The sequence below is a fragment of the Pseudomonas sp. genome (assembly GCF_049590575.1).
Lineage (GTDB): Bacteria > Pseudomonadota > Gammaproteobacteria > Pseudomonadales > Pseudomonadaceae > Aquipseudomonas.
This window is the reverse complement of the sequence record NZ_JBAWDE010000372.1, coordinates 1-57,364: the sequence shown is the minus strand read 5'-3', so window position 1 is coordinate 57,364 and position 57,364 is coordinate 1. Positions and strand designations below refer to the sequence as shown.

The 57,364-nt window shown below is 60.1% G+C and carries 49 protein-coding genes and 1 pseudogene (1 of these 50 cut by a window edge); 6 read left to right on the top strand and 44 right to left on the bottom strand.

Annotation, left to right across the window (positions count from 1 at the left end):
• The 4 genes in view from WBR57_RS25760 to WBR57_RS25745 are tightly spaced (each overlapping or abutting the next) and all read right to left on the bottom strand, a layout consistent with a single transcriptional unit that may run on beyond the window.
• Positions 1–470, bottom strand: the 5' end (the start) of a protein-coding gene (locus WBR57_RS25760) for a saccharopine dehydrogenase NADP-binding domain-containing protein (protein WP_122541394.1). It extends 628 nt beyond the left edge of the window; 470 of the gene's 1,098 nt are visible here — the first part of the coding sequence; it begins with the start codon at positions 468–470; its stop codon lies beyond the left edge, outside the window.
• Positions 467–5,932: a non-ribosomal peptide synthetase gene (locus WBR57_RS25755; RefSeq protein WP_154950137.1), complete on the bottom strand. Its 5,466-nt coding sequence runs from the start codon at positions 5,930–5,932 to the stop codon at positions 467–469. Before WBR57_RS25755 ends, WBR57_RS25760 begins: the two co-directional genes overlap by 4 nt.
• A complete protein-coding gene (locus WBR57_RS25750) occupies positions 5,929–12,324 on the bottom strand; it encodes an amino acid adenylation domain-containing protein (protein WP_424087789.1) in 6,396 nt (2,131 codons plus the stop codon). Before WBR57_RS25750 ends, WBR57_RS25755 begins: the two co-directional genes overlap by 4 nt.
• Positions 12,321–15,299 (bottom strand): salicylate synthase, encoded by a 2,979-nt coding sequence (locus tag WBR57_RS25745; RefSeq protein WP_154950134.1) that lies wholly within the window; start codon positions 15,297–15,299, stop codon positions 12,321–12,323. Before WBR57_RS25745 ends, WBR57_RS25750 begins: the two co-directional genes overlap by 4 nt.
• A 253-nt stretch (positions 15,300–15,552) precedes the next feature.
• Between WBR57_RS25745 and WBR57_RS25740 the strand changes: the two genes are divergently transcribed.
• Together WBR57_RS25740 and WBR57_RS25735 are read left to right on the top strand one after the other, a co-directional pair.
• Positions 15,553–17,322: an ABC transporter ATP-binding protein gene (locus tag WBR57_RS25740; RefSeq protein WP_122540622.1), complete on the top strand. Its 1,770-nt coding sequence runs from the start codon at positions 15,553–15,555 to the stop codon at positions 17,320–17,322.
• The gene (locus WBR57_RS25735; RefSeq protein WP_122540623.1) at positions 17,306–19,018 is read left to right on the top strand and encodes an ABC transporter ATP-binding protein; all 1,713 of its coding nucleotides are present in this window, start codon (positions 17,306–17,308) and stop codon (positions 19,016–19,018) included. Before WBR57_RS25740 ends, WBR57_RS25735 begins: the two co-directional genes overlap by 17 nt.
• A gap of 3 nt (positions 19,019–19,021) precedes the next feature.
• Here WBR57_RS25735 and WBR57_RS25730 read toward each other — a convergent pair whose 3' ends face one another.
• Both WBR57_RS25730 and WBR57_RS25725 read right to left on the bottom strand, forming a co-directional pair.
• Positions 19,022–19,912, bottom strand: coding sequence for an AraC family transcriptional regulator (locus WBR57_RS25730; protein ID WP_122540624.1), 891 nt, complete (start codon positions 19,910–19,912; stop codon positions 19,022–19,024).
• 178 nt (positions 19,913–20,090) lie between these two features.
• On the bottom strand, positions 20,091–22,160 hold the full coding sequence (locus tag WBR57_RS25725; RefSeq protein WP_154950133.1) for a TonB-dependent receptor: 2,070 nt from the start codon (positions 22,158–22,160) through the stop codon (positions 20,091–20,093).
• A gap of 611 nt (positions 22,161–22,771) precedes the next feature.
• Here WBR57_RS25725 and WBR57_RS25720 point away from each other — a divergent pair.
• Complete coding sequence (locus tag WBR57_RS25720) at positions 22,772–23,170, top strand: DUF3742 domain-containing protein (RefSeq protein WP_122540626.1); 399 nt, start codon at positions 22,772–22,774, stop codon at positions 23,168–23,170.
• On the opposite strand, the gene WBR57_RS25715 is transcribed toward WBR57_RS25720, so the two are convergent.
• The 5 genes from WBR57_RS25715 to WBR57_RS25695 form a co-directional block, all read right to left on the bottom strand.
• Positions 23,159–24,700: a conjugal transfer protein TraG N-terminal domain-containing protein gene (locus WBR57_RS25715; protein ID WP_122540627.1), complete on the bottom strand. Its 1,542-nt coding sequence runs from the start codon at positions 24,698–24,700 to the stop codon at positions 23,159–23,161. The genes WBR57_RS25720 and WBR57_RS25715 overlap by 12 nt on opposite strands.
• Before the next feature lie 10 nt (positions 24,701–24,710).
• Entirely contained in the window at positions 24,711–25,019 is a 309-nt protein-coding gene (locus tag WBR57_RS25710) for a hypothetical protein (protein WP_054092839.1), read from the bottom strand.
• Between the two features lie 3 nt (positions 25,020–25,022).
• On the bottom strand, positions 25,023–26,405 hold the full coding sequence (locus WBR57_RS25705; protein WP_054092838.1) for an integrating conjugative element protein: 1,383 nt from the start codon (positions 26,403–26,405) through the stop codon (positions 25,023–25,025).
• Entirely contained in the window at positions 26,402–27,358 is a 957-nt protein-coding gene (locus WBR57_RS25700; protein ID WP_154950132.1) for a TIGR03756 family integrating conjugative element protein, read from the bottom strand. Before WBR57_RS25700 ends, WBR57_RS25705 begins: the two co-directional genes overlap by 4 nt.
• Positions 27,359–27,463: 105 nt before the next feature.
• Entirely contained in the window at positions 27,464–27,718 is a 255-nt protein-coding gene (locus tag WBR57_RS25695) for a helix-turn-helix domain-containing protein (RefSeq protein ID WP_122543110.1), read from the bottom strand.
• A 169-nt stretch (positions 27,719–27,887) separates the two neighbouring features.
• Between WBR57_RS25695 and WBR57_RS25690 the strand changes: the two genes are divergently transcribed.
• The gene (locus tag WBR57_RS25690) at positions 27,888–28,145 is read left to right on the top strand and encodes a LasR-specific antiactivator QslA (protein ID WP_122543108.1); all 258 of its coding nucleotides are present in this window, start codon (positions 27,888–27,890) and stop codon (positions 28,143–28,145) included.
• 13 nt (positions 28,146–28,158) lie between these two features.
• Here the strand turns inward: WBR57_RS25690 and WBR57_RS25685 are convergent, their stop codons facing one another.
• From WBR57_RS25685 to WBR57_RS25645, 9 genes are read right to left on the bottom strand one after another with little or no spacing between them, the layout of a single operon-like run.
• Positions 28,159–30,933: a conjugative transfer ATPase gene (locus WBR57_RS25685; RefSeq protein WP_122543106.1), complete on the bottom strand. Its 2,775-nt coding sequence runs from the start codon at positions 30,931–30,933 to the stop codon at positions 28,159–28,161.
• Positions 30,933–31,349, bottom strand: coding sequence for a TIGR03751 family conjugal transfer lipoprotein (locus tag WBR57_RS25680; RefSeq protein WP_122543104.1), 417 nt, complete (start codon positions 31,347–31,349; stop codon positions 30,933–30,935). Before WBR57_RS25680 ends, WBR57_RS25685 begins: the two co-directional genes overlap by 1 nt.
• Positions 31,312–32,829, bottom strand: a complete 1,518-nt coding sequence (locus tag WBR57_RS25675) for a TIGR03752 family integrating conjugative element protein (protein WP_122543102.1) — start codon at positions 32,827–32,829, stop codon at positions 31,312–31,314. Before WBR57_RS25675 ends, WBR57_RS25680 begins: the two co-directional genes overlap by 38 nt.
• Complete coding sequence (locus tag WBR57_RS25670) at positions 32,819–33,631, bottom strand: TIGR03749 family integrating conjugative element protein (RefSeq protein ID WP_122543101.1); 813 nt, start codon at positions 33,629–33,631, stop codon at positions 32,819–32,821. Before WBR57_RS25670 ends, WBR57_RS25675 begins: the two co-directional genes overlap by 11 nt.
• Positions 33,628–34,269, bottom strand: a complete 642-nt coding sequence (locus WBR57_RS25665; protein ID WP_122543099.1) for a PFL_4703 family integrating conjugative element protein — start codon at positions 34,267–34,269, stop codon at positions 33,628–33,630. The genes WBR57_RS25670 and WBR57_RS25665 overlap by 4 nt, the downstream gene beginning before the upstream one ends.
• Positions 34,266–34,679: a TIGR03750 family conjugal transfer protein gene (locus WBR57_RS25660; protein WP_122543097.1), complete on the bottom strand. Its 414-nt coding sequence runs from the start codon at positions 34,677–34,679 to the stop codon at positions 34,266–34,268. Before WBR57_RS25660 ends, WBR57_RS25665 begins: the two co-directional genes overlap by 4 nt.
• 7 nt (positions 34,680–34,686) lie before the next feature.
• On the bottom strand, positions 34,687–35,058 hold the full coding sequence (locus tag WBR57_RS25655; RefSeq protein WP_122543095.1) for a TIGR03745 family integrating conjugative element membrane protein: 372 nt from the start codon (positions 35,056–35,058) through the stop codon (positions 34,687–34,689).
• Positions 35,059–35,075: 17 nt separating this feature from the next.
• Positions 35,076–35,315 carry a TIGR03758 family integrating conjugative element protein gene (locus tag WBR57_RS25650; protein ID WP_122543093.1) on the bottom strand — a complete coding sequence of 80 codons (240 nt, stop codon included), beginning with the start codon at positions 35,313–35,315 and terminating at the stop codon, positions 35,076–35,078.
• Positions 35,312–35,647 carry an RAQPRD family integrative conjugative element protein gene (locus tag WBR57_RS25645; protein ID WP_122543091.1) on the bottom strand — a complete coding sequence of 112 codons (336 nt, stop codon included), beginning with the start codon at positions 35,645–35,647 and terminating at the stop codon, positions 35,312–35,314. The genes WBR57_RS25650 and WBR57_RS25645 overlap by 4 nt, the downstream gene beginning before the upstream one ends.
• A gap of 214 nt (positions 35,648–35,861) precedes the next feature.
• Between WBR57_RS25645 and WBR57_RS25640 the strand changes: the two genes are divergently transcribed.
• Positions 35,862–37,013: an APC family permease gene (locus WBR57_RS25640; RefSeq protein WP_154950131.1), complete on the top strand. Its 1,152-nt coding sequence runs from the start codon at positions 35,862–35,864 to the stop codon at positions 37,011–37,013.
• Between the two features lie 96 nt (positions 37,014–37,109).
• Here WBR57_RS25640 and WBR57_RS25635 read toward each other — a convergent pair whose 3' ends face one another.
• The 12 genes from WBR57_RS25635 to WBR57_RS25580 all read right to left on the bottom strand — a co-directional run bounded on the left by WBR57_RS25635 (position 37,110) and on the right by WBR57_RS25580 (position 46,676).
• Positions 37,110–37,841 carry a TIGR03747 family integrating conjugative element membrane protein gene (locus tag WBR57_RS25635; RefSeq protein WP_122543720.1) on the bottom strand — a complete coding sequence of 244 codons (732 nt, stop codon included), beginning with the start codon at positions 37,839–37,841 and terminating at the stop codon, positions 37,110–37,112.
• Between the two features lie 86 nt (positions 37,842–37,927).
• Positions 37,928–40,033, bottom strand: a complete 2,106-nt coding sequence (traD, locus tag WBR57_RS25630; protein WP_122543719.1) for a type IV conjugative transfer system coupling protein TraD — start codon at positions 40,031–40,033, stop codon at positions 37,928–37,930.
• A gap of 9 nt (positions 40,034–40,042) precedes the next feature.
• The gene (locus tag WBR57_RS25625; protein ID WP_122543718.1) at positions 40,043–40,558 is read right to left on the bottom strand and encodes an integrating conjugative element protein; all 516 of its coding nucleotides are present in this window, start codon (positions 40,556–40,558) and stop codon (positions 40,043–40,045) included.
• Positions 40,555–41,103, bottom strand: a complete 549-nt coding sequence (locus WBR57_RS25620) for a lytic transglycosylase (RefSeq protein WP_122543717.1) — start codon at positions 41,101–41,103, stop codon at positions 40,555–40,557. Before WBR57_RS25620 ends, WBR57_RS25625 begins: the two co-directional genes overlap by 4 nt.
• A complete protein-coding gene (locus tag WBR57_RS25615; protein ID WP_122543716.1) occupies positions 41,085–41,804 on the bottom strand; it encodes a TIGR03759 family integrating conjugative element protein in 720 nt (239 codons plus the stop codon). Before WBR57_RS25615 ends, WBR57_RS25620 begins: the two co-directional genes overlap by 19 nt.
• A gap of 9 nt (positions 41,805–41,813) precedes the next feature.
• Positions 41,814–42,485, bottom strand: a complete 672-nt coding sequence (locus WBR57_RS25610; RefSeq protein ID WP_122543715.1) for a chemotaxis protein — start codon at positions 42,483–42,485, stop codon at positions 41,814–41,816.
• The gene (locus tag WBR57_RS25605; RefSeq protein ID WP_122543714.1) at positions 42,482–43,024 is read right to left on the bottom strand and encodes a PilL N-terminal domain-containing protein; all 543 of its coding nucleotides are present in this window, start codon (positions 43,022–43,024) and stop codon (positions 42,482–42,484) included. Before WBR57_RS25605 ends, WBR57_RS25610 begins: the two co-directional genes overlap by 4 nt.
• Before the next feature lie 106 nt (positions 43,025–43,130).
• Positions 43,131–43,877, bottom strand: coding sequence for an ABC transporter substrate-binding protein (locus WBR57_RS25600; protein ID WP_122543713.1), 747 nt, complete (start codon positions 43,875–43,877; stop codon positions 43,131–43,133).
• Positions 43,878–43,929: 52 nt separating this feature from the next.
• The gene (gene radC / locus WBR57_RS25595; RefSeq protein ID WP_122543712.1) at positions 43,930–44,424 is read right to left on the bottom strand and encodes a RadC family protein; all 495 of its coding nucleotides are present in this window, start codon (positions 44,422–44,424) and stop codon (positions 43,930–43,932) included.
• 101 nt (positions 44,425–44,525) lie between these two features.
• A complete protein-coding gene (locus WBR57_RS25590) occupies positions 44,526–44,783 on the bottom strand; it encodes a hypothetical protein (protein WP_122543711.1) in 258 nt (85 codons plus the stop codon).
• 69 nt (positions 44,784–44,852) lie between these two features.
• Positions 44,853–45,434: an STY4534 family ICE replication protein gene (locus tag WBR57_RS25585; RefSeq protein WP_122543710.1), complete on the bottom strand. Its 582-nt coding sequence runs from the start codon at positions 45,432–45,434 to the stop codon at positions 44,853–44,855.
• Between the two features lie 900 nt (positions 45,435–46,334).
• Entirely contained in the window at positions 46,335–46,676 is a 342-nt protein-coding gene (locus tag WBR57_RS25580) for a helix-turn-helix domain-containing protein (RefSeq protein ID WP_122541021.1), read from the bottom strand.
• A 208-nt stretch (positions 46,677–46,884) separates the two neighbouring features.
• On the opposite strand from WBR57_RS25580, the gene WBR57_RS25575 reads away from it, so the two are divergent.
• Positions 46,885–47,142, top strand: coding sequence for a hypothetical protein (locus WBR57_RS25575; RefSeq protein ID WP_122541022.1), 258 nt, complete (start codon positions 46,885–46,887; stop codon positions 47,140–47,142).
• Between the two features lie 42 nt (positions 47,143–47,184).
• Here WBR57_RS25575 and WBR57_RS25570 read toward each other — a convergent pair whose 3' ends face one another.
• From WBR57_RS25570 to WBR57_RS25515, 12 genes and pseudogenes are all read right to left on the bottom strand, one after another.
• Entirely contained in the window at positions 47,185–49,152 is a 1,968-nt protein-coding gene (locus WBR57_RS25570) for a DNA topoisomerase III (RefSeq protein WP_122541023.1), read from the bottom strand.
• A gap of 226 nt (positions 49,153–49,378) precedes the next feature.
• Positions 49,379–49,834 carry a single-stranded DNA-binding protein gene (locus WBR57_RS25565; protein ID WP_122541024.1) on the bottom strand — a complete coding sequence of 152 codons (456 nt, stop codon included), beginning with the start codon at positions 49,832–49,834 and terminating at the stop codon, positions 49,379–49,381.
• Positions 49,831–50,349 carry a DUF3158 family protein gene (locus tag WBR57_RS25560; protein ID WP_154950130.1) on the bottom strand — a complete coding sequence of 173 codons (519 nt, stop codon included), beginning with the start codon at positions 50,347–50,349 and terminating at the stop codon, positions 49,831–49,833. The genes WBR57_RS25565 and WBR57_RS25560 overlap by 4 nt, the downstream gene beginning before the upstream one ends.
• The gene (locus tag WBR57_RS25555) at positions 50,346–51,101 is read right to left on the bottom strand and encodes a PFL_4669 family integrating conjugative element protein (protein WP_154950129.1); all 756 of its coding nucleotides are present in this window, start codon (positions 51,099–51,101) and stop codon (positions 50,346–50,348) included. Before WBR57_RS25555 ends, WBR57_RS25560 begins: the two co-directional genes overlap by 4 nt.
• 263 nt (positions 51,102–51,364) lie before the next feature.
• Positions 51,365–52,555: an STY4528 family pathogenicity island replication protein gene (locus WBR57_RS25550; RefSeq protein WP_122541203.1), complete on the bottom strand. Its 1,191-nt coding sequence runs from the start codon at positions 52,553–52,555 to the stop codon at positions 51,365–51,367.
• Positions 52,552–53,100, bottom strand: a complete 549-nt coding sequence (locus WBR57_RS25545; protein WP_154950128.1) for a DUF2857 domain-containing protein — start codon at positions 53,098–53,100, stop codon at positions 52,552–52,554. The genes WBR57_RS25550 and WBR57_RS25545 overlap by 4 nt, the downstream gene beginning before the upstream one ends.
• The gene (locus WBR57_RS25540; RefSeq protein WP_122540990.1) at positions 53,097–54,683 is read right to left on the bottom strand and encodes a ParB family protein; all 1,587 of its coding nucleotides are present in this window, start codon (positions 54,681–54,683) and stop codon (positions 53,097–53,099) included. The genes WBR57_RS25545 and WBR57_RS25540 overlap by 4 nt, the downstream gene beginning before the upstream one ends.
• Before the next feature lie 14 nt (positions 54,684–54,697).
• Entirely contained in the window at positions 54,698–54,907 is a 210-nt protein-coding gene (locus WBR57_RS25535; RefSeq protein ID WP_122540989.1) for a hypothetical protein, read from the bottom strand.
• An 83-nt stretch (positions 54,908–54,990) separates the two neighbouring features.
• The gene (locus tag WBR57_RS25530; protein ID WP_122540991.1) at positions 54,991–55,833 is read right to left on the bottom strand and encodes a ParA family protein; all 843 of its coding nucleotides are present in this window, start codon (positions 55,831–55,833) and stop codon (positions 54,991–54,993) included.
• Positions 55,834–55,837: 4 nt separating this feature from the next.
• Positions 55,838–56,068 (bottom strand): AlpA family phage regulatory protein, encoded by a 231-nt coding sequence (locus WBR57_RS25525; RefSeq protein WP_122540988.1) that lies wholly within the window; start codon positions 56,066–56,068, stop codon positions 55,838–55,840.
• 115 nt (positions 56,069–56,183) lie between these two features.
• Positions 56,184–56,933 carry a hypothetical protein gene (locus WBR57_RS25520; protein WP_122540987.1) on the bottom strand — a complete coding sequence of 250 codons (750 nt, stop codon included), beginning with the start codon at positions 56,931–56,933 and terminating at the stop codon, positions 56,184–56,186.
• A 168-nt stretch (positions 56,934–57,101) separates the two neighbouring features.
• Positions 57,102–57,364: pseudogene (locus WBR57_RS25515) on the bottom strand (UbiA family prenyltransferase); the annotation flags it as partial.

The following is a 57,364-nucleotide window of genomic DNA, read 5'->3' as shown; positions in this document are numbered from 1 at the left end:
CCTCCCGCAGGGCTGCAATGTTCGCGGCCACCGGCATGGATCTGCAGGCTGTCGACCCGGTCGAAACCACGCCTGGCCAGCCAATGCGGCAACAGGGCACTGAGCCCGGGAAATACCCCCGCGCCAATGATCGACGCCTGTCGAGCGCCTTGCAGCGCGGCCAACAGCGCCGCATTGCCGAACGCATCGACATAGCTGGCCCCGACCGCATGGGCCGCCCGCGCCACCCGATCTCCGATTTGCCAGGACGGCCCCGCGCAATTGAGCACCACCTGGCAGCCCGCGCAGAACTGCGCCAGGGCCAAGTCATCGAACAGGTCGAGCGCGTAACCTTCTACGCCCTCGGGCCAACTCTGCGGCCGACGCTGGCCCGCACGTACCCGCAGCTCAGGGTACTCAAGCAACTGCGCCAATGCCGCGCCACCCACGGCACCCCCGGCGCCGATCAATCCCACCCATGGCCGACTCATGACGCAACCTCATTGCCCAGCAGCGCCGGCAGCCACCGGCCCAGGTGCGGTGTCTGCATGCACGACAAATGGTCGCCACTGATGTTTTGCAGGCTGATGCTGCCCAGGGCCAGGTCATTCCAGAAACCGCGCATATCGCCCTGTAAACCGGGCAGGAAATGCAGGGTTTCATCGTCAAGCAATATGCGTAAGTCACCGGTAAACGGTGCAGGTTGATAGCGCGCCACGGCGTTCAGGCTGTGGCGGAACACCTGGAACAACGCCTGTACCTGCTCGGCGGGCATCGGCTCGGCCTGGGTCTGCACCTGGGCCGCCAAGGCTTGCAGGCGCTGGTCGCTGGGTTGTTGAGCCAGTTGGCGGTAACTGGCGGCGATCGGTGCCCATTCACCGTCCAGTTGTTGCAGGCAGTTCTCGGGTAATTGCCGGCCATGGCGCTCAATCAAATGCACCAGGGCGCCTTGCAGGCCTGCATCGTCAACCGCATGGCCGGCCGCTTGGATATCGGCGCCGAGCAAGCGGCCAAAGGCACGCTCCAGCAGCAGCTCGTCGGCTATTTCATAGCGGAAACGATCACTGCTGATGATGCTCACAGTGCCCACCTGCGCACCGGCTTCCAACAGGCAGCGGGCTACTTCGGTGGCCAGCAGCCCACCCATGCAGTAACCCACCAGTTCGAAGCGCAGGTTGCCTTGGGCGAGCAGATAGCCCGCGTAATGGGCGCCGAGTTGCTCGATCAAGTGCTCGGCATCACGGTCCAGATACTGCACCTGATCCAGCAGGCTCAGCCCCAGGATCGCACCCTGACGCTGCGGTGCCTGGCGTAGCGCCGCGAGTAAACCCCGGTAGGGCGCGAGCGTGCCGCTGCCATCATGCACCAGCACATGTACGGTGGTGCAGGCCGGGTCACGTGCGGGCGCCAAGACACTCAGCGGCGACGCGTTTTCAGCGGTATCGGCGGCCAGGGCTGTCGGCGCGGCCTGCAAGCGTGCGGCAATCGCCTTGACCGTCGGCTCACGCAGTACTTCGCGCAGCAGGCGGTCCCATTCCCAATCGGCGGTTTCCGGCAGTTGCTCGCGCATCTTCGCGACGATCTGCGCCACCAACAGCGAGTCTCCACCGGCGGCGAAAAAGTCCTGGTCACGGGCAAGTTCCGCACACCCCAACGCCTGGCTCCACAACTGGGCGATGCGCTGTTCCAGCTCGGTCTGCGGCATTTCACCACTGTCCATCACACCGGCGCCTTGGGCCTGCAAGCGCTGGGCGAGGCGCGCGCGGTCGACCTTGCCATTGGCCGACAGTGGCAGGCTTTCCACCACCTGCAATTGGCTGGGTACCATGTAACCGGGCAGCCGTTGTTGCAGATAGTCCTGCAACTGCAAGCCAGACAGCTCGGCACGGCGTGCCGGGAAGCGCGTGACAAAGGTGGTCTGCCCCGCGCAGTCGAGTACATCACTGGCTTCGGGCCAGGCAGCCACCAACTCGGCACCGGCGTCGCTGAACAAGCCTTGCCATTGGGCACGACTGATAAAGGTCTGGTCGCTGCCGGCACGCACGTCGGTGAAGCCATCCAGGCCTTCCTTGAACTCCATGGAAGTTAGCAACGACAGGATTTCCCGAGTGGCCTCCATCACCAGCAGATGCCCGCCGGGTGCAGCCAGTTCGCGCAAGTTGTTCAACACTGTCGGCGCATGCCGGGCGTTATGCAGCACATTGGCGCACACGATCAGGTCCCAACTGCCGGCGTTCAGGCCCTGGGGCAACGCATCGGCATTGATATCGAACAGGCCGAAACGCACCCACGGACGGTCGGCGAAATGCTCCCGTGCTTCATTGATGAAGAAGGTCGAGACATCGGTGAATAAATAGTCGACCGCAAAGCCATCCAGGGCCGGGATCAGGTCACGGCTGGTGCCGCCCACACCGGCACCGATCTCCAGCACCCGCAGCGGTTTGCCTAGGGCGGCGCGTTCGCGGGCAATCTGTTGGGCGCTGGCGCAGATCACCTGGTTCATGCAGCGCATCAACAGGTTTTCGTTATAGGCCGCCAGTGCGGTGTCCATGCTGCCCTGGGGGAACAGCAGCGCCAGCGGGTCGATTTCGCCGCTGAGCAATTGTGCCAGGCAGGCGCTGGATTGCTGCAAGTAGCGCAGCAGTTCGGCGCCATAGTTAAGGCGCTTTTCCAGTGCGTTCATCGCCTGCCAGCACTGCACGCTTTGCTCGGCACCCGGGGCTGCGCCCAAGCGGTAAACGTCGGCGTCTTGCAATAACCAGCCTTCATTGACCAGCGCCTTGAGCCAGCGCCGCATCAGGCGCTGATGGGCTGTGGCCACGTGGCATTGCCGTTGCACCTCGGCGAGGGTGTGCCGGGCCCGGGCATCACCGAACAGGCCGGCGTCGCGCAGGGTCTTGAGGATATCCAGCAGCGCGATTCGGTTGGCCATCGCCACCCATTCAGCGAACAGCGCGCGGTCCAGGTCCTGAGTCGCCTCGGCACCACAGGCCAGTGCGCAGGCGGCCAAGGGCGCAGTGTCACCGCCAAGGTTAAGGTGGCGCGCTTCGACGAATGCGGCGAGCCGTCGTTCCAGCGCGTCCTCGCCGCTCAGCAGCACCACGCTGTGGGCCACATCCGGGTGTTCATTGAGTAGGCTTTCGATCTCGCTGAGTTCGATGCGATGGCCACGCAGCTTGACCTGGGTGTCTTCGCGGCCGAGAAACTCGATCTCGCCATCGGCGCGGTAACGCCCGAAATCGCCGCTGCGATACAGCCGTGCATCACTGTGTGGGTGATGGATAAAACGCTCGGCAGTGCGCTGCGGGTCATTCAAATAGCCGTCCGCCAGGCCGACGCCGCCGATAAACAGCTCACCGGCCACGCCATCCGGCCGGTCCTGGAACAGCCCGTCCAGCACATAAAACTGCTGGTTGGCCAGGGGCGTGCCATAGGGAATGCTTCGGGCGTTAGCTGCTACCGTGCCAATCTCGTGAGCGATCGACCAGATGGCCGCTTCGGTGGCACCGCCCAGGCTGATCAGGCGCAGGCCGGGGCAATGGGCCTTGATGGCTGCGGGCAGGCTGACGGCAATCCAGTCACCGGACAGCAGCGCCACGCGCAAGCTATGGGGCGCAGCCCCCGGCTCGGCGTCCAGGTAGCTGCACAGCATCTGCAACTGCGCCGGCACCGAGTTCCATACGCTGACGCCATGCTGGCGGATCAACCCGGCCCAGTGCGCCGGGTCACTGCGTTGTGCGGTGTCCGGCAGCACCAGGGTCGCGCCGGCGAGGAAGCTGCCAAACAGGTCGTACACCGACAGGTCGAAACCCAGGTTGGCCAGGCCCAGCACGCGATCTTCGGCACTCAATGTCACCCGTTGGTTGATGTCGAGCACCGTATTGAAGGTGGCGCGATGGCTCATCATCACGCCCTTGGGACGGCCGGTGGTGCCAGAGGTGTAGATCACATAAGCCAGACTGGCGGGGTCTACATCGACAGCCGCTAACTGCGTGAGGGGCAGGGGGACCAGGCGTTGCACGTCCAGCGGTGTGACGTTAGCGGGCCAGGTTCGTGGCGCGCCATCGCTGAGCACATGGCGGATGCCTGCGTCTTCAAGGATTGCATCGCGCCGCGCCTCCGGCTGGCTGGTGTCGATCGGCACGTAGACCGCGCCATGCAGCAGGGTGCCGACTACCGCCGCTACCTGGTCCACGCCTTTGTCGAGCAAAATCCCGACCTTGGCTCCCGCCGGACAGGTGTGAAGATTCAAGGCCTGGGCGACGGCGTTGGCGCGCTCAGCCAGTTGGCGGTAGCTGAAGCTGCCCTCGTTGCAGATCAGTGCAATGGCGTTGGGTGTGCGTCGCAGGCTGTCTATAAAGCCCTGGTGCAGGCAGCGCTGGGGCCATTCGACCTGGGTGGCATTGCTGGTCAATCGCCGTTGCTCCATGGGGGCGGGTAGTTGCGACGGGTTGGGTGCCTGCCAGGTGCCGGGCTGTTCAGCCAGCTGTAGCAGCAGTTGCGTGAAACTGTCGAATGCAGCCTCGATCAGCCCTTCGCTGAACACGCCGCTGCGCACATCCCAATTTACCTGCAAGCCCTCAGGGCCTTCACTGACTTGGCAATCGAGCCATACCTGCGGTGTCTGGGTGATGCCGTAACCCAAGCGGGCGCCGCGCATGAACGGACGGGCCTTGCCCACGCCCAGGGTGCTGGTGAACACCACCGGCATCAGCGCACGCCCTTGCACGCGTGCACGCTCACGCAGCACCTCAATGCCCGAAAAGGCATCGTGCTCCAGGTCCTGCCACAGCTGTTGCTGCACAGCGCTGGCGCGCTCGACGAAATGGCTGTTCAGCGGCGGCTCGATGGCCAACACATTGACGGCGGTAAAGTCGCCCACCACCTTGTCGATATCCCCATGCAGTGGCGGGCGCTTGAGCACCGTCACACTCAGGCTGAACGCCGAGCGCCGTGACCAGCGCCCAAGTGTTTCGGCGAACGCGGCCAGCACCGCCGCCGATGGGGTGAGGCGCTGTTGCGCGGCGAGCGTACCGAAGCGCTGCCACTGCTCGGTAGACAGCCCAGTGGAGTGCCGCTCAAAGCGCGGGATTTCACCGGCGACCGGTTCCAGGGTCGGCAACTCTGGGGCGGCCGGCAGTTGTTCAAGGCGCGCCAGCCAATAATCCCGGTCGCGGCTATGGCGGGCCCGGGCGGCGGGTGTATCGCGGTGTGCGCGCTCGGCCAGCAGGGCATCGCGGAAGGTCAAATCAAGCGCCGGAAGGTACTGTTCGGGCGCATGGTAGAGCTGGTCCAACTCACCCAGTAGGCACTGGATACTGACAAAGTCGGCAATCAGCAGATCAATCGACAGGTGCAGGCGGCTGCCCTCTGCGCGTTGGCTCAGGCGCAACTCGTACAGCGGCCAGGTATCGGCGGCGTACACGCGGTTAGCCAGCTCGGCGCGGGTTGCCAGCAAGGTCTGTTGCTCGTTATCGGAGGGCAGGTTGCGCAAGTCCTGGCTGTGAAGCGCGGGCAAGTCAAGCTCCGGCAACACCTGCTGATGCCCGGCCTGGGCAATCACCGCGCGCAGCATCGGGTGACGCTGGATCAACTGGTGCCAGGCGCGCTCCAGGCGCTGCGGGTCGAGGGGTGGACCGTCGAGTTCGACATAGCCGTGGCAGCCGACACCGCCGTAGTCATACGCATCGCTGCGGCCGACCAGGTAAGCGGCCTGCACGTCGGTCAGAGCAAAGGGTTGGAACTGGGCGTGCGGGTCGGCGACAACAGTCACCTGCTGCGGGCTGAGCCACTGTAGCAACGCATCCTTGTGCTCGCGCAGGCGCTGTTTGAGCGCATCGTCCAGCGTGCCGGCCGGGGCGCGGAAGCGCAGTTGGCCGTCCTCGGCCCACAGGCGGATGCCCAGGGCTTCGCACTCGGCGAGAAATGGCGTCAGGTTGATAGCGGAATTCATAGGGTGCCTTCCTCGAAATGCTCGGCGTGATGGTGCAGGGGGCGTTCGGTATGGCTGGTCAGGTAGTCGCACAGGGCGGCAATGCTTGGGTGTGCGAAGAGTTCGCGCAGACTCAGGGGCACCTGGCACAGGCGACGACGCTTGAGGCTTTCCACCAGGCGCGTGGCACTCAGGCTGTCGCCGCCCAGCAGGAAAAAATCACTCTGGCGACCTGGGATCGGGCGTTGCAGAATCTCCTCCCAGACCTCGGCCATCTCCTGCTCCAGTGCGCCTTGGGGCGCGTCGCTGTGAGCAGCGGCACCTGCCAGCAGGCATTCACGCACGGCGTTGCGGTCGGCCTTGCCATTGGCACTCAGGGGCAAGGCCTCAAGTACCTGTAGGCTGGCCGGGATCATGTAGTCGGGCAGGCGCTGGCGCAGGTGTTGGCGCAGCACTTCCAGGGACACGTCAGCGTCGACCACCACCGCCGCGGCCAGGCTCGGTGGGTGGCCGAGGGTGACGGTCAGTGCCTGGCGTACCGGCGCGCAGGCCAGCAGGGCGTTGTCGATTTCCCCCAGTTCAATGCGATGGCCACGCACCTTGACCTGCTGGTCGCGACGGCCAAGGAATTCCAGGCAGCCATCCGGCCAATAGCGGCCCATATCGCCCGTGCGATACCAGCGCTGGCCGTCGTGTTCTACAAAGCGTTCGGCGCTCAACTCGGGCGCGCCGCGATAGCCCATGGCAACCCCGGCGCCGCCAATCCATAACTCGCCGGTGACCCAGTCCGGGCAGTCGCGTGCCTGGGTATCCACCACGCGATAGCACTGGTTGCCCAAGGGCCGACCGTAGGGGATCGATTGCCAATGGTCCGGCAAGGGCAGGTCTACCGGCTGGAAGTTCGACCAGATCGCTGCTTCGGTCGCGCCACCCATGGCGATTAACCGGCAGTGCCCTCCCGTGGCCTGATGTAGGCGCGCGGGCAGGTCGAGGCCGATCCAGTCGCCGGACAGCCATACCTGGCGTAATGGCAGGGTGTCGGCCACGGTGAGCAGCATGTCCAGCAGCATCGGTACGGAGTTCCACAATGTGATCTGATGCTGATGAATCAGACGGCGCCACACCGTGGCATCGCGGCGTTGCTCTTCGTCCAGCAACACCAGGCTGCCGCCCACCGCCAGCACACCGAATACGTCGTACACCGACAGGTCGAAATCCAGGGACGAGACCGCCAGCAGCCGGTCTTCGGCGTGAATGCCGAAGCGCTGATTGAGGTCATCCAGAGTGTTGCAGGCGGCGCGATGGCTGATTTGCACGCCTTTGGGCTCGCCGGTGGAGCCGGAGGTGAAAATCACATAGGCCGGGCTGTCGACGCTGATCGACACCGGTGTAGCCAAGGGTTCGCTGCGCAGCGCCGCGACCATCAAGTCGGCATCTAGGCTCAGGCGAATGCCCGCACGATGCTCAATGCGCTGACGCCGTTCCAGCGGTTGGCGCACGCCCACCGGCACATAGCAGGCGCCGGCCGCGAGTACGCCGAACAGGGCGATGATCGCGTCGGTGCCGCGTGGCAGATGCACGCCGATGGCATCCTGTGGCTGTACGCCCTGGGCCTGCAGCCAGGCGGCGACGCGCAAGGCACCGTCACGCAGTTGGGCGTAGCTCACTCGGCGTTCACCGTCGATCAGGGCCAGGCGTTGGCCATCGATGGTGAAGGGCGCTTCCAGCAAGGTTCTGGCGGCAATCGGGACCACGCTGGCGTTGGCCTGCTGCCGAGTCCGCGCCTGATGCGCCGGCAATGGCAGGGTCAGCGGCTGATGCCAGTCGCTGTCGACCAGGGTCAGCAAGGCCTCGGTGTAGCACGCGAATGCCGCGTCCAGCAGGCCATTCGGAAACAGCGTATCCACCGCATCCCAGCACAGCACCAGGGCGCCACGGTGTTCAAACAGTTGATGGTCGAGCCACACCTGTGGGGTTTCTGACAGCCCACCGACAGCAATATCGGGGAAACCGTCAGGCAGGTCTGCCAGCAAGTCATCCGCCAGCCCCAGGGTGCTGGTGAACACCACCGGCAGTGCGGCGGCCTGGGGACCGACCCGGCGGGCGCGTTCACGCTGCACCCAGATCGATGAGCAGGCGGCATGTTGCAGCACATCGGCCACTTGCGCCTGCACAGTCTGGGCCTGGGTCAGGAACCCACCCTGGGCCACCGGGTAAAAACTCACGGGGGCCAGGGCGGTGAAATCCCCCAGCACACGGCCGATGTGCGCGTGGACGTCCTGGCGGTCAAACAACGTCAGGTTCAGCGTATGCGCCTGGCCGTCGCTCCAGCGCGCCAGGACCTGGGCGTACACCGTCAACAGCAGTACCGAGGCTGTCACGCCGTTATCCCGCGCACGCTGGCGCAGGGCCTGCCACTGCGCGACGGGCAAGCGGAATTCGCGGCGGCTGAAGTGCACTTCGCCCAATAGCTGCGGTGCGATGTGCAAGGGCAGCGCAGGCGGGCCTGGCAAGTCGTCCAGGTGTTGCTGCCACCAGGCCTCGGCCTGTTGCAGTTGCACGGGGTCGGGCTGGACTTGCAGGACGTAGTCGCGAAACGACAGGTCGATGGCCGGCAGCGTGCTATCAGGGCGGGTGTAGAGCAAGGCCAGTTCGGCCAGCAGACGTTTGATGCTTAAACCATCGAGGGTCAGGTAGTCGAAAAACAACCCGACCCGACAACGGCCGTGCGCGTACTCCACGCTGTGGACTTCAAACATTGGCCACTGGTGGCGCTGGCGTGGCCGTTGTGCCCAGCACTGCGCCAGGCGCTCACGCGCCGCATCGGCGGTCGGTGCCTGATGCAGCTGCACGCGCAGCGGTGGGACGCTGTTGAGGATCACTTGGCGATCCCCGTCCACCAATTGCGCACGAAGCATTTCATGGCGTTGGATCAGTTGGTCCCAGGCGCGTTCGAAGCGCGGCATATCCAGCGCTTCGCCGTCCAGTTCGATCAGGTAGGTGGTGCCGCACGACAGCGGTAAACCCTGGTTTTGCCCGCGCCAGTAGGCCTGTTGCACTTCAGTCAGCGGGAAGGGCTGGTGACGCGATGCCGGGTCGGCCAACAGTTGCCGTTCGCCCTGCGCCGTGGGGGCCTGCAATTGCGCGACAAAGTCCGCCAGGCGGGGCGTGGCGAACAGTTGCCGCAGGCTTTGCGCATTGGCCAGTCCGGCGCGGCGCAGGCGTGCGCTGCATTGGGTGGCAAGTAGGCTGTCGCCGCCCATGCGAAAGAAATCACTCTGGCGGTACACCTCGGCCCCCGGCAGCAATTCCCGCCAGATCGCCGCCACCTGTTGCTCGCGCTCGCCACACGGCGCCTCATTGGCGGTGGCGTGTTGCAGGCTGGTGTTTTCCGCCAGTTGCACCAGCGCCCCTCGGTCAAGTTTGCCATTGGCGCTCAGGGGCAGAGCGTCGAGTAACAGCCATTGGTTGGGCAACATAAAATCGGGCAGATGGTCACCCAGCTGTTGGCGCAGTTCCTCGGTGCACAGCGCGCCTTCAGTGGCGACCACCGCCGCCAGCAGATGCAACGGTGTACCGACCGCGAGGGCCACTGCCTGGCGTACGTGTGGTTGCAGCAGCAGGGCATTCTCGATTTCACCCAGCTCGATACGATGGCCACGTACCTTGACCTGCTGGTCGCGGCGGCCAAGGAACTCCAGGCAGCCGTCGGGCCAGTAGCGCCCCAGGTCGCCGGTGCGATACCAGCGCTGGCCGTCATGTTCGACAAAACGTTCGGCGCTCAATTGCGGTGCGCCTCGGTAGCCGTTGGCCACGCCCGCGCCGCCAATCCACAGTTCGCCCGCCATCCAGTCCGGGCAATCGCGGCCCAGGCTGTCGACCACGCGATACTGCTGATTGCCCAGCGGCCGCCCATACGGAATTGAGCGCCAATGGCCCGGCAAGGGCAGGTCGACCGGCTGGAAGTTCGACCAAATCGCCGCTTCGGTCGCGCCACCCATGGCGATCAACCGGCAGTGCCCGGCGGTGGCCTGATGCAGGCGCGCGGGCAGGTCGAGGCCAATCCAATCACCGGACAACCACACCTGGCGCAGCGGCAAGGTGTCGGCCACGGTCAGCAGCATGTCCAGCAGCAGCGGCACCGAGTTCCACAGGGTGACCCGATGCTCTTGGATCAGGGAGTTCCAAGCGCTAGCATCGCGGCGCTGTGTTTCATCCAGCAGGACCACCGCTGCACCGGCCGCGAGTACGCCAAATGTGTCGTAGACGGACAGGTCGAAGTCCAGCGCCGAGACGGCCAGTAGACGGTCTTCGGCGTGGATGCCAAAGCGCCGGTTCAGATCGTCGAGGGTGTTGCAGGCGGCTCGATGGCTGACTTCCACGCCCTTCGGTTCGCCGGTGGAGCCGGAGGTGAAAATCACATACGCGGGGCTGTCCGGGCTGACGGACACGGGAGCAGGCAATGGGTCGAAGGCGAGTGAATCTGCCAGCCACGTCGGGTCGATGAGTGTGTTGATTGACGCCGTGTGGCAGATGCGTTCACGCCGGACCATGGGCTGGTTTGGGCTGATCGGCACGTAGCAGGCGCCAGCGGCGAGAACGCCATACAGCGCCAGCACCGCGGCGTGACCCCGTGGCAGGCACACGCCGACGGCTTCACCGGGTTGGACACCCTGCGCCAGCAACGCAGCGGCGATGCGCAGGGCCTGTTGTTGCAGTTGGGCGTAGCTGATACGCCGTTCGCCATGGATCAAGGCCAGGCGTTCGCCGCTGATGGCAAAGGGCGCTTGCAGCAGTGTGCGGGGGGCGATGGGGGTGGCGGTGGCGTTGATGTGGGCGCGGACTTGCTGTTGCAACGGGGGCAAGCTCGACAAGGCCGGCGCTTCCCAGGTGGCCTCGTGTTGCAGGTTGTGCAGCAATTGCAGGTAGGCGCCGAACATTGCGTCGACAAGCCCTGGCGGGAACAACGCGTCCTGAGCGTCCCAGGCCAGCAGCAAGCCGCCGTCTTCTTCATAGACCTGATGGTCGAGCCAGACTTGCGGAGTCTGGGAAATCATTTGGCCGAGTTGGCCGAGGGTGTGTGCGGCGGCAGGTCCCAGCAGTGGCGTGCCGAGGTTGCAGGCAAACACCACCGGGGAAAAGCTGCGCTGCCCGGCGCCGCGCAGGGCCAGGTCCCGTTGCACCTGAACCCCGGAGTAACCGGCATGGGCCATGTCGCGATGAAACTGCGCCTGCAATTGCCCCAGCTGCCGGGCAAGGCTGGCGGGTTGGCGCAGGTCGACTTCAAGCAGCAGGAGATTGGTGAAGTCGGCGACCACCTGATCCAGCCCAGGCTCATCGCCCTGGCGATCAAACAGCGGCAGGTTGAGCAAGAAGTGCGGTTCCTGGCTCCAGCGTCCGAGCACCTGGGCAAATGTACCGGCCAGCAGCATGGCAGGCGTCAGTTGGCGCTTGGCCGCATTATTACGCAGGCGTTGCCAGACCTCGGCCGGCAGGCGCTGCTGGCGGCGGGTGAAGCGCACCTCCTGTACGGTCTCCGGTTCAAAGGCAAGCGGCAAGGCGGGGCCGGCGGGCAGTTGATCCAGGCGTGCCTGCCAATACGCTGCGGCACTGGCGGACGGGGCCGGGCGTTGGGCCAGGTAGCGGCCGAAGTGCCAGTGACGCACAGCGTCGGGCAGTGTTTCACCGCGATACAGTGCGCCAAGGTCGTGCAGGAGCACATGCAGGCTGTGCACGTCGGCTACCAACAGGTCGAGGTCAAAGTGCAGGCGCGTCCGGCCCTCGGGCAGCAGGCTCAAGTGCAGCCCGGCGACTTCGCCCTGGTCCACCGCCAGCAGGCGATGGGACAGGCGCTGGCGCACATCGAGTAACACCTGTTCGCAGACGGCCGGCGCGAGGCTGCGCAGGTCATCGACCTGCAGCGCCGACCGGCCGTGTTCCAGTACCTGCTGGCGGCCCTCGTCATCAAAACGCGCGCGCAGCATGCCGTGCCGTTGCTGCAAGGCTTGCCAGGCGTAGGCCAGGCGCTGTGGGTCGAGCCCGGTGCCGTCCAGTTCCAGATAGGCATGGCAACCGACACCGCCCAGGACCTGCTCCGCACCGCGGCCGATCCAATAGGCGTGCTGCACATCGGTCAAGGCAAAGGGCGCCGTCGGGTCGATATCCACCACCGCGTCCGTGCGTTTGCGCGGTGCGGCGGTCAGGCGTGGCAGCCAGTGGGCGAGGGTCGGTTGTTCGATCAGGTCGGCAAAGGTCACGGCGGCACCGGCCTGGCGCCATTGGTTGACCAGGCGCATCAGGTGCAGGGAATCGAGGCCCTGTTCGATCAGGTTGGCCTGGTCATCGGCGCAGACGCCGCTGTGCAGCAGCGCACCGATCTGTTCGCGCAAGCGGTCGACGGTCAGCGCGCTCATGGCTGCACCTCGGCAGCTAGCGGCGCTTCGAAGGCCTGGGCGGCGAGCAGACGCACATGGGGCGCGATGCTGGCGAGTTTTTCGCGGGTTTCTTCCAGTTCCCGCTCGGGCAGGGAGAGCGACACAATCCCGGCCCCGGCCTGGACCCAGGCTTGGCCCTGATCTTGAAACACGGTGCGCAGCACCAGCGCGGCATCCAGGCTGCCGTCGCTGTCGGCGATCATCACGCAGCCGCTGTAGAGGTCACGGCTGCGGCCCTCGTGTTCGGCAATTGCGGCAATCGCTTCGCGCTTGGGTATACCCGAGGCAGTCACTGCGGGAAACAATGCGCTGAAGGCGTGCCAAGCATTGCAACCGGGCTTGAGACGCCCCTTGAGGCGTGAGCTCAGGTGCTGCACGCTGCCGCGTCGAGAGATGTCCATGAACTCACTGATACGCAGACCCTGGGGTTCGCAGATCGGTTGCAGCTCTTCAAAGGCCAGTTTTACCGACACGGCGTGTTCGGCGATTTCCTTCGGGTCCTGATAGAGCGACTGGCGCAGGCGGGCTTCTTCTTCGGCATCGCGACCTAACGCGCGGGTGCCAGCCAGGGGCTGGGTGCTGACCGCACCGTTGGCGCTGACTTCGACCACGGTTTCCGGGCTGAAACCCACGCAGGAAAAGTGGCCCTGCTGATGGATGAACGAGCGTGCCGGCGTATTGGCCCGGCGCCCGGCGCGGTAGCTGGCAACCAGGTCGATACGCCCTTCGAGGGGCACTTTGCGCGACAGAATAATTTTTTGATAGCGGCCATCGGCGATCTGCGTGACAGCCCTTTCAACCTGATCGCAATAGCGTGCAGCATCGTGCTGGGCAACGTCCAAACGCGCCAGGCGGGGTGACGCATCATGGTGATCGCGGGCGCATTCGGCATCCAGTGTGTGCACGTGGTTTTTCGCGATGCCCAAGGCATTGGGTTGCAGGGCCCGGATCAGTGCAGAGCCTTCACGCACGCGGATTTCCACACTGGGAATATCCAACTGCAACAGAGGCCGATTGCTGGGCAGGTCCTGCAGTTGGTGAAGGCGCCGGGCCAGTTCAAAGGTCGCGGTGCCGTAGGCGCGCCACTGCTCGAAGGGCAGGGCCTGGGTGGCTTTTTCCAGCGCCAGCGGGATGTCGTCGGCCGACCAGCGCCAGTACTGCCCGGCCACGCTCAGTTGTACCGACGCGCCGCTGAGGCGCACCTGGGCGACACTGCCGATGCCCAGCGACCACTCGCCCTGATGTTCATACAAGGTCAGGTCCTGCGGCAGGTACTGGCCTGCCAGCGCGGCGGCCAATTCCTGAGGGGCCGCGCTGATGGGCATGCGGTATTCGAGGTATTGTTGGCGCGGTTCGGCGTTGATCTGGAAGCGTTGCTGCAACTGCTTTTTATCGAGCTTGCCGACGCTGGTCAGCGGCCAGCTGTGCAGGGCTTCCAGCTGGTCCGGCCATTTGTGGCGGGGCAGGCCGAGGTCCTGGAAGTGCCGGTGCACCGAGCCGAGGTCCATGACGTGTGATTGATGCAGGATCACGCACGCGCACACCCGCTCGCCCAGGCGATCATCGGCCAGAGCGATCACGGCGGCGTCCTGTACATGGGGATGCTCACGTAGCAGTTGTTCGATTTCGGCGGCGGCGATTTTCTCGCCGGCACGGTTAATCTGTTCCTTGATGCGGCCTTCGATCACCAGGTTTCCCTCGGGGCTCCAGCGCGCCAGGTCACCGGAATGGAAAAACCCCTCGACATCGAACACCTGACGGTTATGTGCATCGGCACGGTAATAACCGCTGATGGTGTAGGGGCCGCGCACGATCAGTTCGCCCACGTCGCCGTTGGTCACGGGCACGCCATTGGCATTCACCAGGCGCACTTCATCTGCTGTACACAGGGGCCGGCCCTGGGTGTTGAGCAGCACTGATTGCGTGTCATCCAGGCGCGTGTAGCAGAGCAAGCCTTCGGCCATGCCGAACACCTGTTGCATGGCGCAACCCAGGGCGGGCGTGACTTGCGCCGCCACTTCGCTGGGTAGGCGCGCGCCGCCCACTTGCAGCAAGCGCAGGCTCGACAGATCGCTGTGGTCCCACTCCCGCGCCTGCAACCACAGCTTGACCAGCGGCGGCACCAGCGCAGTGTGGGTGACCCGATGGCGGCTGATCAGGTCGAAGGCTTCATCGGCGCCCGCCGTGCGGGAGAACACCACGCGCCCACCACAGGACAGCGCGCCGATCAGACCGGGGCAGGCCAGCGGGAAGTTATGGGCGATGGGCAGGGCGGCGAGGTACACCGCGTCCTGATCAAACCCGCACAACTGCGCCGAGGCCAGGGCGTTATAGGCGTAGTCGGCGTGGGTGCGCGGGATCAATTTGGGCGTGCCGGTGGTGCCACCGGACAGCAACAACAGGGCGGTGCTGTGCGGATCGACCGGGGCCGGCTCGCGCACGGCGCCCTGGAGCGAGGCCAGTGGCACCCCGCGATTGCCCACATCACCGGCGATGATCAGGTGGTGCAGCGAGGGGCACAGCGCCATTTGCTGCTCGGCCATGGGCCGGTAATCAAAGCCCAGGAACCGCTCGGCGACGATATAGGCGCTGGGTTCGGCGAGTTCGCAGAGGGCCTGGACCTCACGCTCGCGATGGGCCGGCATAGCGAGTATTGGCCACGCGCCCAGGCGCAGGAGGGCAAACAGGCTGCGGGCGAAGTCGATGCCATTGGGCAGTTGCACCAGTACCCGATCACCGCTGTGGATGCCGAGGTCGGCCAGCCCACCGGCCAGGCAGCACACCTGGTGCTCGAAGTCCCGGTAACTCAGTTGCTGCTCGCCTTCGATCAGGGCGATCCGCGGCCCGAAAGCCCGCGCCCAACTCTGCAGATGTGTGTTGAGGCTCTGGGGCTGCCACCGTCCATCTGCGGTCAGGTGCTGGGTTTGAGTGTCGCGCCAATATAGAGGGGGCATGGATCTGGCTCCTGTGGAAGGGGTCGCTGAAAGACTGCTTGTTGAGAATCATTCTCCTTATTCAACGATCCAACTGCCCGAAAACGAACGTCTTGGCCCCGATCCGAATTTTTTGGTTACGAGCTTATGCCCAAAGGTAAGGTTGCCCGGTCAGCAATAGTTCCCATCCGGGGCCTGTTCGAACCGATCAGGGCAGCGCCCGGCAGCCAGCTATTTAATGATCAGCCCACACTTGAAACGGGCTGAGGAAGGTATGAAGACTGAACGGGCCCCGCAATGGCGCTGGTTGCTGCGGGGCCAGGGGCGACGGCTGGGCCTGGCGGTGGCCATGGCGGTGTTGGCGGCAGCGGTGGAATTGCTGCCGTTTTTTCTGCTGGCCCATGGGGTCAACCGTGTGGTGCAGGGCGGGCCTAGGCTGGGTGGCGACCTGATGCAGCTGGCGGGCTGGGTGGCGCTGGCATTGCTCAGTAAATACCTGCTGTACACCCTGGCTTACTATTTGAGCCATGTCGCGGCGTATCGGGTGTTGCTCACTACCCGACGTGCGCTGGTGCGGCATTTGTCTTGGGCGCCGTTGCCGTGGCTGAGTCGCTGGTCCAGCGGCGAACTCAAGCAGCGGGTGATCCAGGACGTGGAGCGCATGGAGCAATTTATCGCCCATCACAGCGTCGAGTGCGTGGCCGCCGTGTTGAGCCCGATATGGGTATTGATCGCCCTGTGCTTTGTCGACTGGCGCTTGGCCCTGTGCGCGCTGCTGCCGGTGCCCCTGGCCCTGTGCGCCCAGGCCTGGATGATGCGCGGTCTCGGCGAGCGCCTGGCGCAGTACGCCGGCGCGGTGGATGATCTGGACGGCGCCACCCTCGAATTTTTACGCAGTGCACCGCTGATGAAAGCCTTCCGCCAGGATGTGCGCTCGTTCAAGCGCATGCGCGAAGCTCTGGCGCATTACCAGCATCTGATCGGTCGCATGATCCGTATTAGCGTGCCGGGTTGGTCGGTGTTCGTGGTGCTGCTGGGGGCCAATGTGGCGGTGCTGTTTCCCGCAGGGCTATGGCTTTACGGCATCGGGGAGCTGACCCAGGCGCAACTGGTACTGGTGCTGATACTCGGGACGGGCATGCTGCGCCCGTTGTTACGTGTGGCGCGGTTGAATTCGCAGATCCAGGAGATTATCGGCGGTGTGCGGCGGTTTGCACCGTTGCTGGTTTGGCCGCAGCCCTCGCAAGGGCATGAGCAACCTGTGGCCGCGCACCTGGGCGTGACCTTCGAGGATGTTTCGTTCAACTATCAACAGCAGCCGATTGTGCGGCATATCGATCTGGTGTTGCCCGCCGGGCAGATGACTGCCCTGGTCGGCCCGTCCGGTAGCGGCAAAAGCACCCTGGCCTGGTTGCTTGGGGGCCTGCTCGATGCTGACTGTGGTCGCGTGTTGCTGGATGGCAAACCGTTATCGGCCTTCAGTGACGCCGCACGGGCGGCCGCAGTGGGTGTGGTCTCCCAGGACGCATTTATTTTCCAGGGCAGCCTGCTCGATAACCTGCGAATCGGCCGTGCCGACGCCACGCCGGGGCAGATCGCCACGGCCTTGCGCGTGGCCCAGGCCGAGGACTTTATACGCGCGTTGCCCCAGGGCCTCGACACGCAGATGGATGAGCGTGGAGGGCGCCTGTCAGGGGGCGAGCGACAACGTATCGGCCTGGCCCGGGCATTGCTCGCCGAGACCCCGGTGTTGGTGCTGGACGAGGCGACGGCGTTTGCCGACAGCCGTACCGAACGCCGCTTTTATCAGGCGCTGCGCGATACCTGGCCGGACAAGACCTTGTTGGTGATTGCACATCGCCTGACCAGTATCAGCGAGGCCGAACAGATCGTGTTGCTGGAGCACGGAGTGATCCGTGACCGCGGCACCCACGCACAATTGTTGGTGCGCAGCAGCGCGTATGCCACGCAATGGCAGCATCAATTCGACAGCGAAGACTGGACCATCCGCGACGGGAGTGCGCTGCATGCAAGGGTTGATTGAAGGGCTGCGTCAGGTCATCAGGCTTGCCGATACTCGTTCGCCGCGGTTGTGGTGGGGCTTGGGCTTGCGTGTGTTGGAGCGGGCCTGTGCGATTGCGCCATTGTTCCTTGGTTTTGCTTGGCTGGCCGGTGGTACGGGGCTGTCGTTGGGATGGTTGGGGCTGGGGTTGTTCGGGCTGCTGGGGTTGCAACTGGTGTGTTCCCACTACGGCCAGATGAACAGTTTTCTCGGTGGCTACGAGGTGATGCACGGCTATCGGCGCCATCTGCTGGATCATGTGGCGCGCCTACCCTTGGGGGCGCTGCGTCAGGAGCGCATCGGCCAGCTTGGCGAGCGCCTGACCGAAGACGTCAAGCGCATTGAAAACCTGTTTACCCACGTGCTGGGTGAATTGCTCGCGGCACTGAGCGTGCCGTTGCTGTTTATGTTGGTGCTGGTGTGGGTGGACTGGCGTCTGGCCCTGGCGTTGCTGGTGAGCTTGCCCGTGGGCTTTGCGGTGTTGAACCGGCTGAGCGGGTTTTTCCTCGCGGCGGGGCGACGCAAGCAACACAGCTTCAGGCAGGCGGCGGGCTTACTGGTGGAGTTTATTGCCGGCTTGCGTACCCTGCGTTTGTACAACCGTGCCGAGCAGTGGCGTGGGCGGCTGGATGCGCAGTTCGGTGAGATCGAACGGCACAGCTTGGGGGTGGAAGTATGGGGTGGCAGTGCGATCCAGCTGTATCGCCTGTGCGTGGACATGAGCTTGGTGCTGCTATTACTGACGGCGGGCCTGTTGGCCAACGCAGGCCAGTTAGAGGTGCTGGTGTGGCTGTTGTTTGCGTTGGTCACGCCGCGCCTGCTCGACCCCTTGTTGGACGTTGCGGCGTATCTGAGCGAGCTGCGTGGACTGGCTCAGGGGCAGTCGCGGCTGCAGGAGATCTTGCTGATGCCGCCGGTTGAGGAACCTCGGCACGCGGCGGTGGTGGAGGGGCATGGCGTGCGCTTTTACAACGTGGGTTTGCGTTATCCCGAGCAGCCGGGATGGGCGTTGCAGGGCCTGGACTTCAGTGTCGAGCCCGGCCAGATGCTGGCGATTGTCGGGCCGTCGGGCGCCGGTAAAAGTAGCCTGTTGCATGTGCTGGCGCGCTTCTACGACCCGCAGCAGGGGCGCATCGAGCTGGGCGGCGTGGACTTGCGGCAGATGCGTTTGGAGCAACTATATGGCGCTTGCAGCTTTGTGTTCCAGGACGTGCAACTGTTCGACGCCAGCGTGTTGGATAACGTGCGCCTGGGCAAGCACGACGCCACCCTGGCGCAGGTACAGCACGCCTGTGTGCAGGCTGGTTGCGATGGGTTTATCCAGCGCCTGCCCGCGGGGTATGACACCCCGATTGGCGAGAATGGTCAGCGCCTGTCCGGGGGCGAGCGCCAGCGCTTGTCCATCGCCCGGGCTTTGCTCAAGGACGCGCCGATTCTGTTGCTGGATGAAGCCACTGCGTCGGTCGACCCCTTGGCCCAGTATGAGATTCAGCGCGCTTTGTCGCGCCTGGCCCAGGGCCGCACGCTGATCATGGTCGCGCACCGTTTGCGCACGGTACGGCATGCGGATGTGATTTTGGTACTGGATCGGGGGCGTATCGTCGAGCGCGGCCGCCACGCCGCATTGCTCGCGCACGGCGGGTTGTATGCCGAGCTGTGGCGGCAGCAGGCCGGTTAAACCTTACTCCAATGCCCCGCGCCGGGCATCGCGCGGCAGCACGCCGTATTGTTTGCGAAACGCCACGCTGAAGTGACTGATATTGCTGTAGCCGAGTATGGAAGCGGTATCGGTTACCCCGTGTTGCTGCAACAGCTGGCGCGCCTTGCCCATGCGTTCACGCTGGAACAACGCGTAGATGCTCACATCAAACATCGCCTTGAAACCGCGCTTGAGCTTGAGCTGGTTGAGGCCGGTTTCCCGCGCCAGTTGCTCGATGGTCGGCGGTGAACTGAGGTCCATCAGCAGGCGATCGCGGGCGGCCAGCAGTTGTTTCTGTTCGCGCCGGCAAATCTGTTCGCTCTGGTCCTGGGGGTTGAAGGCTTTCAAGTGCCAGGCCAGGAACTCCAGGCTGGCCGAATGCACCAGCAGCGCCGAGGCCGAATCATCCCCCAGTAGGCGTTCCAGGCGCAGGGCCGCATCCTGGATGCGCTGGTTGCCATGGGTGGTGTGCAGGCAGAAATTGCCTTCCATGCGGTCGCCCAGGCGCTGGTAATCATCGCCGGCCAGTTCGCCCAGGCGCTCAGGGGTTATGCGCAGCTCAAGATTGCGGTGGGCCGGGGCGAATTCCAGTTCGAAACGTTCGGAAGGAGCGAAGCTGGTCATCAACTGGCCTTTGCCCAGGTGCAGGCCCTTGCGGCCGACGCGGATGTCGATATCGCCATTGAGCATGCAACTGAAATGCAGGTGGGGGTTGTCGTCGATGGTGCTGATACGCACTGACTGGCTGGCGTCGAAGGTCACGAGGGACACTTCCAGGCCAGGCTGGAGCACTTGGGTACGCACATGGCAACCCGGTGGGCCGGCGTGGGGGGCTGCTTTGTCAAAAAAGGTTGAAGCGCGAAGCTGGTACATGGTCGTCCTCGCAGGCAACTGCCCAGGCAGGCCTGGCAGGGGGCAGACGGCTCGTAAGTATCCCTGATTCCGGCGGCGGCTTGCGCCACCGCATTGCCCGGAAATCCCTGCGAGCATTCAAGATGGTCGGCAGGTTATTACTAATAGTTCTCATTTGCAATGGTTGTCACTTTACTCCTCAGAACTCCATGCCTACCCGCACACCCAGGGTGCGCGGCTGACCGGCGATGACCATGCCGTTGGACATGGCGCGGGTGAAGTAGGTGGTGTCGCCCAGGTTCTTGCCGAACAGGCCGACGCTCCACTGGTTGATGCGGTAGTCGATGTTTGCATCCCACAAGGTGTACGAGCCCTGGGAGAGGGTCGCGTTCGGGTACAGGTAGGATTGGCCCTGGCGGGTCAGGCCGGTGCCGACGGTGATGTGGTCGGTGGCGGCCCAGTCCATCGACACCCCGTAGCTGTGCTTGGGCGTGCTGGGGAACTGCTTGCCGGAATAATCCACCGCCCCCCGGGTGTAGTCGTCGAATTGTGCTTCGAACAGGCTGGCATAGGCGTTGGCCTGCACCGACTCCAGCGGCCGAACCGTGGCGGTCAGTTCCAGCCCTTTGTTGTGGGACTTGCCGGCGTTGCTGGTGGAGGTCTGGCCGCCGCCGTCCTCGACAATCACCTGCTGGTCACGCAGACGGGTGTAGAACACGTTGGTGCCGACTTCCCAGACCTTGCTCGGTGCACGGTAGCGATAGCCCAGCTCGGCGTAGTTGCCGTACTCGGGGTTATAGGCGTCGCCGGCCGTGCTAGCGCTGGTGGAGTAGGTGTTAAAGCCCGATGCCTTGTAGCCGCGTGCCAATACCAGGTAGCTGAAATGCTGCTCGTTGGGGCTGTATTCCAGGCTGAAACGCGGCAGAACCACGGTCTCGCTGACCTTGCGGTCGTTGAACGATTCTAGGCTGGAGAAGCTGGCATCTGGCACACCGTCGCCATTGCTGTCGAACATGCCCGCCTGGGTGCTGCTCCAGTCCATGCTGCGACGGTTGTGCTCTACCCGCAGGCCGACGGCTGCACGCCACTCTGGCTGGAAGCGCCAGCCGAGTTCGCCGAAGGTGGCCACGGTGTCGCCCTCGACTTTGGCCTTGGTGTCGCTCAGGAAAAACGGGCTGAGATCGAACGTGTAGGGCGCGTCACGGCGTACATGGGAGAGGAAGCCGCCCACCAGCCAGTCAATGTTGCCATTCTGGCCATTGAGCCGTGCTTCGCCGGTGTATTGGCGGGTCTTCATGTCGTAGCCAGCGGTACCGCCAAAGATCGATTTGGGTAGCCAGTAATCCCACTCTGTCTGGTTGGCGCCGACGTTGACCACCAGCTGTGTGTCATCGGCGAAACGCTTGCGGTATTCGCCGGTGAACAGCGTGTATTCGGTGTTGTTAGTGCCGGCGTCGGTGGCGTTGGACTGATACTTCTTCGCCAAATCGCGGGGGGCAAAGTAGTCGTTATCGCCGTGGGTATTCATGTGGTGCAGGCCGAAGCGCCACTCGCCGCCATCGTCATCCAGATGCAATAACTTGATGCGCCCGAAACCACTGTCCCAACCTGCGGTGTCGTGGCGCCCGAGGGTGGAGTTGGCGATCATGCCGTCGTTCTTTTCACCGCCAACAGACACGCGTACGGCGGTGTTTTCCGTTAATGGCAGGTTGCCGGTGACTTCGGCGCGTTGCTGGTTATTCGTGCCATATTCGAGCTTGACCTTGCCGCCGGCGATGAACTCCGGGTCGCGGGTGCGCAGGGCGACCAGGCCGCCCATGCTGTTTTGCCCATACAGGGTATTTTGAGGGCCACGCAGGATTTCGAGCTGGTCGATGTCATACAGTTGGCCGAGCACCAGGGCATTCATCGGCACGCCGTCGATGTACACGCTGTTGCTGATGCTGTCGCCTTCGTCGTCAGAAAACCCCAATCCGCGAATGGTCAGCGACGGCGTGTGCCGGGTGAAAGTGCTGAAGTAAAGGTTGGGCTGGCGCTGGGCCACGTCACCGAGGGTATCGAGGTGGCTGTCTTCAATCTTTTGGCCCTTGACCACGCTGACGCTGTTGGCGGTCTTGAACTGCGGAGTGTCCTGTTTGGTGGCAGTGATCACCGTGGCATCCAGCTCTTCCAGGTTGACGTCGGCGGCCATTGCCGGTTGCAGCAAGGGTAGGGCGCAGGATAACAACAGGGCATAACGTACAGCTTGGCAAAGGGGAGAACGTTCCATGGGGTTCACGCCTGAATGAGAATGACGCAAATGATACCGGTTCTCATTTTGTGCACTACCCGATTCGGGTTCTAAAACACCCGAATACAGTGCAACGTTGCTAGCCTTTTGCCTTTAGCTGAGTGGCGACAGGGCAGCTTGCCGATGTGGGGATGCACCGAAAACATTAGCCTCAGCGTCCATGGAAAAAGTTGGGGCGCAGGAGGGCTTTGTAAAAGCCTTTAAGGCTCGCCGAAAAAATGATGACTGGGGGCTAGAGCAGTAGTTTCAGGCAAAACTACGGGAACGAGCTTCCAGCCACCGACCACCTCGCCCAGCTTTACAGGGTAGGTCCGCGCTCGACTACGGTCACAAGAAGGCAAAAATCGTCTGGGTCTCCAGAAAACCAGTTAGACGCCCAGTCCAAACGGTACTTGGGTGAGTACGCTGCTTGGATTGCCATCGTTAAATCCAATAAATCGCTTTAGAAAAGCTGTTTCACGGGGCTGGTTTCTGCTTCCGGTGAAGATTTTCGGCTGGGCGAGCTGATAAACGGTCAGGAATGGACAGTTTTCAGTAGTAGGCTGTTACTCCTGTCTCAACCATGAAAACGCTCAGAAGAGGGCGAGACCATGTCGACTCAGAATCCTATTCATAATTCACGTGCCCATCGCTGGGCGTATGCCGGTGGCATATCGGTAAAGCGTCGTTATCGAAAATTGAAAGCGTTTGAGTCCCTCTTGGCTGAGCGTGCGGTGACGGCAGGTATACCTGCGGGTAACTTACTCGTTCGCGGGAGCTTTCTGATTGCCAAACTGGCACTGATCGGAGGTTTGCTCTTTGTCAGTGCTTGTCTGGTTACTTTCATTGTGATGATGCTGGCTTTCATCACTTTGCTATGGTTCAGGGCTTTTGTTGGTGCCGATCATGAAGAGAAAAATCCAGGGCCAGATTACTTAGGCGCTGACCTCTACATCGGTGACTTCGACGACAATGGGCATTATATAGGCGACAGCAAGTCATCTAATTGAGCGCTTAGCAGCACCCAATATTTGATCCGTACCTTTGCTCGCTGCGTCACTTGCTGCTTTGCTACCGTTCGCCAACATGCCTTGAATCCCACTGCCGACTGAATATCCTGCCCAGCTCATGGCCCCTAGAAACAGCATTGGTAGCACGATGAACATCGCCCCCATCACATACTCGATCACCTGCGCGGTAACAGTCCCATCCATAAACCCGGATGTGGGCAGCGATAACAGCACTTGGTTGGACGCCGAGACCTGGTTGTACAAGGTATCTAGCATGCTGGAGTCGACCCAACGAGCCAGTTCCCACCAGAAGCTCAGCATGTGTAAGGTAAATAGCGCGAACGTCACCGTCATGACGGTCTTCAGCTGGTAGGTACTGACCAGCAGGATCAGCGGCAAGCTGATGATGACGCCCATGATCAGGAAGGCCTGCACCATGGGCAGGGCAGCGCGTAGCGCATTCATCGCCGGGAAGTTGCTGAAGGAGCCGAGGGCCAACCCGGTATTGGTGGCCAGGTTATTGAGCCCCTGATTGATCGAGCCGCCTCGGGCACTGGAGCCATAGTCCTGGTACACCTGTCCGGGCGACATGGACATCGATTGCTGGCGCGGGCTGACCAACTCACGCAGGGTGGCATCCTCGATCTCGTTGTTCGAACGGCCAGTCAACCAACCTTTCAGTTGTGTCAGCAGCGAGGGATCGACCTGCTGGATCAAGCGGTCGCGCAACCCAACACCGCTATCACTCCACCACTGCTTGCAGGTGGGGTAGCCCGCGCCGTTCTCTAGCTGCGGCAAGGAGACATCGCGGCTTTCGTTATACGGCCAACTGACTCGCGGTGTGCGTGAACGATCCGTGTCGTAGTAGCCGGGCGTGTCGAGAAAATAGCTTGAACCAATCCACGCTGCGTCGTGACTTTGTGCCTTGTCCAACTGCGGGCGGTTGGTGAACAGCCGAGAACGGGAATAGCCATAGCAGTCGCGGGTGAAGTCGGCGACTTCCTGCAGCAGTACCTGGCTATCGATGCGCGAACTGTCGATCTCCATGCGCATCTGCCGGATATCCGCTGCGCAAGGGATGGAGGCGGTGGCCGCCGCGGTCACACCTTTGCTCAAGGCATGCACCAGAAACCACCAGATCGGTACGTTGGCGGAGCGTTCGCCGATCGTATTGAAGGTCGCCCCCCAGGCGGTTTCCGTCGGTTGGGCCACACTCACGCCGCAGCGCTGACTCGCCGCATCATCGAACGCCATCGAGGCGAGGCTCAACGGAAAGACCGGCGCGCAACCGAACAATACGACGATGTAGGCCAGCCACAACCGGTTCTCGATCCGCGGCACCGAGAGCAGTCCCTTGTTGCCTTCATCCGCGCCTTGCTGACGGGCTGACAGCCATTCCTGGAGGATGATCGCGCCGAAGGGCGCGGCAAATAGCCCGGTGTCGGACAGGACGCTCCAGAGGCCGTTATTGATGATCCAGGCCAGCAGAGAGAGGTAAAATTCCAGGTAGCTGTTGGTGCTCAGGAGCATGGTGGTGACCTCACAGTCGGGTGAGTTCGACGCAGGTAAAGAGCACGAGCCCTAATGCTCCGATGCGTTTCACGCGCAGTCGATCCTGTGGTCGATGTCGGTAGCGCCGAAGCAGATCCCACCAGAGCGCAAAGAGGGCGGCGTAGAGCAGGGCGCGCCACCCCCGCAGATAAGGTCGTGCGGATTCGAGTGCCTGCTGCCAGACCTCGAAATTACCCAGCGCAGTTCGGCCGATCCAGGCGACCAGTGCGGCGGTCAGGATCGTCACCGCGGCAATCCCCAGACCTGAAAGCAGACTGAATAGCGGTGAGCGTTTCATGGCTCATTTGCGCCTGGCGTCAGCATCATTGAGTCGGCCGGGCTCGGGGTCGCCTTGCTCGACGGTACGCGATGCGTCGGCACCACCGGCATGCCGGTCGAGTACCAGGCTGGCGGTGTTGGTGGCCAGCATCTGCCGGACCTGCAGTTCGGTCTGCAGCAGGCGTATTTCGCGCTCCAGGGTGTCGATGTTTTTCGTCAAGGCGCTCTGTGCCGGCTCGGCGGAGGCGATGTTCGGTTCGTGACTGCCCGCCAGCAGGGTGCGCAGTAGCAGCAACGCTTTGTCGAGCACACTGGACAAGGCCGTCTCACTGGCCAAGCGCCGCGCCAACAGGTCCTGATCGGGGTCGTCACGCAGGGCTTCGACCACACCACGGGTCACCGGCAGCATCGGGCTGGAGGCTTTCGCCAGGTTGTCAGGGGTAGGCGGCAGAGAGCCAGACAACAGCCCTTGCAGGGCCTTGAGGCGCTCGTTATAGGCCTCCTGGATCAGCGGCGTCAGTCCGCTGCCAGCGGTCGCACGCAGAGTTTCGCAGCTGTCGCAGGTCGCGACTTCGCTCTCGCCCAGTACGCGGACGGCCCACTCGGATTCCTCCTGGGGCGAAGCCCAGGTCTGGCAAATAGCCCCACCCAGACAATCACTGCTACTGATCGAGGCGCTGTCATCCACCGAACGGTTATGCAGCAGGTTATAGCCCGCGCGCACCACGTCGGCGGTCACCCGAATGGGCGTCTGTCCGTTACCTCCGGCCTTCGAACCGCCGACCCAGGACACCCCATTGTTGCCGTTATGGGCCTCGGTGTTTTTCACCGCTGCCACCGCATCACCGCCGGTTTGTTCTAGATTGCCCTGCATCTCCTGGTTTTTGGCCAGCGCACCCCAGCCGGCTTGACCGACCTTATCCGCCATCTTTTCGGCCATGGCCTGGCAGGTCAGCTTGGAGCGGTCGAAGTCGATGCGACCCTGCATAACGCCGTTACTCAGCAACTCATAGAGACCGGGATTGGCGCGCTGGATGATCAACGCTGGCAGCGACATCACCGCTTGGGTCGCGTTCTGCACAACGCTGCCCATGATCTGCTGGAAACCTTCGGTGACGCCGTTCAACTGGTTTTGCAGGGTGTTGGTGAGGCTCATGTTTCCGCACATCATGTTCGCTCGCCAGGACCCGCCGACACCGAGGCCGCTGGGTCGATAGAGCGAGCTCGGTGAGCCCGTTGCCGAGCCGCCACCGATGGTGTACATCACTCGGTCGTCGAGTACTTCGCCTTGAGTACCCAGGCGGTAATCGCCCTCGGCGGCGTGGGTAGGCGTGGCCATGGCGAGCAGTCCGCAGAGCAACGGGCTCATCACGCCCAACCATGATCGCGCGCAAAGCCGACTCATGACGCACCGCCTTCGAAGTCGATACTGAACAGAAAGGTCTGCCCCTCACGTTTGCAGCAGCTATAGGGACGCCACAGCGACCAGGCGTAGCCGCCATCCGCGCTCTGTACCGGATCGCTGGGGAAGATGGCACACGTGGGCTGAACCTGAGGGAAGAGCAATTGCCATTTGTGGGTCGACGCGTCGTTTTCAACGATCGGGCCAGGCGGCCAGTAGCCGTCGCGTTTGGCTGGAGTCAGTGGTACGTACACATGCGGCTGCCAATTGCGGGTAATCACATCGCCGGCCCGTTGCGCCATGACGGCGGCCGCCTTGAAGTCGTCGGGCTGTACCAGAAAGCCCTGCCGGGGATAAACGTTGCCCCACATGTTTCCCGAAGCCTGACGACCAATTTCACGGAGCCCCGGCATGAGCGACTCGGGGTAAAGACTTTCTGGGATGCCATGGCGCCAGGCCAGTGAGTCCAGGGTACTCAGGTAGTAGGGCGTGAACGCAATAGCGCCGCTGGCGCAGGCATAGCCGGATTGCGAAGCCAATTGCGTGGCGGCCCAACCTCCCGGGTGGCCGATGCCATCAACGTTTTTGAAGCGAGGCAAATTGTCGCGTTGGGTGTTCGGCGTGATCAGGTTGCCGCCCCCCTCCGCACCGCTGATGGGCGCGGAGAGGGTGGCCATCTCGGTCCAGGGGTTATTGCCCGTGATGGCATAGCTCGAGACCACGAGTTCAGGAATGAAATGACGAACCTTGGTCGAGGTTTTGACTGTGCAGCCGAAGGGCGTGCAGAGCAGCCAAAAACAAATGCCGACGACCCTGTAGGCGAGACAGTTTGGCGAAAGCACGGAGGACGTGATACTGGCGGTGTCCAGCGCCACGCTTGGGCCGCACGCCAGCAAGATGCTCAGCGCCAGGGGCCGTAGCTTTGTGGGCGAGATTGACGAGCAGGCAACAGGCATGATCCAGGCTCTCGGTATATGGCCTGGGCAGGTTCGGTTAGGGACTGAAGACTGTCAGTGGAAATTATGAAGGCAGATCTATCGGGTTTGTGAGACGTAAGACTATTATTTGACGTGAAGGGCGCTGCGCAGGATATCGGGTTCTACAAGTAACTGATCTGTAGTAATTTCGAGAGTATTGGCTAGCTTGCATAGGACCAACAGCGACGGATTGCCCGTGCATCGCTCGATTTGACTAACGTACGTGCGATCCACCTCGGCCATGAGCGCGAGTTGCTCTTGGGTAAGGTTTTTCACGCGTCGCATCAAGCGGATGTTTTCCGCCAGCTGCAGACGAAGCTGTTCGTAGTCTTGAGTCATGCGCGCAAATTGCGCCTTGAGGGACTCTCAATCCACGGGATATAGTCTACATTTGCATTGATCTAGGCCATTTGATGCTCATGCCTGTTATCGAGCGTTCATTTGGCGTGGTTAAGCTTTTCGAAGTTGGCCTCAACGTCTAACAATAAATCAGAAATCTAGGGTGGGTATGGACGAAAACTACATTTCAATTCCTGCGGCGGACGGTTATCCAAGCCTTCTGACACCCTGGGGCAACGAATTTGCGCCAATGATCGAACGTGGCGTGCAATGCGCTCAGGCTTGGCTTGATACGCCCGGCGAGATTCCGCTGTGGTGGGAGCTGGCGCAAACACGCAAGACTCTTCCGGTCGGTGACTGCCAAGATGCTTTTGAAGCCGGATTTCTGTTGAGAATTCAACAGCGGCTGCGGGGCGCATCGCAATAATCTATCTTTCGCTCTAGAGCGCGATGCTCGAATAGATTTCGGGCTCTATTCCTCGCGCTCTATCGATCCGTTCAGCTACCCGATACGCCGCTTCCAGTTCAGAGCAGCCGTTCTCCTGCATCAGTGTCCAGCGCTCGGCTTTTTCCTCGGGTTCCGTCATGGCCAGGGCGAGGTAAAGACTGGGCGGAACGGCTCGAAACAGCGTCTCGAGCTTTTTCGACAGCACGACTCCTTCGGTGTATTTGCCGGGTTCCTTGCTGGCCGACAGCAACAGGGCTTTTTGCGCCGGTGTGAGCTTCTTGAAGCGAGCGATCTCTTCGATTTCCGCCGGCGGCATGTTCAAACAAATCCACCACTCGATCATGTTGAGCATGGTTTGTGCGGCAGTGGGAAAGTCGGCAAGGTTCTGCGTCGCCAACCAGAACCAGGCACCGAGTTTGCGCCACATCTTCGTGCCCTTGACCACGAACGGCGCCAGCAGCGGGTTTTTGGTGATGATATGGCCCTCGTCGGTGACCATGATGATAGGTCGGCCCAGGTACTGGTCGCGCTCGGCAAGGTTGTTCACGGTGTTCATCAGGCTGATGTAGCTGATGGACATTTGTGCCTCGTAACCTTCGCGAGCGTAAGTGGCCAGGTCGACAATGGTCACATCGCTCTCGGGCCAAGGCGTGCCCTCGCGATCGAACAGTTCACCCTCGAAACCCTGGCAAAACAGGTCGATGGACTCGCCCATTTCCTGGGCACGCTCACGACGCTTCTCCGGTAAGTGCGGGTCAGCGGCGACGCGCAGCAAGGCGTCGCGCACGTCGCGAGTCAGCACCTGGCGGCCCGCCGTGACGCAGGTCTGCGCCGCATCCAGGATGCACTCGCGGATCAGGCTGCGGTCGGCTCGACTCAGGCGCGCCTCTTCCTTGGCCTCGCCGCCGGTGATCATCAGGCGGGCGGTGATTTCCAGTTCGCCGAGAACATCGCGCTGGTCTTTGCGACTGGTTACCACCTCATCGTCCAGCTCATCGATAGACAGACTCGCTACCTGATCCGGCTGCTCGACCAGGCGCCAAGCGTCGGCGAACGGTGCGAGGCTGACCGAGGCGCCAGGTTTCAATTGGACCTTGTTGACCGACAGGCCCTGTGTCGCGAAGTAGTCGCCCTGCAAGCCGAATGAGTTGCCGGCCTCGATGATAAACAGGCGAGGGCGGTACACGGCCATGACCTGCATCAGTAGGGTGACCAGAGTGGCCGACTTTCCGGCGCCGGTGGGGCCGAACAACAGCAGATGACCATTCATGGCTCGGTCCAGGCGTGATAACGGATCAAAACTCAACGGCGAACCACCACGGTTGAACAGGGTGATACCTGGGTGGCCAGTGCCGGTGCTGCGGCCCCACACCGGAATCAGGTTCGCCAGGTGCTGGGCAAACATCAGGCGGGTGTACCAGTTGCGCGTGTCGCGGGCCGGGTTGTAAGCCATCGGTAACCAACGCAGGTAACTGTTGCAGGCGCCGACTTCATCGCCTTCGCGTACCGGTTGTAGGCCCGCACCCAGTAGTGCGTTAGCCAGGCTGACCGAGTTCTGGTGCAATTGCTGTTCATCGTGACCGCGCACGTAGAACGCCAGGGTGCCGTGGTACAGCTTGTGCTGGCGACCGATGATCGCACGAGCCTCTTCAACATCTTGGCGGGTCTGGCTCGAGGCTAGGTTTTCACCGATGGCTTTGCGGGCAAGGCGGTTCAACTGATCCTCAAGTACATCCTGCGGTTTGACCACCAACGTCAGACTCATCACCGTGCCTTCGGGTAACTGGTCGAACAGGGCATTCACTGCGTCGCCCTTGCGGGTTTCTCCGGTGAGTTGACCAATCGACGGTGCCCGCCGCAGTTTGTCCACCACCATGACCCGGTGGGGCTGATCGTCAAAAAACCAGAGTCCGCGCTGCACATCCGAACGCGGTTCGTTGAAGAACAGCCGCTCGGCGAAGTCATGATCGAAGGGCAGTTCCAGCGACTCGCCGTCGCCCGACTCCGGATAGGTCACACGGCGGTAGAACTCCTCGGGTGCTTCATCAGTGAGCCTGGGGGCCGGATTGAACCAGGGCAATAACCAGGCATACAGACCTCGGCCATCGACTCGCGTTGAGTGCACCCCGCACGTCTGCAACGAAGCACGGATACGTTCGCAAGCCTGATGCAGGGATTGCACCGGGGTGACTCCTATCTCCTCAACGTCAGACTCAAGCCAGCGATAGACCACCAGGCGCACCCGTCGGTTATTGCCACGCCAGGGCAGGCGTGTCACCACCTTATCCTCAAACAGACCACCGGGCTTGGCGATGGCCTTCAGATGACGGCGGCTGAGCTCCAAATACGCCTCGGTGAAGACGGTCCCTTGCGCGCTGTCCTGAATATAGCCAGTGAGCCGGGTCAGGTAGGGGGTGAAGTCGTTGTCATCCTGGCAGAAAAACTGCGCCACCCAAGGCGCTTGATCCAGCTCGTCAAAGCTGTCCTGCAGGGCATCCTCGAGGGCATCGCGGGCGGCCATCAACCAATCGGGTTCGCGCCCTTCGGTGCCAATGGGCAGTAACTCGAACACCGCACCCACCGAGCGATTGTCATCGAGCAAAAAACACTGTTCGGCGTCGAGGTATTCGACCCAAGGCAGATGATCGGTGAGGCTGGGGTTGTGAGCGTAGAGTGCCGCTTCATCGGCCAAGGTGGCGCGAGGGCGCAATGGGTTGCGCAAGGCTTTCCACGTGGCAGTGCGGTAGCCCGCATCGCCGGTACGCACTACAAGTCTTCCTGACGTTCACCCGGCAATGCGTACTGCACACGTTGGTAGAACGGAAAGACGGTCGAGTAGCCCGGGACCGGTGCCTGCTCGGTACCACTCAGATGCGGATACACGTACAGCACCAGATCGGGATTGGGCAGGCGAGGGAACAAATTGTGGATCTCGTTCGCCGCGGTGCGCGTGTACGGTTCCTGGAGAGCAACGGCGAAATCTGCTTGAACCAACGGGCGGCGTAACTGCTGCCGAGCATCCAGCAGTTGTTGCTGAGTGCCTTGCGAACCGGCGTCGTTCCAGATGTCCAGCATGGTGTGCTCGCCATGGGGCAGCAGCGTCTCCTTGTCGGTGGTACACCCCGCCAGAACCCCGCAGAGCACGCTAATCCAGGTCAGGCAGAGAAGCATGGTCTTTTTCATGGCGAACGCTCCGGCCCTTGGGCTCGTAGTCGATGGTGATCTCATGGTCGAGGTGCAGGGCGACCTGTGCTGCCGGTGGCACGTACACGGCAGCAAAGGCTTCGCCATACAGCTTGTTGACCCACTCGCGGATGTCGCTGACCCCACCACTGAGAATGGAGTTAAGTGCACTGTTGCCATTGCTGCTGGTGACGCCGAGCGTACTGCCGCCCGAACTGATCGTGCTGCTGTTGTTCTGCTCATCGCCGAGCAAGGCAGCGACACCCGCGCCGGCCGCCGTGATCAGGCTCTGGCTACCGAGGTACTGCTGGGCGTTCGAGCGACGCTCGCCGGCAATGCAAGGAATGCCATACGGATCGGAGAGGTAACCGAGTCCGCCGCGGATCTTGTCAGTGTTTGAGCTTTGGGTGGCCGAGGCATTGCGGCTGGCGACCGCCTTCGGCTGAGGCACCGTGCGGATGGTGCCATCGGTAAACACAAAGGTGATTGACTCGACCTGTCCGCGCACGCACGACAGGGTCCAGTCACCGGACGCCGTGCCGCTCATCACAGCACCCGCGACGTCCGGCAGGTCGATGCCATTAGCGGTCAGGTTCTCGGGGCCAACCAACACCTTGAAGGGGTAGGGATCATTCACGGTGCCGTCCACCGGGACTCGGCCAATCAGCGCAGTCATGGCGACCGAGCCCATCAGCGTGGCGTTTTCGGGGATCGTGTAGACCGGCTTCGCGCCTTCGGTACGATCAACGGATCGCGTCAGGTCGCGCTCACCCTTGGTAACTGCACGTAGCTGTTTCTGGCTGCGATCAATCGCGTTGTCTTTCAAGCCTTCCAGAGAGTTGAAAGCGGTAGGCAGGCTCAGTGCGGAGGAAGTCGTGGTCTTGCCGCTGGCGTCGGTGGACGGAGCATCCGAGGGTTCAATCCACTGCAGTGCATCATTGGTAGAGTGGCGCCCTTCGAACTGAGCGCCGTCGCCCGGCTCAAGCCCCAATCCGATCGGCATGTCCTTGCCTTTGCCGGTCAGCCCCGACAGCTGGTCCTGCAATTGCGTCAGCAGACCGCGAGCCTGACGACCGTCTTGTTCGGCTTTGAGCCGGGCCTCGTTGGCTTGTCGGCGGCCTTCGTCGACCTGCTGGGTCACACTGCCAAGCGCGGTCTGGATACGCGAATCGACACTGTTTTCCCGCTCGCGTAGGCGGTTGTTTTCCGTCTGCAGTGAGTCATTGTGTTTCTTCAAACCGAGCATGTCGCTGCGCATGGCCTTCACCTGGCCGACCAGGGTGGCGACCGTGTCGCGTGGGGTATCGCCCGCAATGCCGAGCGACTTGGCTTGCTCGGCGGATAATTGAATATTGCCCTGATCAACTGGGTGCTCCGGAGAAGGTGTGCTGCCACCCGGGACCCAGGTTTTCAGGTTGATCAGCACCACGCCCAGCAGCGCAGCCGGTACCAGCCATTTGAGCAAGGCGTTAGCTTTCATCGTCAGCACCTCGCGCAACGGGCGGGAGCAGCACCGCTTGTTCGAGGCCGGCACCGCGAGTGACGAGATAGGCGATCGTAGTGTCTTCGGCACTGCCGACCGGCCCGAGGAAAGCATGCTGGAAGGCCGCGGCGAACAGCTTGGCCTGAAGCCGACGCGGATCGAGTTGCACCGTCGCTGGACCACGATTGCGCAACTTCACCGCCGTCACCCTGTAATCACCGAGTCGCCAGGCGGCGATGGGCGTGCTGGACACGTTTTCGCTCGGCAGCAAGGTCGGCAGTTCGCTGCGCAGCTTGAGCGGTACGCGGCTTACGCCGGGTAGGGATTCTACGGTGCGCAGCGACGCGTACAGGCTCTGTGCGGCATAGCGGGTCAACGCGACCGGGATCGGCGTACGTTCTTGAACAGGGGCGGTGCTCGATTCAGTCTCGGCAGCCTGCACCGGAGCATGCTTGAGAATACGCACCGGCTCCAGCGGTTGATCGCCGGGCGTGGTCGCGATATCCAGCAGGATGATCTCACCCGTCGCGACCGATTGCAGTTGCAGTCGGGTCGGGGCAATGGCTTCCGACGCGCGCAGGTACAGCGTGCCGCCGGTGGATTGTACGCGCAGCTTGCCCGTCAAGGTTGAGGGCACGCCGACGCGAACAGCCTCATCGACAAATACCACTCGCTCCTGATTGATCACCAGCGGGACCGCGAGAGGGAGGCGTTCCCAATGCATCAGCTCGACGGCCTGTGCCGCGACTCCCCACAGCGTTAGTGCGACGGTGAGTCCCAGGGTCGACATCCGCTTCATGGTTCACCTCCAGGCAGGAAGATTTTTTGCGGAGTGCCCTGGTAGCAGTCCAGAGCCAGCCCCCACTTGTTGCGCTCGGGATCCAGGTCAAAACGCACCACGCGCAATGGATAGCGCACCACCACCCGTTTTACCGGTTCGGCGGCGTAATACTCATCGGCGTTGAGGTCGAGCGTGACCAGCCAGCTGTCGCGGTCGAGTTGCTTGACCCTGAGTTCCGGATCTTCGCTGTAACCTCGGCCCAGAATTTCGTAGACGCCACGCACCCGCTGGCGCAGTTCGCCGGCGGCCTTGCGGTACTCGTAGTCGCCATCGAGGAAGGCCTTGCACGCGGGTGTCAGATAGGACTGCAAGCCATAGATAGCGCGGCGATAATCCTGCTCGCCATCTGAGGGCCAGCGATTGAGCTGGCCAAAGATGTAGAGGGCAAAGGCATAGACATTTTCTGAGGGGATATCCCACCATTTGCGCGTGCTACCCGAACGCAGATCCGGGGGGACATGCACGGTCAGATCGGTCGGCGCCGAGCGCCAGCCATACCAGAGTCCGGCACAGATCAGAGCCAGAATCACCACTGCCAGGCGCAGGCTGAAGATATGGGCCTGCTGGGCATCCACCTTGTTCCGAAACCGGCTCATCGCTGCCACCGGGACAGGGCAGGGCGCAACCGACGCGAACGACGGACCGTCCAGGCGCCAGAGTGCAGGATTAAACGCTCGCGACTCAGGCGCCAACGGCTGGCCAGTACCCATTCGAGTTTGCGGTACAACCAGGTCTCGGGGCGGGCCCGTTTGGCCCGACGCAGTAGCGTGCCACCGGCCAATAGCACCACGGCCATGCCTGCGATCATGCTGGTCGGTGCCACGGCAATGGAGGCGGTGGCGATCGCCAGAGGAACGCCCAACAGCAGGCCAATGAGGGCGCCGGTGCCGAGTGCTACCCACATTTCATCATTGGTCAAACCGCGCAATACAGCGGGATCACGATTGAGTCGCTCCGGCAGAAAGACCAGAGTGCCGTCAGCAAGGCGTTCGATAGCGTTGTTCATGCCAACCTCACAGAATCGCGGCAGCCTTGGTCAGGAACCAGATGATGATCACCACCAACAGAGCACCGATACCGACCACCGCACCCAAGTCTTTCCAGGTCTTGCGTTGGTTCTGCACATCGGCATACACGGTCAGCGAATGCCAGGCCACCCCTAAAAAAGCGAGCAGGGCGATCAGCAGACCGAGCAGGATGCCGCCGTCGTAGGCGTAGTTTTTAATCGTCTCGATCAACCCGGAACCTTCACCACGTGAAGGTGCTTCCATGGTCGGTAGCTCGGCAAAAGCCAGGCTTGGGCCGAGTACCAGTAGCAGACCGATCAAGCTCTGGCTCGCACGATCACGCAGGTTGTTTTTCAGGGGGACAAGGCACTTGAGCATGACGGCGATCTCCGGTGTTAGGACAGGGTGAAGAACATCAAAACCAGCAAGGTGAGCAGCACGCGAGCGGCACTGCCGCCGAAGGCTCCAAAGCGCACACTGCCGTTGGCCCAACCCCGGTAAGCCGTCCACATCACCCAGGCACACCACAGCAAAGCCAGGACGAGAACCAAGGACAGCCAGAGCGTCGAACTGCTCTGTGCCGAAAAGCCTGAGGCATTTTGGAAGGCCGCGGTCTGAGCGTCAGTCATGCTCATGGCAAAGGCTCCGCTGGCGGAGTGTCGAGGCGGTAATCGCCGAGCAGTTCACTGGCATCACGGGGTTGAGCGCGAGAGGGGGATAGGTAACTCTCTACACCCCGTCGAATTCGCTGGGTGTCTTGGATAAACAGGTGATAGTCGAACCGATAGCGCTCTTGTGCATCGCGTGTAGTTGTTAAATTCGCGCGATTCGCAAGACGCTCAATAATTTCAAATTGATTTTGGATTTGGGTCATCGCAATTTGTTCATGGCTGGGGGCCGCGCTGGCACAACTAGACGATACGAATAATATGGAAATCAGAGAGCGAGGGATGTGGATTGTAGGCATGGCGATTGGCTCTAGATTCATACGTGCAGAATTGTAAAAATGACTATCTAAATCAGTAAAAAAACTGAGGAGGAGGCAATCGCTTTTGATGGCGATTGACCCTGCCGAGTCTTTTTGTTTGGCATGGCCTACGTCCACGTTGAAGGGGGGTTGAACTGACGGGATTGCCCTTTCAGTTCAAAGGTGAAGCTGGCTTTTTTTGGGGAGCGATCTGATGCAGTGGTTTTATGTATTTATAAAGCCGTATTACTGGGTGTCTTTCATCGCCTCTTACGGTGTGGCGCAGAACCTTGAAGGGATAGGGTGGTTTGGCTATTTTAATAATATATATGAGCCGGGCATACCGTATCCGTTGTTGAATCTCAGCCCTGTTACGGGCGTGAAAACAATCTCTTTGTTGTATTTTTTGTTTTTTGCTTTGATGAATTTTATGTTTGTTAGAGGAGCGTACGTCCTAGGAAGAAAGTTGGGTTTGGCGAGTTTGTTAATCGTGTTTATGCCAGGCTTTTTATCCTTGATGGGTTTTTCACCGAGTTGGTGGTTACTCATACCTGAAGAATTTCATTTGGGGGCCGGATATATAGGTGGCTTCTGGAGCAGTGGTATAAATTTTGTGATTGCATTCGTTTTCGGGTGGTCAGCGGTATTGATGCCGGCTAACTTATTTAAAAGCCCAAAGTTCAAGTACGGATATAACCACTTGTTTTGCCTATTAAGTCTCGTAGGGTGCATGTATTTAGTTGTTGATTCGCAAGCGAAGTCTGATCGGGAACAAATGTTAGAAACGAATAAGCTGTTAGGGGATTATTTGCAGCTCTATAAAGGGCGATATGAAAGTTTGAAAGATTACTGCCTGGTTGATACCTCGTTTTCCAAGGACGAAAAGGCGGCCTGTAAAGCCGCTACCCAAATATTTTCCGTGCTCTCATTTAACGTTGTCGGGGATGAGCCTGAATTAAGGCGATACGGTGATTCCTGGCTGGAATCGCTGCCAGAAGCTAGTGATATCGCCAGAATAAACACATTTTTTTGCTCCGGTACTGATATAAACGAATCGTGTCGTGAAACGCCTTCGCATTTAATGGTAAGTAGTCAATCGTTTGGACGTAAGGATTATATTCCGCTACCAGATCAAGGGGAGCGTGTACGCAAGTTGTATGACAGGCTTGGAAAGTTGGTCGATAAGGTAAAAGTGGCGCACGAGCATGAAAATTTGAAATATTTTCTGTTTTGTATTGTTTCTTTTCTTGCGGGAGGGAAGGCAGCCACTGCATCGCTATCGTTGATTGGGGAGGGCAGCATGAAGTCTAGGTCTTGGCTTTTATGTGTGGCGAGAGTGATGTTCTTTAATTTTTGGTTTTTTTAAGGTCACGGGACTATAAGCGACTGCATTAAGGTGAAGTTTGCTTCCGGTTGCAAGAAAAGTGAGCTTTTCGTATAAATTGTAATGGGTTGGATCTTGTTAGATGTATTTTTTGAAAGTGGCTGCTGTGATAGTCGTCATCGCACCAAGCAATACGGCGCAAGGTATAAAAACGGCCATTGGATTGAGCGTGATAGGTAGGGATAGGTAAATGATCCAAGGCACAAACAGTAGAGGCATCACTGTCCGCTTGGCGCGGTGGTAGACAAAACTGCTCTCACGCCCCGCGCCAAATTTGCGCAGGTCACGACGCATCAAGCCATCGAGAAAACCAGTGAGCGAGGCCAGCAGAAACAAGGGTGTGACCAAGACCAGAATGGTCAGGCGCACCACAAAGGTAAAGGTCACATACACCGCCGCCAGCACGAAGTCCTCAATGCTCACGTAGAACTGATTGGCCCAACTCCAGAAGCCGTTACTCTGGCTCGACGCGCGTGCCTGCTGGGCAAAATCCGCAAAGCCAGTCTTGACCAGCAACCACTGATTGAGGACTTCCAGCCACTGGATGATCGCCTTTTCAGGTTGTTGAAGAATGAGTGAAGCTTTGAAGTGCTCGCTGAGCCATCCCAATTCGCTATTCAACATGGCTTGGCTGTGCCGCCAACCCTGGTCACTCCAGAACAGCAGCAAACCAGCGAACTCGATGAGGATCGAGAATAGCAGCGAGGCCATCAGCAGGCCGATGATGTGCAGGACGAGGCTGATCGCCGAGATGATCAATCCCGGGCGCTGGATCGGTTGTGGCGGCGTGTTCTGTACGGAAGTCGCCATCCTTTACTCCAATGCGTTGCAGCGCTGATGTCGTCACGTTGTCTTCTGGATCGTTTCTGCTGAATCAGAACCTGTAGCGGGGCGGGCTACCCCACCTGATCCAGATCGAAGTTTGTGGTTGGACCACCACCGCTCGCGCTCCACCATTGGCCCGCCTGTTCGTTATAGGTGGCCCGCATCCGCTGGGTAAGCTCCTGCAGGTCTTTGGGCATAGCATCGTCGTTGGAGGGTTTTGGCAACGGCATGCGGACTTTCCAGAGCTGCCCACCGGCCTGGAAGGAGAACATTTGCCCCTTGGGCAAGCTGACGATGTGAGCGGGCTCGATCAACGGCACGCTGGTGCTGCTGACGCGATCCTGCGAAGACGAAGTGAAATCGGTGTTGGCCTCAGGATCGGAGGTGTCTGTGGCTCCGGATACCAGCGTTTTTGTCAGTACATTCACCATAGGCAACTGCTTGGTGAGCAACTCCGCGGTAGCGGTTTCGCGCACGCGGAGCATCTGCAGAGTGTTGAAGTTGCCGATCACCTGGCCGGCTTTGGCCCGATTACCGATGCGTGCTTCGATATCACTGAGGGTCTGGGTGTAAGCCGTCACCTGGATGCCGGCACCGCCGCCCTTATTGATCAGCGGGATGAATTCATCTCCCATTAACTCGTTGAACTCATCGGCATGCAGGTTGATCGGCAGCTTGTCACCGTTGCTGCCCGATGCGGGCAAACCGTGGTCAATGCCATGTTTGTAGATGTGGCCCGCGACCGAGACCAAGTCGGCGAACATGGAGTTGCCGACGGCGGCAGCCACCTCGGCATCGGTCAGTGCGTCCAGGCCGACGTAAACGATGCCGCGTTTTCGGATGATCTGCATCCAGTCGAAGATTGGCCGTGGATCGTCCAGATCGGTGTAGTTGGGGGCCAGTAACTGGGCGGTCTTGCCGGTGGTGAGTTTCTCCAGCAGCGGCAGTAGCGAAGCCACGATTTTGTCGAAGTAAGTACGGTCGTATCGTACCGCCGAACGCAATCCGTCCATTACCGGGTCAAACACCCGTTTCGCCGCCAGGTATTGCTCGATGGCCACCACGCGCTTTTCTCGCCCGATCATATGCCGGGGAATGTTTTTTTCGGTGAGCTTGCTTTCGAGCTGGACGATCACTTCCCACGCCTTCGGATCGGTTCTGGCGAAAAACTGTTGGGCGTATTCGATGAACAGTGCGTCGATGTTGACCACATGTCGCTGGATTTGCAGGTAGTCCGGACGTCGACCCAACTCAATCAGGGCGCGGGCAATGATGTTGACGAAACGCCAGGCGAACTCGCGAAACGCCGCCGAGTTACCTTCGCCACTGAGCTGCCCAGCGATGCGCGACGCCACTTCCGAGATGCGCCCGAAACGTCCCACGGCGTTGTAGCGGGCGGAGATCTCCGGCCAACCTAGATGGAAAACATAGAACTCCTTTTCTCGACCGGCGCGTTTGGCTTCGACGTACATGCGTTTGAGCAAGTCGGCATCGCCCTTCGGATCGAAGACAATAACTACCTCGTGTTCGACGCGGTGTATGTCCTGGGTGATGTACACCTCGGCGAGCCGCGTCTTGCCGACACGGGTCGTGCCCAGCACCAGTGTGTGTCCGACCCGTTCGCCCAGCGGCAGACTGACTTCCATTTCGTCGGGCTCGACCCCATGCAACAGCGGCGAGCCACCGACCGGGGGCAAAGGACGCAACGGATTGAAGGCACTGTCCCAGGCCGTGACACGGGCCAGTGTCGAGAGCGGAAACGGTGCATGTTCTAGGCGACGTTCGAGTCCACGTGCCAGACGGTAACGGGTCGGTTGGTCGACGTAGTGAGCGACGGCCGGATCCTGGGCCTCGACCAAGCGCTGGGTGTGCAGGCGGGTCCAGCGAAAGCCGCGGCCCATGAACAGACGTTTGCGGCTCACCGGAATCTGTTGACTGGTCAGCTCATAGCGGGGCAGCCGGCGGATATTGCGCCGATAGCGCAGCACCTCCCAGGCTTGCCGCAGTCGGATCAGACCGAGCAGGGCGTAGGCCAGCGCCGCAACCAGACCTATCTCGGGCGATAGCGCCACAGCCCAGGGCGAATACAGGCACAACACCACGGACGCGATGCAGATCGCAACGGTGTACAGCTCCACTGCGGGTCGGAGCTTGGACTCCATCGCGTGCCCGGCCATGACCCAGACTCACTGTTCCAGTGAGGTGGCTGTGATTAAGGCAGGGTAGTGCTCAATTTTTAGGCGAGAGGCGATGTCGTTGCCGTTGACCGGTAGGATGGTGATGCCTGGCGCGGCTGCTCGAATTCGGTCCAGGGCTTCATTATCGGTCACTTCGACGGCGAGGCCGGCCGCCCACATTTCATGCAGTTCAGTCGCGCGCTGATGCAGCCAAGCCAACGATTGGGAATCCTCCCCGACAAGGAAAAATGGCTGCAAGCCCGGCATGTCCAGGGTACGAGTTGTGATTTGGCCTGGGCTCAAGTGAGAGCTGCGCACGGGCAGTATCCAGGTTTCATCGGCAAATGCAGATAGGTCTGCATGTATGGCCCGAGCAGGCTGGGTCTTGTTGTTTATTGGCGGCCTTACAGCTTCAAACTGAGGGCGGGTTAAGCCGCCAGGCTGATGTTCTGCAAATGACATTTCCGGCTGGGCGAACGCTGCCAAGAGCATGGCGAAGTTATACGCACTGGGAATTCGCTTCATGGTGGTGTGCCCTCTTTAGAGGAAACCTGCAGTCGTTCGAGTTGTTGAGAAAAGCCGGCGCGGTAACGTGCGGCCGGCGTTCCTCCTGCCGGGCGGTGATATCGGCCAGCAGCTGACACCCAATCACCGGTGACGGCGTGATGCTCTTGCAGCAGCGCGGCAGTTACGGCCAGATTGCGGTAGGGTTCGAGGGCTTCGCAGGGACTGGAAAAATGCTGTCCGTGATAACCCAGGTTGATTTGCCCAAGCCCGGCATCGACGCGCTTGGCGTCATACCGAGCAAGCGCCTGAAGCAAGGCGTGACAGGCGGTCTGACGATTGGCGAAACGGTAAGGGCTACCGGCAATATTCAGCGTCCAGGGCCAGGGCAGTAGTCGACCACGAAGGCGGGCACCACTCTCCTGCAGCGCAATCGCGAACAGCACCGTTGAAGGGATGCCAGCGTCATGCGCCGCTAGTTGATAGGCAGGCGGCGGAAGTTCGTCAGCCTGGGCTGCGAGCATCGTCAGCATGAGCGCAAGTCCACTCAGTCTAGGCGTTGCCATTGTCCATTTACCTGCTGAAATTTCACGGGTAGCGGTCTCGGGGCACCCAGGCTGAACCAGCGACCACGATCATGGTTCAGGGTGATTTGCCGGCGTTGAACCTTGCTCGGATCAATGCCCGCTTGCCGGGCCCAGCCACGGACATGTTCATCCTCACCTTGGCTACCCACCAGGTAGATATCGAACGCCGTATAACTGCTTTGCAGACGCTGCGCTTCGGCGGTGCACGCTGGGCAACGGTCCTCGACAAACAGCGCTTGGCGCGGCTCTACCGATGAGCTGGCAGGGGACGGGGATGCCATACCCTGGATCGGCAACAGCCCCGGAAACAGCTTGGCCCAGGCCGCGGTGTAAGCGTTTTGGTAAGCCAACTCGCGCTCGGCACGTTTGGCTTCCAGCGCTACCTGCAATTCGGCATAGCGCTGGCGCTCTTGGTCGGTCTCTGCCTCGACGCCGAGCGCGGTCAGCGGATCGATATTCGGGCTCCAAAAACCTCGCGGGCCGGCTTGGATCTGTTTGAAGCGTGTCCACTCTTGCTCCGTCAGACCCCAGCTTGCCGCCTGTTCAGAGTGCGAACGCTCCAGCGGAGCAGACTGCGTGTCCTGGGTCCGTGACGGTGTCGTGACGGGGTTGCCCAGCGCAGCGCCCGTGCTCAGCAATGAAATGAAACAGACGATGGGGCTCAGCGGAGCTCGGTTCATGATCGCTTCTCAAGGGAGGTGCACGGTCTGGTCTGGATGAGCGGTCACCGCGAAGATAGCCGCGTTCGGCTCTAGCACCTTCAGTTGCCATGTGCCGAACTGCTCGCCGTTGTGCAGCAACTGGATATCATTAAGCGAGCGACTGTCAGGAGGAGCGACCGCCAGAAAGCGCTCGCCACCGCGAGACTCGACACCCAACACTGAGAAGGGCGGCGAGAGCGGGACAGGCTTGGGGCGAGCGGTTTTTTTCGGCTTGGCCGAGGAGGGCGTCGGTGGTGGAAGTGATGGCTGGGTCTTGAGTTCCAGGAGTTGCTGCTCGACATGTTCAAGTCGTGCGCGTAGCGCGATCATGTCGGCTTCGGTGGCGCGGTCTGCCAGACCGTCGCGTAGCTCCTGTATCTCTTGCGCCCATTGATCCAACATCGGATCTAGGGTATTGGCCTGTTGCTCACCGGTATCGACCATCTGCTTCAGGTCTTTCAGTGCGTACTGCAGCTTCTCCTGTGCATCCTTGATAGCGCTCGAATCACGTTGCAGGGCGTCTAGCGTCTGGAGGTGCTGGGCATTCGCGTTTTGTAGCTCGGTCACGCGTTGATACTGGTTATACAAACAACCGCTCAGCCCGGAGACCGCCAGGCAAAGTGAGCCAACAATAAGGGTTTGAAACGTCGTGGCTTTCATAGGCGTGCCTCCGACTGATGGGACGAGGTTGGTGTGACCCGTACCATGCCTGCATCATTGTTCTGCCGTTCAAAGCAGACCGAACGACTGAGTTCATCGCTTGTGAGTTGCCAGGCGGGGCCAGCCAGTACTTGTAGCGCGCTGCGCAAAGAGATCGGCCCGAGCCGGTAATGGGCAGCGGGCAGAGGCCGGGTGAACAGCACCTTCACCGACGCGGTAGCGGGGCAGAGCGAATACCCCGAGCGCTGCAGCACGTAGTGCATCGCCTCCTGTACCGAGGGGTTCAGGTTGGACGGAATGCTCACGTCAATGATTTGAGCGAGAAGATCACGTTGCTCCGTGGTGGGCTCGGTGCTGACCAGCGTATAGCGGCCATAGCGGAGCTCTGACGGATGGCTTTCGTCGGCCCGGCTCCGCGATAACTGGGGCCGGTTAGAGCCGCCGTCAATCTCTGGATTATTCGGCAATGGGGTTGGGATTTGCGCGGTGCAGGCACTCAACAAACCCAGCAGGCAGACAGGCGTGAAAAAGCGCTCCATGGAAAAAACCTCATGTCAGATTCAGTGCAGAACCTGACATGAGGTGAAGGAGCGATTCAGTGAGGAAGTTGATTCAAGATGGGTCGTGTTTACGCAGAACACGTAGCTATTCTTCAAAAATGACGAGCCCATCCAAGACTGCGGCGTCGGGGTCGAAGATCAACAATCGCACATCGGCCAGTGCAGCCAGATACAGCAGGTTGACCAGGGCTTCCGGTGTGCCAGCGTCGAGCTGCTCCTGCCTCAGCGATGCGTAAGGACGGCCCTCGATCTTCATCAGGTTCTCGTCGGTCCAGGGCGTGCCGATCAGCTTACACCCGAGGCCATTGCAGTCTGGAAGGGCAAAGGGTTCAAACAGCAGTCCGGTTGCTCCAGCGCTGAAACTGCCAGCCCAGTGTTCCAAGTAGCGCAATGCATCTTCAGTGAGGTGTGCGGTACTGATCTCCCAGGCTCGACTGTAGTGTCCTGTGTCGAAGCTCAAACGATGGACCAAAGCTTGGGCTTCTTCCAGGGAGTAAAGGTCACCGACATGATGTCGCTCGTTGAGCATTTCGCCCATCACGGCGTAGATCACTTGGCGCACCAGTCCGGTGGATTGGCAGCGTTCATCCAATTCATCCGGAATGGCCTGCCCCTCGCTGATCAGAGCGTAGTCGTCGTTGAACAGGCAGGCGAACAGTTCCAGCGCATCGTCGAGTAGATGAGCTTGTGAGTCGTGTATGGAGCGAAAGCAGGGAGGGCAGTCGTTTGCGTAGGTGATCAGTAGCAGCCGTTCGATAGATAGATTGTCATAGCCGCGGACGAATGGGTTTGAGACCCCCAGCATGTCTGGGGTTTGGGTAGTGGAGTTCATGAGTATTCTCCAGGATGAAAATGAACAAGGCGCCCGAAGGCGCCTGTAAGGGTTAAAGCCAACCGTATTCGGCAAGAGAAAGTGGGCGACCTTCACCCACGATGAAGTGATCCAGTACGTGAACCTCGATCAACGCCAAGGCCTCCTTCAACCGTGCGGTCAAGACGCGATCTGCCTGGCTGGGTTCCGTACATCCCGAGGGATGGTTATGAACAAAAATGGCGGCTGCTGCGTTATGTGCGAGGGAGCGCTTGACGACCTGGCGGGGATAAACACTGGCGCCATCGATGCTGCCGTGAAAGAGGATCTCGAACGCCAGAACGCGATGGCGGGCATCGAGAAAAATCACACCGAAAACTTCATGCTCTTGTTGCGCAAGATGAAGTTTCAGATATGAGGCCACGGCGTCAGGTGACGTCAGGTTCGGGCCGCGGGTGAATAGCCGGCGATCCAGAATGTGCAGCGCTTCGTCGATCAGCTGGTTTTCCTGGGCGATACGATCAGCCTCGACATCCGAGGTTTCAATCAGGGTGAGTGGGGTGCTCATGGCGTACCTCCGAAGGGAACAATCCGGGGGGTACACACCCGAGGGGAGTGGTGTCCCCGAGGTGGATATAGAATGACGGGCCTTGCGCGATGACGCGCTGTTTACAACCGAGTGAATCGGTGGCGTTGTCCGTGCAGGTGTGAATCGCAACCGGCGCAGGGCAATGGGGAGAAGGTTCTTATGCCACGGCCAGTTTTGGGGTCGAAGTCGGCACTGATGGGCATTAGCCGAACCAGCCCGCGATGGAGACCGGCGATGCGTTTCTCGATTTCATCCGCCGTGTAGTAGAGCGATAACGTGCTGTAGTCCTCGTAAGCCGCAGCGAACAGGCAATCGTCGCAAAGCCAGAAGGATTCCATGTGGGGTCTCCTGTGCGGATTGAAGAAAGGCGCTCGATTGAGCGCCTTGATGTAAACATCGTGAATTGTTCAGGCGGACTGAACAGTACGTGTGGCGACACGGCGGGCCGTGCGGGGAGTGGGTGCAGATTCAGGTTCTGTCCTGGATTCTGTTGGGTTGTCGGTATCCTCAGCTTCGGCATCAGCTGACGTTGGGGATGGCTCACTGTTTGGCGCTGGCTCAGCAGGTGCTGTTGCCTCCTGCCTGGCAGGCGCTTTGTACTCGAATACGCCGTTGACCTTGATCCAGTCTATGAAGAGCAAACGACCTTTCAGGCTGGCGCCCGGTTGGCCTTGTTTAGCGCCTTTCTCATAGAGAAATGGGTCAATCCACAGGTCGCCGATACGGAATGACAGCAAGACCTTTTTCTCGGCATTGACGGCATCCATATAGAGGCGGATCAAGCGCTCAGCTTCACCCCCAGCGACTTTGCAGTCGAAGCGGGTGTACTCGACTACATCAGTGGCGCCGTGCAGAGCCGCGATATCGCAGGCCATGAACGGCTGGCCGCGGCGGACTTGTACTTCACGAACACGGTTGAGGTAGCCGATACCGACGGTGTGCAGATTGAAGTAAGTAGTTGCTTCTTGAGATTGGTTGGCGTGGGCCATGGTGGTTCTCCTGTTTCAAGGGAAAACGGCGACGCACAGCCCCTGACGGGGAAGTGAGTCCCCGTCAGGGTGGGTTAGGTGAAGGCGAACGATGAACGACTCGTCACCGGCAAGCCGATGACCATCAGATCGATGCGCCTGGAGAATAGGGGGGCAGCAGAGGAGAAATCCGCAGCATATCTGCGGACCCAGGGTAGTGGGCATTCATCACCGCTGAAGCGGTAATCGTGCGAGCCTCCGAACGCTGATCGCACTTGGGTAAACCACCACAAGCGTGGCGTAGCCTTGAAGGTTCAAGCTACCTGGGCTGGGCTGTCAATGACAGCGAACCACGCCCTTTGTATAAGCCTGTCACAGGGGAGCGTCAAGATGCCGCGAGCCGATTTTTTATGGCCGGAATACATTGGAAATTACTGGACTGAAGAAAGTGAAGAGTAGGCCTGGCGGGGTGCCAGGCGAGGAATAGAAAAGCCACCTCAGGCGGTCTGACGCAGTCGACAAGCGCCTCGCAACACTTGATTTAACTGCGCCATGATTCGCCAACCGACCCTTGTCGTGGCCTGGGTCGGAATACGCTGGCACGCATCCGCGCACAAAGGGTGCCCAGTGTTTCCCCGGCGAGCTCCGGAACTGAATACGATCGCCGAAGCGGATGACCGCTATTGCCTGGTAGAGGCAACAGTGGTCATCCGCCACCACAATCATGTCGAGAAAAAACGGGAATTAAATTCCGCAGAATAGGAGGCTCCGAACTCGAAGAGTTTGACCGAGCTGCGCGGAGCTAATCGGTCTTGGGTCGCCGTTGGCGGTTATCCGAAGGTACTACAGCAGAGATCTCAATACGACGTCAAGCCTTCAGGCCCCCTTTATAAGACGCTACGTTGAGCACGATAAAAGAGGTTACTTACTGCCGAGATGTGCAGCTAATTGTTCGACGGTTGCCAAGATAAAGGCACGGTCGTTTTCTTTCAGTCCACTCAGCAGACCCGCGATCATCTGGCCCTGGTCATTGGGGCGATTGCTCGATTCCGTCAGCAGTTCATCCATCCGGCAATCGAAAATTTCCGCCAGTTGCATCAGTTTGACCACGGAAAGCTCCACTACACCCCGTTCCAGGCGCGAGATAGCTTCGCTACCGATCCCTAAACGTTCAGCCACCTCTTCCTGAGTCAAATTACGCTCGCTGCGGTGCTTCGCGATCATGCGCCCGATTTGGGCTTGGGTTGGATGTTTATGTGCCAAGTGATGAGTTCTCCAGTTCAACCCGAATGGTTGAGCAAAGACCCGTCGACATAAACATCCTTAAGGGTTGAGTGTCGACTCGTTGGGTTGTTATAGTGACTGAAACAGCTGAGTATCACGACGTGGTTTCTGTCCCTTCAGGGATCAGAGTCCAGACTGGTTAGTAAGAGCGACGGTCTGAAAGGACCATGTTGAGGGATGGTTGAACATGGAAGATGAGAGCAAGGACGTCATGGATCTGATTTGGGATCGAACACTGGAGCTGTTCATCAAGATTCATGATTGCCCGGATAATCCCAAATACTTCGAACGCCTTGTTCATTGGCTCAACGAAGATCCTGCCCACCTAAAAGCCTTCAACGAACTGGGGCAGATATGGATTTCGACAGGCATCGCTTTGGCCCGTGAAGTCGGACAACCTTTGATCGACTTGGAGCGGGATCAGGCGCCGCTGATGATGCACTGAGCGGTGCACCACCCTAACTTCATGTTGATCTCAATCGAACTGTCATGGGCGGCGCGTCTCTTTTCTGGACTTCGTAGTGCCCTTGCAGTTCGGATACTGCGAGCATGACCAGAACGGCCCAGATTTGCCCTTCCGCTTGATCATTGAGGCATTGCAAATGGGGCAGGCCGGGCCGGCTTCGACCGGTATCGACAAGTTGAGTGCTCCATAGTGTTCGACCAACTTAGCAATCCAGTTCGCCTGCTTTGCGACGAACGCATCCAGGGTCAGGCGTCCCGCTTCGATTTCGTCCAGCGCCTGTTCCCAGATTGCGGTCATACCCGGATCTGCGACTGCGGCGGGTACCGCCTCAATCAACGTATGGGCCGCGGCGGAGGCCATCAAGGCGCGTTTTTTCTTCAGCAAATAACCGCGATCAATCAACCCCGTGATGATGCCGGCTCGCGTGGCTTCGGTACCGATACCGGTGGTGTCCCGAAGTTTCTGTTTCAGGCGTGGGTCGTTGACCAGCTTGGCGACGTTTTTCATCGCCTTGATCAGATCACCCTCGGTGAGAGGTTTAGGAGCGGCAGTTCGCATGGATTTGAGTTCGACATTGTCCACTGCGCACTGCGTGCCCTGTTGCAAGATGGGTAAGACTTGGGATTTGTGACTGGGCTCATCCTCCTCGGTGTTTTCGGAGAGTGAGCTTTTCCAGCCCTGGACCAAGTTCAGTTTGCCCACAGCGGTCAATCGTTCTTCGCCGCACGCTAGTTCGACCTGGGTCCGATCAAACTCATGATGCGGAAGAAACTGCGCTAGGTAGTGGCTACGGATCAGTTCGTAGACATGGCGTTCTTGTTCGGACATCCGCACCAGGTTTGCCGGTTCGGTGGTGGGGATGATGCCGTGGTGCGCAGTGACCTTGGCATTGTTCCATGCGCGGGAGCGCAATGATTGATCGAGGTCCTCGAATGCAGGTCTGAGTGCAGGATCCGTTTTGAGCAGGGCGTCGAGTACCGCGGGAGCCTCGTTGAACATATTCTCTGGCAAATAGCGGCAATCGCTGCGCGGGTAGGTGGTGGCTTTGTGGGTTTCATACAGGGCTTGGGCGATGTTCAGGGTTTCCTGGACGCCGAGCCCCAGCTTACGCGAGCAGACTTCCTGCAACGTGCTTAGGTCGTAGGGCAGGGGCGGCGCTTCTCGGAAATGCTCAGTATGTAACGAGAGTACCGTGGCGGGCTTCTCGTCGGTGATTGTTTGGACCGCGTGATGAGCAAGCACTTGTTGTAGGCAACGCCCTGACTCGTCCCGTCCTGAGCATGGCGGTAACCACGACGCGATGAATCGCTGGCCCATCGACAATAGGTGTACCTCAACGTTCCAGTAAGGCACCGGGACAAAGCCGGCAATCGCACGATCCCGATCGACCACCAGACGTAAGGTGGGTGTCTGGACGCGCCCCACTGACAAAACGCAGTCGTAGCCTGCCCGCCGACCAAGAAGGGTAAACAAACGACTGAGGTTCATGCCGATCAGCCAGTCGGCACGGCTGCGGGCGAGGGCCGAGTGATAGAGCGGGAAGGTCTCCTGACCAGACTTCAGCGAGGTCAGTGCCCTGCGAATCGACGCCTCGTTGAGGGCGGACAACCAGAGGCGCTGAACAGTGCCTTGGTACTGGCAGAGCTCCAATAATTCGCGGGCAATCATCTCACCTTCGCGGTCGGCGTCGGTTGCGATGAAAACGGTGGTGGCTTCGCTGAGCAGGCGTTTGATGAATTTGAACTGCGCGGCAGTCTTGGGTTTGACCTCCACTTGCCACTGCGCCGGTATGATCGGTAGATGATCCAACGACCAGTTCTTGTATTGAGTGCCGTAGGCTTCAGGCGGGGCCGTCTCCAGCAGGTGACCGATACACCAGGTGACGGTTGAATCGGCGCCTATCAGGCAACCATCACCACGCCGAGTCGCCCCGAGCACCTTGGCGATGTCACGACCTTGGGAGGGTTTCTCGCAGAGAAAGAGACGCATAGCACTGCTCCAGATTGAGTTCGGAGCAGCGTTGTTGGAAACGGCCGTGGCGAGATATGAGAAATCTGAATTCCAGATTCCTCATATTAGTCGGTGAGGGCAGGCTTGAATGGACCGAGGCGGCTACCTCGTTTTAGCGTGGACGGCAGTGAGGATTTTCACGAGCAGCGAGTAATGACAGGCCAGCAACTTCGCGCAGAGGCGCAATTTTTATGCCTAAAGCCTGTCAGGCCTTAGGTGGTTGTCCTCTGCGTTTCTCGGGTTTCGACGCCGATGAACTGGCCTGCTCTGTATTTTGAGAAGCCGTCGGATCATTGGAGCGCTCGCGCATGACCACACTGTGCACCCGGTGAGGCAGGATACCGACTCGACGGGCCTCGATCTTGAAGGTCACCCGTGCGTTATCTTCGCTGTCCTCCCACTCATCGCGCACGGTACGGCCTTCGACCAACACACGCATGCCTTTCTGGTACAGCGTGCTCCAGTGTTCAGCCTCACGGTGCCAGAGCTCAACCGGCGCCCAATAGCCGCCCCGATCTTCATAGCTGCCCTCGCGTGGGATGGGGTTGTCGAAGTACACATTTAGCCGCAGCAAACGCCGCGGCTCGTCATTACCTGAGGCGAACTCCTGGAACTCTGGCGCACTGCCGATATTGCCTTCACCGACGAAAAAAGTACTCATCGTGATACCTCCACTGCGGTTGTGAACTGGCGCAGCAACTGTTCGGCACTGGCCATTTTGATCGCGCAGGTCGCGGCCTGGCGGTAGAGCGAATGCACCACGCTCATCTGCAGGTTCAGTGCAATGCGATCGCATTCGAAACGGTGCAATCCCTCGCGTACGGCCTGCGGCAGGGCGTTGTTGCAGATATGGCGTTCCCAGACCGCAACCCCCATGCGGGCAAAATCACGGGTGCGCCAACGCAAAAAGGTGCTGCCCGCGCTGGTGTTCTGCAGCACCAAACGGATATCCAGAAGTGAATAAGGAGGCTGTCCGGCCTGCCGCGCCACAGCCTCCATCAGGCGACATAACTGCCCCTCAATGTCCCTCGCCACCTGCGCCAGGTGCTCCAACTCCCCCTTACCCTTAAAAGGTTTTAAAAGGCCTTTTAGGGAGGCTGCGTGTTCGAGCTGTCGATAGGCATCCGGTGTCAACGCGTCGAAGGGCATTGGGTGAGACGAGGTCAGGGGATTCATGCTTCGTCCTCCGGCTCATCCACTGTCGCAGACGGTTCTTCCGCGTCCTCTGCCAACACGTCGGCGTCATCCACTGGCACAGCACCACGGCGAATGATCGGTGGCGCGAACTGGGAGCGGCGATGGCCCTCCAGGATGTCCATTGGGGGCAAACCCATCTTCTCGATAGCCGCAATGGCACGAGCATTATTCGCCGCCATGTCATCACGTGTGACGCCGGCATGCCGATAGCGCTGTGCCTGACCGAACAGGCTGCGCAGCAGATGGGCGCCGTCATCGATCCAGGCTTCCATGTCGATGCGGCCGATCAAGGCGGTGTGATGGGCCAATAGAGTCTGGCGTACCAGGGTGTCGTAGTCGGTCAGCAGGTAGACCGCGAGAAAGCCCAGCTGGCTGCCGATGTACAACGGCAAGGTGACGGGGTGGATGTTGAGGTTGTCGCCCATGTCGATCTGTGTCGGCAGGTCCTGTCTGATCCGATCCAGCTGTTGGGTCAGTTCCCGCATCCCAGCCTTGGCCTGCATCAGTTTTTCTTCGAGTTGCACGATGGCCCAATCGGCATAGGGATCGTCCTGGGCCGCGGTTTGTTTGATCAGGTTGGTGACACTGATGTAGCCGGCCATGCCCATGATCGAGTGGACGCCTTCGCGTGCAGTTCGACCTTGCCAGATACGGGCGGCATGGTGGGTGTGCAGGGTCAGGGTGATGCTGCTGCGCAATGAACCCAGGTTGAGTTGATAGTGATCGGCCACGGTGGTGTCCTCGCATCGGCTTGGATGGGAACGTTGCGACAGATGAGGGTCAAGGACAGCCAAAAAGCTGAACGCGGTCTGTTCGGTTTGGTTTAAGAGGGCTAACTATGGAGACGTCAGTGGATTTGATGCCAGTGGCATCAAATCCATTGACGTCTACGTTCATGGGAAGCATGTCTCTGCTTTTCCCTAAAAGTTTCATAGTTTGGTCCGATGTGTTCGTAGAGTGGAACTCCATGGATTTGATTCTACTGGCATCAAATCTACTGACGTCCACCGCGTTTGCCGCGCAGTTGGCGCAGCTCATTCAGGCACGCTTGGGCAAGAGCAGAAGCGGGTTCGCCCTGTTGTCGAGATGGCCGCGAAAGGGCGGGTGGGGGCGGTTCTGCAATGGGTGATGGTTCGGCCTGACCTGCCCAAGGGCGAAAGTCGCCTTTCAGTGCACGCTGGATCAGGCCCATCAGATACGCCGCTGGCTTGCGGATTCCACCGGCCGCACAACGTGCCCCCGCTTCGTTGAGCACCGCCTGCCGATCCACTGGTTTGAGCTTGTTCAGCGCCACAGCGACGGCCTGACGCTCGTTTGGACTCAGATGCAGCGCAGCGGGCCAGCGCAGGTTATCCACCGCTGGGGTCGCGCGCGGTACTGTACAAATACTTTCTTTTAATACAGTACAGGCGGCGTTCGGATTCCGAACGGTGCCGGAAACACTGGCGTTCAGACTTGGTTCGGAGTCCGAACGAGGGCCTGCACGATTCCGAACGCGGTGATCTTCCCCCCGTTCGGAATCGTGCAGAGCGGCATCGGTTGCCTGATCCAATTCTTGCTGCGTCCAGTGTTCGCCCCAGCTGTCAAGCCGCGTCGGTAACCGATCCCGATCAATATTCGTGTCTTGGCGGACTTCCTCCCCAACGTGCTGCGCGACAATACGCACCGCCTTGGTGGCATGACCGAGGGCATGTCCGACCAGCGCCAGGTAATCCTGATCCAGTTCCATGGCTTCGGCGGGGGTTAACGGCTCATCGTGCAGAACGTACAGCGAACCTTGAAGACGTCCGCTGAGCTGATCGCGTCCGCGACTCACCAAACTGAGCCAGCGTGTCAACCTGAGCATCGTCAACACGCGAGCTATGGTTTCACGGGAGGCTGACGCACCGTAGGGCACGCTTGACAGGTAAGGTTGCAAATCCTCATAGCGCGGGGTGACCACGCCCTGACCGTGCAGCATGAGTCGAAACACCTGCCAGGCATTGCGTTCCAATGGCGTCAGTCGATTATCCAACAGCAGCCGACGTGGCACGACTTCGTGAGATTGGCCACTGAACAAAAAGCCCGCCTGCAGGGCCGGGTTGGAGGGATGTTCAGTGGTGGGGCGTGCGGGCCAACGTTCACTCAGCTGCTGGGTACATTGCTGCAGGACACGTTGCCAGCGACTGGAAGGAATAGCATTCATGTTTTGTTGCTGTACTGGTCGATCTGCTGCCACACGATGGTCAAGCTGATCTGCTGCTCTTCAGCAAGCATCATCATGGCGTCGAGTTTATCCTCGGTCCCATCTTCTGTTCGTATTTGACACCAACGCTGCCACAACGCATGTTCCTGCGCTTCGCTCAAATGCTGAGGACGACCTTTACGGGTTTCTAACTTGAGCAGACGCCGACGCATGGCTGTTTCTGAATGCGCCAAGCCAAAGCACTGGTACATGATGGTGCTGCTGGCGCCGAGCTGGAGTGCTCGGTTGATCAACCGTTCGTTCTGTTCATCGCGTTCAGCTTGTTCGATCAAACGATGCAGCACCGGCGAGTCAATCTTGACCTCAAGCCAAGGGACAGTGGCATGGGCCAGGCGCGATAGCGTTGTCGGTGGTAAGGATTGCAGCAAGAAAATGTCATCCTCACTCAGTCCAAGTGCCTTGCAGCGTTGCAGGTTGCCCAGGCGCAGTTCGTGTAGTACCTGGGTTAGCATGGCTTGATTGAGCATATTGAAGGACAGGTTCATCTCAGCTCCTTCGGTAAGTTGTCTTCAGCGGTGAGCGTTAAGTCGATTAGTCTCCGGGCCAAGCGGATCACGCGAAACAGTTTGATTAGCAGATTGTCAGGCAGTCGCTCCAGCCCCACGTCTGTGACTGGTCGATCTGGTAGTGGGAGTTGATAGACTCCCAACAATAGCTGCCCGAACAGTGCGGAGGGTATTTGCTTGCGGTCCTCCCAATTCACCTCGTCTTGAGCCCGTAACAGAGCTAGGAGCATTAGGTGCACGCCGGTCGAACGAGGCGCTGAAAGATCAAGTCGCTCCATGTCCAAGGTGAAGCCCAAGCCAAGCTTTTGATCAATGATGCTCTCGGCATCTCCGGCATAGGCCGCCATTTCACGAGCCAGTCCGGCAATGGCTAAACGCAGTTGCTCGGGGGTATCCAGCAGCGGTTTGATGATCCAAAGGTCGTCGATTGGGCAGGTTTCGACTGGGGACGTAGTTTCGGTGGCTATCTCGCGATCGATTTGCTCACGAATCTGTTGAACGCGTGATCGAGGACTGGCCGCTGGTAAAGCATTTGTTTCGGGTTTTGCGAGCAGTTCTTCTGAAATTGGCTCTATCCTGCTCTCGGCCTCGATTGATTTTGACACCGCGTCGGAGGAGGGCGGTTCTGCCGCAGCTTCATGCTCGCTTGGGGGATAGCTGTTCTCTGAGGGCGTAATGGTGACAGTCCCAGGCGTGGAGACGACCCGTTGGGTATCGCTCAGCTCCAGGGCCAGCATACGATAGGACTGTCTAAGCAAGCTGCTCATGCGTTCGAGCAGTTCGTCCTGGATCTGCTCAAGATCAAACGAGTCAGGATCACCATCGAAATAGCCCATGGTTTCCAGCCAGAACTCTGCAAACGCAACGGTGGCAATTGGATAACGGTTCCAGGTTCGTTCAGCCTGACTACGTAGACCGATCAGACGCTCTATCTGGGGCTTCCCCAACCCGGCATACAGAGTTTGTGGAATGGCGGGTAGTAGGTGTTCGAGGGTGTCCAGCATGCGGCTGATATGCGATTGCGAAATCGGATAGCCTCCAGCAGCAAGACGTCGAGCCAGCTCCCGTTGTGAGAGCTGTGGGCCATCCGACTCCAGCATGGTTTTGAGTTTGGCTACCGCCAGAGCCCGTTCGATAAACGTGAGTTGGCCGTGCAGATCGCTCTCCGCCAAATGACCGAGTAGGGCGTTGGTTTCATTGCTCCAAGGTCGGAACAGGCAATGAATGCGAAAGAAGCGCTCGTCGCGAGTTTCCTGCCACAGCTCGCCGAGAATCGCCAAGCGCGTATTGCCGCCGTTGCGGATGATGAAATAGGGTTGACCCGGCCGTCGGGTAATCGGTGGCGGTTGATCCAGCCCGCGTTCACGGATCGATGCCTTGATATCGTCATACAGTGGATTACGGATGAAACGCGGGTTGTGTTCGTAGGGCCGCAATTGCTCCAGCGTGACCAGCATAGGCGTGTCAGTTAAGGGATCGGACAGCCGCTCCAGTTCCGGCCCTCGAGGGAAGTGGTCTTGGTGCAGCTTGTCGGTGATCTGCCCCTGACTGAGCTTCTTCATCGGAACAACCTCAGTTAACGCCGGTTACGCAAATGGTCACCGACCTCGAACTTGACGATCTCGGCAGTGCCCGAACCTTCGAAATGTCGGGAGAGTTCTGCGAGGAACCACCCCATGGCCGAGCGCCCACCCTGCAGGCGAAAGACCACGGTGCAGTACTCCTCGCAAGGTGGGTGGTGTGGTTGAATGGACGGTGGAACGATGATGGGCAGTTGATCCAACATCAGAAGACTCCTAGCCAAACGATTGGCCTCAAGGTCGATCAAACACAATGACGGGGTGAGAAATGCGGGTTTGGTGATTCGTCTCATCGAACCTCCGCGCATTTGGTCACCGTAGAGATCGCTTCGCGCCATTCGGGAAACAGTTCGATGGCCAGCGATTGCATGGTTTCCAGCGCTGATGGCGAGCGTCGTTCCCGTGACTGGCGCGTCTCGATTCGGTGGACCGGTAGGCCAAGGGAGGCGGCATTGAGATACGCCACTCGGTCTGGAACTACGGTGTCTAGAACTGAGATATTGGTAGTCCCAGCAAAGGTTTCGCGCAGGCCACGGATGATCATTCGTGTGTCCACTCGAATGCTATTCACCTGGTTCAGTAGCAATCGCAAAGGGGGCGGTGCAATGCCCATGTGGCGGAAAGGTTCGAGTTCGCTGAGTAGCTTCAAGGTGCCACGCTGCAGTTCGCGGGCGGCGAGCATTTCCGGCGTGATGGGAGAGAGGGCAAGGTCGGAGGCCAGGATGGCCATCTCCAGCAGCACGCTACGCGCACCTTGGGTGTCGATCAAAAGCAGATCGTAACGGGGGCGGAAGTTGTCGAGCAGATTGCGCAGCCGTAATCGCCCGTCAGGAGCGTGCAGCAGCAAGGTACTCAGCCGGCCTTGATCGTCGTTGGAGACGATCAGATCGAGCCCTGCAATCACTGTTCTGGAAATAATCTGCGTAGGAGTTGTTAGGTTCAGTGCGATAAGTTCGTACGCACCTGCATCAGCCTTCTGGCTCAAGGCGTAGTAGCTGGAGAGGGTTGGTTGGCTATCTAGGTCGAGCATCAAGACGCGTTGGCCAGTATCTGCAAGCAGACCACCGAGGTTGGCGGCTACTGTGGTTTTGCCTACCCCACCTTTAGTGGAAACCACCGATATCACGCGCATGGCATCAGCCCTGCTGGCCAAGGCGTTCAACGACCCACCGCTCGATTTCCAGCGAGTCCCAGCCAACCGCGCGCATTCCGATACGTTTAGCCTGAGGGAATTTACCTTCCTTCATCAGGTTGTAAATGTGCGCGCGTTTGAAGCCGGTTTTTCGCTCCACCTCGTCACGCCGCATGATATGACGTTCGGCTTGCAGTTGTGGCGCTTCAACGATGGGTGAAGATTGGCTGGACATGGTAGTCACTCCTGGCGCCGATTGGCGCGTGGTGGGAAGTGACCCGAATTGAATAGCAGAAACCGGGGAGAGTCATTGCACTGCAATCGTTGGGATTGCAGTGCAATGCTTCCGACTATTTGCTTTTTTTGAGGGTGCGATTGGCCGCGGCGAACTTTTCATCCAGCGTTCGTTTGCTGAGGCCGGCCACATCTTGATGGCGTGCGATTACGGCATCGACGATGGCTGCTTGACTTTTGAATACAGATAGGGGTTTTCCAGCGGGTGAATGGTCCAGCAGGAGGTTCACTAAGGCACCGATGATATTTTGATAGGTGAGTTCGCTTCGTTCGCTGAGCTGTCCCTGCGTTTTTACCAGTGCTTTTAGACTTTCCTGCTCAAGTCCTAAAGCTTCAAGGTCGCCTTCCACATCTCGGAGCTGTTTTCGCAGATGATCGAGTTCTCTCAGGAGGGCATCTCGCTCGGCCTTGAGTGAAAAGTACACACCTACGCTGATTTTACCTTGAGTGTCATCGCCCGAGCCGAATAAGAATTCGGGGCGTTGATCTGGGTAGTGAATCTGCATCCAATGGCGTAGATCAGAGTGTCGTACCGTCAGCAGAGAGGGCTCTACAGGGGTGCCCAGAGGTACCGAAATACCGAAGGAACCGTAAGGTAATTCGCCATTGCGGACGGCGTCATGGATTTTTTCGGTATTGGCGTACAGGCACGGCCATTGGGGAAACAGCGCCTTGAGCCTCTCCGGGCAGGTGCAAGCAGCTTGCACTATCTGCGCTTCGTAACGAATGAGATTGCACCAACGTAATGCAGCATCTATTGGGCGGTAAAAAATTTTGGAGTGCGGATTAAAGGTATTAACGGGCATTTGTGGATGGACCTCCATTTCTTATGGATGGCCTCCCGTCAAATATCTCTACCTCGTGAACCTGCTGATAATTGGCGGTATCGGCTGGTCACTTGAACTTTATGCCCGGTGAGGTCTTCCAATTACCTATTTACTGAATCACCCCTTGATTTTCTAGGCCCCCTGTAAGCTCATTACCGAATAATTACTGAGAGTCAACGTCAGGGTCGCCACGAGGAAGGCCAGTATGCACAGCAGGATATGTTTCTTCGCCACCTGGATGCCACGTTTAACCGGCAGAACCGGAATCGACGCAGCCAGGTAATCATTGAAGCGGAAAATCGCGATGGCGTAGGAATGCGGCATCTGCCACAGGCTGAACATCACCAGTAGCGTCAGCGCGGCCATGTCGAAGCTATTGGTTACAGCCACATAACCAATCACCGGCGGCA

Coding starts and splice junctions, on each gene's coding strand:
- WBR57_RS25720 (WP_122540626.1), top strand. CDS start 22,772: ATGTCGACTCAGAATCCTATTCATAATTCACGTGCCCATCGCTGGGCG.
- WBR57_RS25605 (WP_122543714.1), bottom strand. CDS start 43,024: ATGGAGCGCTTTTTCACGCCTGTCTGCCTGCTGGGTTTGTTGAGTGCC.
- WBR57_RS25670 (WP_122543101.1), bottom strand. CDS start 33,631: ATGAAGCGGATGTCGACCCTGGGACTCACCGTCGCACTAACGCTGTGG.
- WBR57_RS25625 (WP_122543718.1), bottom strand. CDS start 40,558: ATGAAGCGAATTCCCAGTGCGTATAACTTCGCCATGCTCTTGGCAGCG.
- WBR57_RS25645 (WP_122543091.1), bottom strand. CDS start 35,647: ATGCCTACAATCCACATCCCTCGCTCTCTGATTTCCATATTATTCGTA.
- WBR57_RS25540 (WP_122540990.1), bottom strand. CDS start 54,683: ATGAAGAAGCTCAGTCAGGGGCAGATCACCGACAAGCTGCACCAAGAC.
- WBR57_RS25610 (WP_122543715.1), bottom strand. CDS start 42,485: ATGAAAGCCACGACGTTTCAAACCCTTATTGTTGGCTCACTTTGCCTG.
- WBR57_RS25710 (WP_054092839.1), bottom strand. CDS start 25,019: ATGAAACGCTCACCGCTATTCAGTCTGCTTTCAGGTCTGGGGATTGCC.
- WBR57_RS25600 (WP_122543713.1), bottom strand. CDS start 43,877: ATGAACTCCACTACCCAAACCCCAGACATGCTGGGGGTCTCAAACCCA.
- WBR57_RS25520 (WP_122540987.1), bottom strand. CDS start 56,933: ATGCCCGTTAATACCTTTAATCCGCACTCCAAAATTTTTTACCGCCCA.
- WBR57_RS25650 (WP_122543093.1), bottom strand. CDS start 35,315: ATGAGCATGACTGACGCTCAGACCGCGGCCTTCCAAAATGCCTCAGGC.
- WBR57_RS25615 (WP_122543716.1), bottom strand. CDS start 41,804: ATGAACCGAGCTCCGCTGAGCCCCATCGTCTGTTTCATTTCATTGCTG.
- WBR57_RS25565 (WP_122541024.1), bottom strand. CDS start 49,834: ATGAGTACTTTTTTCGTCGGTGAAGGCAATATCGGCAGTGCGCCAGAG.
- WBR57_RS25530 (WP_122540991.1), bottom strand. CDS start 55,833: ATGCGCGTGATATCGGTGGTTTCCACTAAAGGTGGGGTAGGCAAAACC.
- WBR57_RS25525 (WP_122540988.1), bottom strand. CDS start 56,068: ATGTCCAGCCAATCTTCACCCATCGTTGAAGCGCCACAACTGCAAGCC.
- WBR57_RS25665 (WP_122543099.1), bottom strand. CDS start 34,269: ATGAGCCGGTTTCGGAACAAGGTGGATGCCCAGCAGGCCCATATCTTC.
- radC (WP_122543712.1), bottom strand. CDS start 44,424: ATGAGCACCCCACTCACCCTGATTGAAACCTCGGATGTCGAGGCTGAT.
- WBR57_RS25590 (WP_122543711.1), bottom strand. CDS start 44,783: ATGGAATCCTTCTGGCTTTGCGACGATTGCCTGTTCGCTGCGGCTTAC.
- WBR57_RS25620 (WP_122543717.1), bottom strand. CDS start 41,103: ATGGCAACGCCTAGACTGAGTGGACTTGCGCTCATGCTGACGATGCTC.
- WBR57_RS25715 (WP_122540627.1), bottom strand. CDS start 24,700: ATGCTCCTGAGCACCAACAGCTACCTGGAATTTTACCTCTCTCTGCTG.
- WBR57_RS25585 (WP_122543710.1), bottom strand. CDS start 45,434: ATGGCCCACGCCAACCAATCTCAAGAAGCAACTACTTACTTCAATCTG.
- WBR57_RS25740 (WP_122540622.1), top strand. CDS start 15,553: ATGAAGACTGAACGGGCCCCGCAATGGCGCTGGTTGCTGCGGGGCCAG.
- WBR57_RS25550 (WP_122541203.1), bottom strand. CDS start 52,555: ATGAATGCTATTCCTTCCAGTCGCTGGCAACGTGTCCTGCAGCAATGT.
- WBR57_RS25545 (WP_154950128.1), bottom strand. CDS start 53,100: ATGAACCTGTCCTTCAATATGCTCAATCAAGCCATGCTAACCCAGGTA.
- WBR57_RS25535 (WP_122540989.1), bottom strand. CDS start 54,907: ATGTTGGATCAACTGCCCATCATCGTTCCACCGTCCATTCAACCACAC.
- WBR57_RS25570 (WP_122541023.1), bottom strand. CDS start 49,152: ATGCGTCTCTTTCTCTGCGAGAAACCCTCCCAAGGTCGTGACATCGCC.
- WBR57_RS25690 (WP_122543108.1), top strand. CDS start 27,888: ATGGACGAAAACTACATTTCAATTCCTGCGGCGGACGGTTATCCAAGC.
- WBR57_RS25730 (WP_122540624.1), bottom strand. CDS start 19,912: ATGTACCAGCTTCGCGCTTCAACCTTTTTTGACAAAGCAGCCCCCCAC.
- WBR57_RS25660 (WP_122543097.1), bottom strand. CDS start 34,679: ATGAACAACGCTATCGAACGCCTTGCTGACGGCACTCTGGTCTTTCTG.
- WBR57_RS25635 (WP_122543720.1), bottom strand. CDS start 37,841: ATGGCGACTTCCGTACAGAACACGCCGCCACAACCGATCCAGCGCCCG.
- WBR57_RS25655 (WP_122543095.1), bottom strand. CDS start 35,058: ATGCTCAAGTGCCTTGTCCCCCTGAAAAACAACCTGCGTGATCGTGCG.
- WBR57_RS25750 (WP_424087789.1), bottom strand. CDS start 12,324: ATGAGCGCGCTGACCGTCGACCGCTTGCGCGAACAGATCGGTGCGCTG.
- WBR57_RS25640 (WP_154950131.1), top strand. CDS start 35,862: ATGCAGTGGTTTTATGTATTTATAAAGCCGTATTACTGGGTGTCTTTC.
- WBR57_RS25745 (WP_154950134.1), bottom strand. CDS start 15,299: ATGCCCCCTCTATATTGGCGCGACACTCAAACCCAGCACCTGACCGCA.
- WBR57_RS25680 (WP_122543104.1), bottom strand. CDS start 31,349: ATGAAAAAGACCATGCTTCTCTGCCTGACCTGGATTAGCGTGCTCTGC.
- WBR57_RS25560 (WP_154950130.1), bottom strand. CDS start 50,349: ATGAATCCCCTGACCTCGTCTCACCCAATGCCCTTCGACGCGTTGACA.
- WBR57_RS25700 (WP_154950132.1), bottom strand. CDS start 27,358: ATGCCTGTTGCCTGCTCGTCAATCTCGCCCACAAAGCTACGGCCCCTG.
- WBR57_RS25575 (WP_122541022.1), top strand. CDS start 46,885: ATGGAAGATGAGAGCAAGGACGTCATGGATCTGATTTGGGATCGAACA.
- WBR57_RS25755 (WP_154950137.1), bottom strand. CDS start 5,932: ATGAATTCCGCTATCAACCTGACGCCATTTCTCGCCGAGTGCGAAGCC.
- WBR57_RS25675 (WP_122543102.1), bottom strand. CDS start 32,829: ATGAAAGCTAACGCCTTGCTCAAATGGCTGGTACCGGCTGCGCTGCTG.
- WBR57_RS25735 (WP_122540623.1), top strand. CDS start 17,306: ATGCAAGGGTTGATTGAAGGGCTGCGTCAGGTCATCAGGCTTGCCGAT.
- WBR57_RS25725 (WP_154950133.1), bottom strand. CDS start 22,160: ATGGAACGTTCTCCCCTTTGCCAAGCTGTACGTTATGCCCTGTTGTTA.
- traD (WP_122543719.1), bottom strand. CDS start 40,033: ATGGCCGGGCACGCGATGGAGTCCAAGCTCCGACCCGCAGTGGAGCTG.
- WBR57_RS25695 (WP_122543110.1), bottom strand. CDS start 27,718: ATGACTCAAGACTACGAACAGCTTCGTCTGCAGCTGGCGGAAAACATC.
- WBR57_RS25705 (WP_054092838.1), bottom strand. CDS start 26,405: ATGAGTCGGCTTTGCGCGCGATCATGGTTGGGCGTGATGAGCCCGTTG.